This is a genomic window from Mariniphaga anaerophila, assembly GCF_900129025.1.
GTDB classification, from domain to species: domain Bacteria; phylum Bacteroidota; class Bacteroidia; order Bacteroidales; family Prolixibacteraceae; genus Mariniphaga; species Mariniphaga anaerophila.
In genome coordinates, this window is record NZ_FQUM01000007.1 from 57,672 (window position 1) to 115,342 (window position 57,671).

General features: G+C 43.2%; 50 protein-coding genes and 1 tRNA gene (2 of these 51 cut by a window edge). 24 read left to right on the forward strand and 27 right to left on the reverse strand.

Annotation, left to right across the window (positions count from 1 at the left end; all coding sequences use genetic code 11):
* The 5 genes from BUB08_RS14735 to BUB08_RS14755 all read right to left on the reverse strand — a co-directional run.
* A protein-coding gene (locus BUB08_RS14735) for an Nramp family divalent metal transporter (RefSeq protein WP_073002675.1) crosses the window boundary here: on the reverse strand, positions 1 to 268 show its beginning. 968 nt of this gene lie to the left of the window's left edge; the window shows 268 of its 1,236 coding nt (coding positions 1-268); its start codon is at positions 266 to 268; the stop codon falls past the left edge of the window.
* A gap of 91 nt (positions 269 to 359) precedes the next feature.
* Positions 360 to 1,601, reverse strand: coding sequence for an N-acetylglucosamine-6-phosphate deacetylase (gene nagA, locus BUB08_RS14740; RefSeq protein WP_083570789.1), 1,242 nt, complete (start codon positions 1,599 to 1,601; stop codon positions 360 to 362).
* 254 nt (positions 1,602 to 1,855) lie between these two features.
* Positions 1,856 to 2,833 carry a Gfo/Idh/MocA family protein gene (locus BUB08_RS14745; RefSeq protein WP_073002676.1) on the reverse strand — a complete coding sequence of 326 codons (978 nt, stop codon included), beginning with the start codon at positions 2,831 to 2,833 and terminating at the stop codon, positions 1,856 to 1,858.
* Between the two features lie 9 nt (positions 2,834 to 2,842).
* Complete coding sequence (locus BUB08_RS14750; protein ID WP_245820209.1) at positions 2,843 to 4,195, reverse strand: Gfo/Idh/MocA family protein; 1,353 nt, start codon at positions 4,193 to 4,195, stop codon at positions 2,843 to 2,845.
* Between the two features lie 7 nt (positions 4,196 to 4,202).
* Entirely contained in the window at positions 4,203 to 5,312 is a 1,110-nt protein-coding gene (locus BUB08_RS14755; protein ID WP_073002677.1) for a LacI family DNA-binding transcriptional regulator, read from the reverse strand.
* Positions 5,313 to 5,572: 260 nt separating this feature from the next.
* On the opposite strand from BUB08_RS14755, the gene BUB08_RS14760 reads away from it, so the two are divergent.
* Together BUB08_RS14760 and BUB08_RS14765 are read left to right on the forward strand one after the other, a co-directional pair.
* Positions 5,573 to 6,529, forward strand: coding sequence for a calcium/sodium antiporter (locus BUB08_RS14760; RefSeq protein WP_073002678.1), 957 nt, complete (start codon positions 5,573 to 5,575; stop codon positions 6,527 to 6,529).
* 69 nt (positions 6,530 to 6,598) lie between these two features.
* On the forward strand, positions 6,599 to 7,534 hold the full coding sequence (locus tag BUB08_RS14765; protein WP_073002679.1) for an oxidoreductase: 936 nt from the start codon (positions 6,599 to 6,601) through the stop codon (positions 7,532 to 7,534).
* A gap of 57 nt (positions 7,535 to 7,591) precedes the next feature.
* Here BUB08_RS14765 and BUB08_RS14770 read toward each other — a convergent pair whose 3' ends face one another.
* From BUB08_RS14770 to BUB08_RS14830, 13 genes are all read right to left on the reverse strand, one after another.
* Positions 7,592 to 8,593 carry a 3-keto-disaccharide hydrolase gene (locus BUB08_RS14770; RefSeq protein ID WP_073002680.1) on the reverse strand — a complete coding sequence of 334 codons (1,002 nt, stop codon included), beginning with the start codon at positions 8,591 to 8,593 and terminating at the stop codon, positions 7,592 to 7,594.
* Between the two features lie 26 nt (positions 8,594 to 8,619).
* The gene (locus BUB08_RS14775; RefSeq protein WP_073002681.1) at positions 8,620 to 9,039 is read right to left on the reverse strand and encodes a hypothetical protein; all 420 of its coding nucleotides are present in this window, start codon (positions 9,037 to 9,039) and stop codon (positions 8,620 to 8,622) included.
* A gap of 158 nt (positions 9,040 to 9,197) precedes the next feature.
* Positions 9,198 to 9,710 carry a hypothetical protein gene (locus BUB08_RS14780; protein ID WP_073002682.1) on the reverse strand — a complete coding sequence of 171 codons (513 nt, stop codon included), beginning with the start codon at positions 9,708 to 9,710 and terminating at the stop codon, positions 9,198 to 9,200.
* 51 nt (positions 9,711 to 9,761) lie between these two features.
* On the reverse strand, positions 9,762 to 10,532 hold the full coding sequence (locus BUB08_RS14785) for a TIGR00266 family protein (RefSeq protein ID WP_073002683.1): 771 nt from the start codon (positions 10,530 to 10,532) through the stop codon (positions 9,762 to 9,764).
* 217 nt (positions 10,533 to 10,749) lie between these two features.
* Positions 10,750 to 11,250, reverse strand: a complete 501-nt coding sequence (locus BUB08_RS14790; RefSeq protein ID WP_073002684.1) for a DUF3592 domain-containing protein — start codon at positions 11,248 to 11,250, stop codon at positions 10,750 to 10,752.
* A gap of 40 nt (positions 11,251 to 11,290) precedes the next feature.
* The gene (locus tag BUB08_RS14795; protein WP_073002685.1) at positions 11,291 to 11,641 is read right to left on the reverse strand and encodes a DUF805 domain-containing protein; all 351 of its coding nucleotides are present in this window, start codon (positions 11,639 to 11,641) and stop codon (positions 11,291 to 11,293) included.
* 52 nt (positions 11,642 to 11,693) lie between these two features.
* Positions 11,694 to 12,161 (reverse strand): hypothetical protein, encoded by a 468-nt coding sequence (locus BUB08_RS14800; protein ID WP_073002686.1) that lies wholly within the window; start codon positions 12,159 to 12,161, stop codon positions 11,694 to 11,696.
* A gap of 85 nt (positions 12,162 to 12,246) precedes the next feature.
* Positions 12,247 to 13,095, reverse strand: a complete 849-nt coding sequence (locus BUB08_RS14805; RefSeq protein WP_073002687.1) for a hypothetical protein — start codon at positions 13,093 to 13,095, stop codon at positions 12,247 to 12,249.
* Positions 13,096 to 13,248: 153 nt separating this feature from the next.
* Positions 13,249 to 14,520, reverse strand: coding sequence for an OmpA family protein (locus tag BUB08_RS14810; RefSeq protein WP_073002688.1), 1,272 nt, complete (start codon positions 14,518 to 14,520; stop codon positions 13,249 to 13,251).
* Positions 14,521 to 14,578: 58 nt separating this feature from the next.
* Entirely contained in the window at positions 14,579 to 14,941 is a 363-nt protein-coding gene (locus BUB08_RS14815) for a LytR/AlgR family response regulator transcription factor (RefSeq protein ID WP_073002689.1), read from the reverse strand.
* Positions 14,942 to 15,053: 112 nt separating this feature from the next.
* Positions 15,054 to 15,803 carry a LytR/AlgR family response regulator transcription factor gene (locus BUB08_RS14820; protein ID WP_073002690.1) on the reverse strand — a complete coding sequence of 250 codons (750 nt, stop codon included), beginning with the start codon at positions 15,801 to 15,803 and terminating at the stop codon, positions 15,054 to 15,056.
* Positions 15,800 to 17,719, reverse strand: coding sequence for a tetratricopeptide repeat-containing sensor histidine kinase (locus tag BUB08_RS14825; protein WP_073002691.1), 1,920 nt, complete (start codon positions 17,717 to 17,719; stop codon positions 15,800 to 15,802). Before BUB08_RS14825 ends, BUB08_RS14820 begins: the two co-directional genes overlap by 4 nt.
* A gap of 15 nt (positions 17,720 to 17,734) precedes the next feature.
* Positions 17,735 to 19,699, reverse strand: coding sequence for a tetratricopeptide repeat-containing sensor histidine kinase (locus BUB08_RS14830; protein WP_073002692.1), 1,965 nt, complete (start codon positions 19,697 to 19,699; stop codon positions 17,735 to 17,737).
* Positions 19,700 to 19,978: 279 nt separating this feature from the next.
* Between BUB08_RS14830 and ligA the strand changes: the two genes are divergently transcribed.
* The 3 genes from ligA to dapA are packed head-to-tail and all read left to right on the forward strand — an operon-like array spanning position 19,979 to position 23,423.
* Positions 19,979 to 21,988 (forward strand): NAD-dependent DNA ligase LigA, encoded by a 2,010-nt coding sequence (gene ligA / locus BUB08_RS14835; protein WP_073002693.1) that lies wholly within the window; start codon positions 19,979 to 19,981, stop codon positions 21,986 to 21,988.
* A gap of 40 nt (positions 21,989 to 22,028) precedes the next feature.
* Complete coding sequence (locus BUB08_RS14840) at positions 22,029 to 22,541, forward strand: DUF6913 domain-containing protein (RefSeq protein WP_073002694.1); 513 nt, start codon at positions 22,029 to 22,031, stop codon at positions 22,539 to 22,541.
* A gap of 3 nt (positions 22,542 to 22,544) precedes the next feature.
* A complete protein-coding gene (gene dapA / locus BUB08_RS14845; RefSeq protein WP_073002695.1) occupies positions 22,545 to 23,423 on the forward strand; it encodes a 4-hydroxy-tetrahydrodipicolinate synthase in 879 nt (292 codons plus the stop codon).
* A gap of 316 nt (positions 23,424 to 23,739) precedes the next feature.
* Here the strand turns inward: dapA and BUB08_RS14850 are convergent.
* Positions 23,740 to 23,812 (reverse strand) — tRNA-Phe (locus BUB08_RS14850).
* Positions 23,813 to 23,965: 153 nt separating this feature from the next.
* Between BUB08_RS14850 and BUB08_RS14855 the strand changes: the two genes are divergently transcribed.
* On the forward strand, positions 23,966 to 25,195 hold the full coding sequence (locus BUB08_RS14855; protein WP_073002696.1) for a M16 family metallopeptidase: 1,230 nt from the start codon (positions 23,966 to 23,968) through the stop codon (positions 25,193 to 25,195).
* A gap of 29 nt (positions 25,196 to 25,224) precedes the next feature.
* Positions 25,225 to 25,863, forward strand: a complete 639-nt coding sequence (locus BUB08_RS14860; RefSeq protein ID WP_073002697.1) for an O-methyltransferase — start codon at positions 25,225 to 25,227, stop codon at positions 25,861 to 25,863.
* Between the two features lie 55 nt (positions 25,864 to 25,918).
* On the opposite strand, the gene BUB08_RS14865 is transcribed toward BUB08_RS14860, so the two are convergent.
* Positions 25,919 to 27,325 (reverse strand): putative oxidoreductase C-terminal domain-containing protein, encoded by a 1,407-nt coding sequence (locus BUB08_RS14865; RefSeq protein WP_083570790.1) that lies wholly within the window; start codon positions 27,323 to 27,325, stop codon positions 25,919 to 25,921.
* A gap of 153 nt (positions 27,326 to 27,478) precedes the next feature.
* On the opposite strand from BUB08_RS14865, the gene BUB08_RS14870 reads away from it, so the two are divergent.
* Positions 27,479 to 28,369, forward strand: a complete 891-nt coding sequence (locus BUB08_RS14870; protein WP_073002699.1) for an IS1595 family transposase — start codon at positions 27,479 to 27,481, stop codon at positions 28,367 to 28,369.
* Positions 28,370 to 28,516: 147 nt separating this feature from the next.
* On the opposite strand, the gene thpR is transcribed toward BUB08_RS14870, so the two are convergent.
* Together thpR and BUB08_RS14880 are read right to left on the reverse strand one after the other, a co-directional pair.
* Positions 28,517 to 29,113 (reverse strand): RNA 2',3'-cyclic phosphodiesterase, encoded by a 597-nt coding sequence (thpR, locus tag BUB08_RS14875; RefSeq protein ID WP_073002700.1) that lies wholly within the window; start codon positions 29,111 to 29,113, stop codon positions 28,517 to 28,519.
* Between the two features lie 11 nt (positions 29,114 to 29,124).
* Positions 29,125 to 29,721 (reverse strand): DUF4294 domain-containing protein, encoded by a 597-nt coding sequence (locus BUB08_RS14880; protein ID WP_073002701.1) that lies wholly within the window; start codon positions 29,719 to 29,721, stop codon positions 29,125 to 29,127.
* A 90-nt stretch (positions 29,722 to 29,811) separates the two neighbouring features.
* On the opposite strand from BUB08_RS14880, the gene BUB08_RS14885 reads away from it, so the two are divergent.
* From BUB08_RS14885 to BUB08_RS14895, 3 genes are all read left to right on the forward strand, one after another.
* Positions 29,812 to 31,071 carry an arginine deiminase gene (locus tag BUB08_RS14885; protein ID WP_073002702.1) on the forward strand — a complete coding sequence of 420 codons (1,260 nt, stop codon included), beginning with the start codon at positions 29,812 to 29,814 and terminating at the stop codon, positions 31,069 to 31,071.
* 7 nt (positions 31,072 to 31,078) lie between these two features.
* Positions 31,079 to 31,612 carry an RNA methyltransferase gene (locus BUB08_RS14890; RefSeq protein WP_073002703.1) on the forward strand — a complete coding sequence of 178 codons (534 nt, stop codon included), beginning with the start codon at positions 31,079 to 31,081 and terminating at the stop codon, positions 31,610 to 31,612.
* Between the two features lie 126 nt (positions 31,613 to 31,738).
* Positions 31,739 to 33,034 carry a DUF2851 family protein gene (locus BUB08_RS14895; RefSeq protein ID WP_073002704.1) on the forward strand — a complete coding sequence of 432 codons (1,296 nt, stop codon included), beginning with the start codon at positions 31,739 to 31,741 and terminating at the stop codon, positions 33,032 to 33,034.
* A 31-nt stretch (positions 33,035 to 33,065) separates the two neighbouring features.
* Here the strand turns inward: BUB08_RS14895 and BUB08_RS14900 are convergent, their stop codons facing one another.
* A complete protein-coding gene (locus BUB08_RS14900; RefSeq protein ID WP_073002705.1) occupies positions 33,066 to 35,039 on the reverse strand; it encodes a monovalent cation:proton antiporter family protein in 1,974 nt (657 codons plus the stop codon).
* A gap of 111 nt (positions 35,040 to 35,150) precedes the next feature.
* Complete coding sequence (locus tag BUB08_RS14905; RefSeq protein ID WP_073002706.1) at positions 35,151 to 35,876, reverse strand: NigD1/NigD2 family lipoprotein; 726 nt, start codon at positions 35,874 to 35,876, stop codon at positions 35,151 to 35,153.
* 191 nt (positions 35,877 to 36,067) lie between these two features.
* Here BUB08_RS14905 and BUB08_RS14910 point away from each other — a divergent pair, with 191 nt between their 5' ends.
* From BUB08_RS14910 to BUB08_RS14920, 3 genes are read left to right on the forward strand one after another with little or no spacing between them, the layout of a single operon-like run.
* Positions 36,068 to 36,658, forward strand: coding sequence for a thioredoxin family protein (locus BUB08_RS14910; RefSeq protein ID WP_073002707.1), 591 nt, complete (start codon positions 36,068 to 36,070; stop codon positions 36,656 to 36,658).
* Positions 36,659 to 36,671: 13 nt separating this feature from the next.
* Positions 36,672 to 37,211, forward strand: a complete 540-nt coding sequence (locus BUB08_RS14915; RefSeq protein ID WP_073002708.1) for a thioredoxin family protein — start codon at positions 36,672 to 36,674, stop codon at positions 37,209 to 37,211.
* 30 nt (positions 37,212 to 37,241) lie between these two features.
* The gene (locus BUB08_RS14920; RefSeq protein ID WP_073002818.1) at positions 37,242 to 37,529 is read left to right on the forward strand and encodes a co-chaperone GroES; all 288 of its coding nucleotides are present in this window, start codon (positions 37,242 to 37,244) and stop codon (positions 37,527 to 37,529) included.
* A 190-nt stretch (positions 37,530 to 37,719) separates the two neighbouring features.
* Here BUB08_RS14920 and hutH read toward each other — a convergent pair whose 3' ends face one another.
* Together hutH and hisS are read right to left on the reverse strand one after the other, a co-directional pair.
* A complete protein-coding gene (gene hutH, locus BUB08_RS14925; RefSeq protein ID WP_073002709.1) occupies positions 37,720 to 39,222 on the reverse strand; it encodes a histidine ammonia-lyase in 1,503 nt (500 codons plus the stop codon).
* Between the two features lie 36 nt (positions 39,223 to 39,258).
* Positions 39,259 to 40,623, reverse strand: coding sequence for a histidine--tRNA ligase (hisS, locus tag BUB08_RS14930; protein WP_073002819.1), 1,365 nt, complete (start codon positions 40,621 to 40,623; stop codon positions 39,259 to 39,261).
* A gap of 278 nt (positions 40,624 to 40,901) precedes the next feature.
* Here hisS and BUB08_RS14935 point away from each other — a divergent pair, with 278 nt between their 5' ends.
* The 10 genes from BUB08_RS14935 (at position 40,902) to BUB08_RS14980 (ending at position 56,873) form a co-directional block, all read left to right on the forward strand.
* Complete coding sequence (locus BUB08_RS14935; RefSeq protein ID WP_073002710.1) at positions 40,902 to 41,375, forward strand: GAF domain-containing protein; 474 nt, start codon at positions 40,902 to 40,904, stop codon at positions 41,373 to 41,375.
* A 104-nt stretch (positions 41,376 to 41,479) separates the two neighbouring features.
* Positions 41,480 to 42,124: an FAD-binding oxidoreductase gene (locus BUB08_RS14940; protein ID WP_083570791.1), complete on the forward strand. Its 645-nt coding sequence runs from the start codon at positions 41,480 to 41,482 to the stop codon at positions 42,122 to 42,124.
* A gap of 118 nt (positions 42,125 to 42,242) precedes the next feature.
* Positions 42,243 to 43,583: a tRNA (N6-isopentenyl adenosine(37)-C2)-methylthiotransferase MiaB gene (gene miaB, locus BUB08_RS14945; RefSeq protein WP_073002711.1), complete on the forward strand. Its 1,341-nt coding sequence runs from the start codon at positions 42,243 to 42,245 to the stop codon at positions 43,581 to 43,583.
* Positions 43,584 to 43,829: 246 nt separating this feature from the next.
* A complete protein-coding gene (locus BUB08_RS14950) occupies positions 43,830 to 46,025 on the forward strand; it encodes a S9 family peptidase (RefSeq protein ID WP_073002820.1) in 2,196 nt (731 codons plus the stop codon).
* A gap of 166 nt (positions 46,026 to 46,191) precedes the next feature.
* The gene (locus BUB08_RS14955) at positions 46,192 to 46,959 is read left to right on the forward strand and encodes a Bax inhibitor-1/YccA family protein (RefSeq protein ID WP_217651629.1); all 768 of its coding nucleotides are present in this window, start codon (positions 46,192 to 46,194) and stop codon (positions 46,957 to 46,959) included.
* Positions 46,960 to 47,164: 205 nt separating this feature from the next.
* A complete protein-coding gene (locus tag BUB08_RS14960) occupies positions 47,165 to 47,761 on the forward strand; it encodes an RNA polymerase sigma-70 factor (RefSeq protein WP_073002822.1) in 597 nt (198 codons plus the stop codon).
* 102 nt (positions 47,762 to 47,863) lie between these two features.
* Positions 47,864 to 48,865, forward strand: a complete 1,002-nt coding sequence (locus BUB08_RS14965; protein ID WP_073002712.1) for a FecR family protein — start codon at positions 47,864 to 47,866, stop codon at positions 48,863 to 48,865.
* 174 nt (positions 48,866 to 49,039) lie between these two features.
* The gene (locus tag BUB08_RS14970) at positions 49,040 to 52,702 is read left to right on the forward strand and encodes a SusC/RagA family TonB-linked outer membrane protein (RefSeq protein ID WP_139249730.1); all 3,663 of its coding nucleotides are present in this window, start codon (positions 49,040 to 49,042) and stop codon (positions 52,700 to 52,702) included.
* Between the two features lie 11 nt (positions 52,703 to 52,713).
* Positions 52,714 to 54,387 (forward strand): SusD/RagB family nutrient-binding outer membrane lipoprotein, encoded by a 1,674-nt coding sequence (locus tag BUB08_RS14975; protein WP_073002713.1) that lies wholly within the window; start codon positions 52,714 to 52,716, stop codon positions 54,385 to 54,387.
* Between the two features lie 254 nt (positions 54,388 to 54,641).
* Positions 54,642 to 56,873 (forward strand): hypothetical protein, encoded by a 2,232-nt coding sequence (locus BUB08_RS14980; RefSeq protein ID WP_139249731.1) that lies wholly within the window; start codon positions 54,642 to 54,644, stop codon positions 56,871 to 56,873.
* A 79-nt stretch (positions 56,874 to 56,952) separates the two neighbouring features.
* Here the strand turns inward: BUB08_RS14980 and BUB08_RS14985 are convergent, their stop codons facing one another.
* Positions 56,953 to 57,671: the 3' portion of an MBL fold metallo-hydrolase gene (locus BUB08_RS14985; RefSeq protein WP_073002714.1), read on the reverse strand. The gene runs 40 nt beyond the window's last position; 719 of the gene's 759 nt are visible here — the last part of the coding sequence; its start codon lies off the right edge, out of view; its stop codon occupies positions 56,953 to 56,955.

Genomic DNA, 57,671 nt, shown 5'->3' on the forward strand with positions numbered 1-57,671 from the left:
GCGCCAGAATCCAGCCATATTTGAATTCCCCTTTGATGTTATTTAGTGCTGTTTTTCCGGTTACCAACGTAACCTTACCGTAAGCCACCATCAGAATAAAGGTGAATATGCACGAGAGAACCAGGGCCCAGAAAAGCTCCATGCCATGTTCTGCGCCGGTTTTGGCCATTGTGGTAACACTGCCGGTTCCAATATTGTACCCGATAAGGAACAGTCCGGGGCCGACAGCCGCGAGGGCAATTGCGATTTTTTTTAGTCGTTTGTTCATGTAGTTTCGTTAATTTTTAAACAATAGGATGAGGTGGTACAGACGTCTGCTTGCCTGTATGTTCAGATTTATTGTTTTAATTGACAGTTGATTATTTGCTTTTGTAAACCATTTTCCCTTTTACCCAGGTTTCTTTTATGTTTACGGTAAATCCGTCGAGTGTAAACAGAATTATGTCTGCACGTTTCCCGGGCTCCAGAACACCACGGTCAGTAAGGTTGTACAATCTGGCAGGATTGGTACTTCCCATTTGAACAGCCTCGGCAAGCGTACAGCCTGTAACTTCCATAATGTGGCCTATTCCTTTGGTAATAGGTGCAGCAGAACCATACAGTACGTTTTGTGCCGGGTACCGCAACATTCCATCTTCTGTAAGTTCTATTGTTTCGCCGGTTGCCGTTTTGTACTGTCCGGGCTCCAATGCTGCATAGTGGGTTACGTCGGAAATGATGATGGTTTTGTCGGTTCCTTTGGCTTTGTGGAAAACTTTAATTTCTTCAGGAAGCAGGTGAAAACCATCGCAGATGATGCTGGCGTAAAGCCTGTCGTCAGCCAGTTGCGACCAAAACGGGTTTCTGTGCCGGTTAATGGTGTTAGCTGCTCCGTTGCCCAAATGTGTGGCTAATTTCGCACCTCTGTCAATTGCTGCTGATACTGTTGCTGCATCGGCATTGTGGTGCCCCAGTGCTACAACAATACCGTTTTTGGTGCATTGGGAAATGAAATCCAGTGCCCCCTCCATTTCCGGAGCCACGGTTATAATCATGATATTTTTACCTGATGCTTCGTAGATTTTCATGAAGTCGTTCCAATCGGGGAGTTTCACAAATTGTTTTGGGTGAGCTCCGCGATATCCGTCTTCCGGATTGATGTACGGCCCTTCGAGGTGAAAGCCGGGAATGGAACCCCGCAGGTTTTTGTCTTCTATGGCATTTGCCAGTAACTTAAAGTTTCTGACCAAAACTTCGGTGCTATTTGTGGTGATAGTAGGAAGGTAGGTGGTGACTCCTTTTTTCCACAGTTCACTTGTGGCTTTTTCTATTCCTTCTGTGGTCAGGTCGTTGTCGCCAAATCCAAAAGAAACACCTGCAAAACCATTTATCTGGTTGTCGAAAAATCCCGGCGCTACGTATACCGGGTTTTCACTGGTTACTTTGTCGATGTTTGTAATTTCTTCGATAATTCCGTTATTGATTTTTAACTGAACCGGTTGCCCGGTGTAATAATGAATTCCTTCTATTACCTGCTGGGCATTCATTTCGTAAAAAATGAAGAAAAAAACCAATGCTGCTGCTAATCGGGTAAATCCCCGAGATGAAATTTTTGATAACATATTAATCGATATTTAAAATTTACTTTTCATTATTAAACGGATTTGGAATTTTGACCAAATCCTCAATTCGTTTTCCTGCATGTTTAAATCGCGCAAGTGTATAAACACACCCGTCACGGTCTATTGCAATTGAATTTGCATAGGTCGGACGCGTTCCGTCTTCGTAAAAAATGGCTCCGTGGTCCATGTATTGCTTGTGGGGGATATTGTAAGTTATGAGGTTGAAGAGGTTTCCCTCCCAACATTCGGGACTCTTAGCTTAAAGTCAGATATTCTACTTCTACCCAATTTTCTGTTGCTGCAGATTTTTCCAATGCCTCCAGAACCGAAACACCATTCAGAATACTTTGGTGTGAGCGCGGCTCTTTTCCCGTACGAAACATTTCAACCATGTCCGCATAGTTTTTCGGCGGGTTGGTTTCTTCTACCCTCGATTTTAGTTCCACCAGCTTTTTGGGCGTTTCAACAAATGTTTCCCAGCCGTACGCTTTTCGTTTAAAAATAAGTGTGGCAAATAGTCCCCCGGAAAATTTGAGGCTTGCACTTCCGTATTTCCCGTCGCGGGTGATTTTTACACGTTCAATGTCTTCCCCAAAAATGTTCATCAGTGGCTGGAGAATATGCACTCCGTAAAAGAAAACGCCACCGTATTGCGAATCCAGATCCACCGGCCCGGTTCTGATTACCTGCTTGATTTCCATGCTTTTTACCTGCTCTTTAATGTCGAGCGTGGCGTTGCTGTGAGCGATAGAACTATATGATGTTACCGGAGTTCCTTTTTTTCGGGCAAGTTCAAGAAATTTTTTCCCTTCGGCAGCACGGTAGCAAAATGGTTTGTCAATAAAAGCAGGAATGCCTGCTTCAATAAAAGGAGTGGCCGGCTCCAGGTGATTTTTCGCGTGGCGGTGATCCACAATTAACGCATCTATTTTTCCCAGCATCTCGCGCGGATCTTTCACCTGATTGGGAATATTGCCGCGCTCCATGGCGTTTTTTGCAAATTCGTCGGTCTCTCCCCAAACGTATTTTACTTCAACGCCAGGAAACATTTTGTCGGTGTTGAACATTTTTCCGAACCCGATGGTGTGTGAGTTTTCTGCACCGATAATTCCGATTCGGATATTTTTTTGAGCCTGCCCTGCAAAAGCTGTTTCTGAAATAATGCCTGGAGCAACTGCGGCAAAGGCTAAGCCTTTGCCGGTAGTTTTAATAAAGTTGCGTCGCGAATTCATTTCTTTGAATTAAAGTTTCATTTCCCAACCTTTTTCATATTCGCGCGACCATAGTTTATTCGCTTTTTTGTCGCCGATAATATGTCCGTTTTCCGGATTTATTTCGAGCGAGTGACCTACGCGTTGTGCAATGTTTCCGAGTTGTACCAGCAATGTACTTTTGTGTCCCGAATCGATATCTGCAACGAGGCTTTCTCCTGAAGTAATATTATTAAATAGGTTACGAATATGCAGGGAGTCCAGATGACTTGAAGGATTGGCAGCGTCGCGCGGATCTACTTTTTTAGAGTCTTTTACCTGTTTGACGATATTGTTTTTCAGGTCGTACACGGTGTATTCATTTCCACCCGGAATGAACATGCTTCCTTTTTCGCCATAAAATACTACACCAACAGACGTGCCTTCAATGGGTTTCCCGTTGCAGCTTCTTCCTTCCCATGTCATGGAAATTCCTTCTTTGAAGTCGAGGTTTATTACCTGGGTATCCGGAGTCTGCCAATCGTCGGAATAACGATATCTGCCGCCGTTTGAGCTGACTTTTATCGGATAATCCACTCCGAATCCCCAGCGCAGGAGGTCGATCATGTGAGTTCCGTTGTTGAGGGCTTCGCCGGTTCCCCACTGCCAGAACCAGTGCCAGTTGTAATGCACAATGTTGTCTTTGTAATCCATACGCGGAGCAGGTCCCTGCCACAAATCCCAGTCGAGCCATTCCGGAACGGCAACTGTTTTACCAACGCCAATGGGGCCACGGTTGTTGGTGTACCAGCTTTTCCCGAAGTACGGGCGTCCGATGATGCCTTCTTTCAGTTCTTTAATGCCCTGTGCTACGTTGGGGTAAGAACGGCGCTGGTTCCCCATTTGTATTGATTTTTTGTAGCGTTTTGCAGCTTCAACCAAAATTTCTCCTTCGCGCGGATTGTGGCTGCACGGTTTTTCAAGGTAAACATGTTTGCCGGCCTGCATTGCCAAAAGCGCTGCCGGAGCATGCCAGTGGTCGGGTGTTGCAATAACCATTAGATCTACATCTTTGCTTTCCAGTGATTTCCGGAAATCGGAAAAGCCTTGTGGTTTCCGGTCTTGTATTTTTTGGATGTTTGCCGAGCATTTTTCGATGGCTCTGGAATCTACATCGCAAACGTGAATTACCTCGCAGTTTTTTTGAAATGCAAAGTTCTGGGCGAGCGCATTTCCGCGCGAATTAACACCCATAACCGATGCCCTGATCATTTCGTTGGAGCCCATAATGCGCCGGTACGCCGAAGCGCTGAATCCGGGAAGTACTCCACCAACTACCAATCCTGCAGAAATGCCTGCTGTCTTTTTTATGAAATTTCTTCTTGAGTCTAAGTTTTTCATCATGCTTTTTTTAATTATTGACTGTTGTTGTTTTTATTTCAGTTCGATGTTGTCGGTTGAATCCAATGTAAAAGCCCATGTTTTCGCGAATAATAATATCCAGCGGAACATGCAGAATTTTTTCCGGTTCCTGTTTCTGGATGAAAAATTCGAATAGCGTTTGAACTGCCCGTTGCCCTTGTTGTACCGGACTTTGGGAGATAATAACGTCAATTCCCCCGCTTTTGAGGTGATTGATATTTCCTTCTACCAAATCGTACCCGAGCAGGCGTATGTCCAAATCATGGTTTTGATGAAATTCGGAAACCAGGTATGCTTTTGAGTTGGTTACAAAAACACCTTTAACTGCCGGATTTTTGATGTAGTATTTGGTTAACTCGCGAAAGACTTCATCTTTTTGTTTCGATTTTATTGTGAGCGTGGTTATGTGTTTGTTTTGCTCCTGACCGTGTTCCTTAAAATATGCTCGGAATCCTTCTTCCATGCGTTTCAGCGCTGAGGCGTTGTCGAAGCCTTTAACCATGTTTACAATTAGTATTTCGGCCTTTTCGGGGAGGATGGAATTCATGAGCCGCCCTGCAATGTACGCGCTCTGCTTTACGTCGGGGCCAATGTACGAAAGGCTTTGTCTGTTGGGTATGTCTGCGTCAATAAAAACAAACGGGATTTCTTTGTCCTTCAGTTTTTCGGTAAACAATTTACTCTCATTTAGGAACAGCGGGGCAAGTATTACTCCGTCGGGGTTTATTTCCAGTATTTTTGCTGTTTGCTGGGTGAATGTTTTTTCATCAAACAGATCGTAGAAAAAGTACTGGGTGATAATTCCATAATCCTTGAACTGTGCGGAGCCCATTTCCAACCCGTTGAGAGGCATTGACCAATAATGACCTTCGGAGGGCGCAGCGGGAATAAGTATGCATACGGTAAACTGATTTCCCAGCGCAAGTGTTCTGGCCAGCAGGTTCGGGTTGAAGTTGAGTTTTTCAATTGCTTCTTCTACCTTCTTCCTTTTTTCCGGCGAAACCTTTCCCCGGTTATGGATAACCCGGTCGATGGTTCCCACCGAAACGTTGGCGTATCTGGCTACATCCTGTATGGTTACTTTTCTAATTTTCTCCACGTTATTTGCGTTTGTTTATGACAAAACTATGTAAATGGTTTTCAATATCAAAGAAAAAGTGTGTGCGTGCACACAAAATATTTTTTCGGCTGATTTATTTTATCTTTTATATCCCTGTTAAATAATGTTTTGATATTTTTTGTAAAAATTAAAAAATGTTGTAAAACAGGAAAAATGTGTGCGGACACATATTTTGCGTTTTAAGGAGATTATTTGTTTTTTTACACTTTCAAATTTTCATTTCTTATTTGCAGTTTTTTATGTTGATTAACAGTTTCCTTTTGATTTTAGGGTTTGTGATTTTGATTAAAGGTGCCGACTGGATGGTGAATGGCGCGTCGGCACTGGCAAAAAAGTATAATGTTTCGGATTTGGTGATCGGATTGACGATTGTTGCTTTTGGAACTTCGGCTCCTGAGCTGGTTGTGAATATTGTAGCCTCGTCGCAAAATTTGAACGACATTGTGCTGGGTAATGTGTTGGGAAGTAACATAGCCAACCTATTTCTGGTTTTAGGCATTACCGGAATTGTATATCCGCTGGTGGTGCAATCGAGCACTACCTGGCGCGAAATACCGCTTTCGTTGCTGGCTGTGGTTTTTTTGTTCCTGCTGTCCAATAACTTTTTCATGGGAGGAGCTCCGTTGATTTCAAGAGCAGACGGGCTGGTTTTATTGCTCATGTTCGGGCTGTTTATGTATTATGTTTACCGGCTTTCGAAGTCTGATGAGGCTCCAAAGGAGGAGATTGTAAGCAACGTTTCAGGGTTTAAAATGTATGCTTTTATTGTTTTGGGCCTTGCCGGCCTTGTGTTTGGTGGCAGACTGGTGGTTAATAACGCGGTGGAAATAGCTACGTTTTTAGGTCTTAGCGAGAAAATTATCGGTTTCACGGTGGTGGCTATCGGCACTTCGTTGCCGGAGTTAGCTACATCGGTTGTGGCGGCAATTAAAAAAAATACCAACATTGCGGTGGGCAATATTATCGGCTCCAATATTTTTAATATATTTTTGGTTATTGCCGTTAGTGCAGTGGTGCGCCCTGTCGCATTTAATACTGTTTTTAACACCGATTTGTATCTGCTTGCAGGAGGAACTCTCTTCCTTTTTATTGCCATGTTTACCGGTGGCAAAAAGAAGCTGGACCGGTGGGAAGCATTAATTCTGCTCCTGGTTTATTTAGGATACACGGGTTGGTTGGTGGCCGGGGAGTTTTAAACACAGCGTTACAATAACGCAGGATTTTTGAGTATCTTGTTTGTACTTTAAACTGAAAAGATTTACGCGATGAAAAAAGAGAACTGGACAAAAAATTGCATTCCCGATTTAACCGGGAAAATAGTAGTTGTAACAGGTGGAAACAGCGGATTGGGGTTCGAATCGGTTGAAACGTTTGCTGAACATGGAGCCCGTGTAGTTTTAGCCTGCCGTTCTCTTGAAAAAGGGGAGAAAGCCAGAGAAGGAATTATGAACGCAGAACCTGCCGGGACAGTAGATGTTGCCGAACTCGATTTGGCCAGCCTCGAATCGGTTCGGGGATTTGCAGAAAACTTTCTTCTGAAGTATTCGCGGCTGGATGTGTTGCTGAATAATGCAGGAATTATGACCACCCCGTATTTTCAGACAAAAGACGGCTTTGAAGGGCAGAATGGAACCAACCATTTAGGGCATTTTGCACTCACCGGACTGCTAATGCCGGCTCTTCGCAAAACACCGGCCTCGCGGGTGGTGAGCGTGAGCAGCATAGCACACAAACAGGGGAAAATGGATTTTGGCAATCTGCTTTTCGAAGGCGGAAAAGGATATACCCCGATGAAAGCTTATGGCCGGTCGAAGCTCTCTAACCTGTTATTCATATACGAATTGCAGCGTTTTTTTGAGAAGGAAGGAATAGACTGCATTGCGGTAGCAGCTCACCCCGGAGTTTCGCAAACCGAGCTTTTCAGGTATCTGGATAAGAAATGGTATTTCAGAATTGGGCGGCCGGTTTTTATGGCTCTGACGCAAGAACCTAAAATGGGGGCTTTGCCCGAAATCAGGGCGGCTGTTGACCCCGATGTGAAAGGTGGCGAATTCTATGGGCCGTCGGGTTTTATGGAAATAAAAGGATACCCGGTAAAGGTGAAATCCAATGCAGCATCGCACAATAAAGACCATGCCCGGAAACTTTGGGAGGTTTCAGAAAAATTAACCGGAGTAAGATTCAACTCTTCCATATCATAAAAAAACCTCCAAGTTTTTTCACTTGAAGGTTCTTCTTTTGGTGCTGTTTGTTACAGCCTATTTGATAATCGGTTTCAATACAATATTTCTGTACGAAACTTTTCCGTGGTCGCCCTGCAGGTAAATGGGGCCTGGCGCAAACACGTCGGCTTTAATGGCGCCACCGGTGGGGCCGTAAACCGGTTGATTGTCGATAATGGTTGTACCGTTTAGCTTAACCGTTACGTGGCGGTCGCAAAGGGTGATGTCCATTTTCTGCCATTCTCCGGCAGGCTTTTCTGCGGCTGACGATGGCGTTATGCGACTGTACAATGCACCCATGTTGTGCGAATCGAGCTCTTTCCCGTAAGAGTCCATCACCTGAATTTCGTACATGCCACGCAGGTACACCCCGCTGTTGCTTCCCTCCGGAACATTAACTTCCAGCGTGAGGTTAAAATCTTCGAATTCTTGTTCGGTACGGAGATTTCCGTAGTGAATGCGTTTGCCTTCGGTCTGAACGGGATCGTTTACCAATTCGCCTTTAACCACTTTAAACCCGTTGCCACGTTCCGGGCGGATCAGTTTCCAGCCGGAAAGATCCTTCCCGTTGAACAGCTTTATCGGTTTGTCGTATTTTACTTTGGAAAGGTCGGGAGCAGCAGGTACATCAGGAAGTTTCCATCCGTAGAAACTCATTTCAGAAGTTTCCATTCCATTGCGCGACGGCTGAATGGCTTTTCCGGAAATGCGGTCGCCGCTGCGTGTGATTTTAAACAGATGAGGAGCAATCATTTTGCGTTCGTTGCCGTTTTTGTCTTCCATCGTGGTTTCCCGCGCGCGCATCACCACCAGGTTATCGTCGTCTACCAGAAAAACGCTCTGTACTGGCAAAACACTTCCCCCGCGCCAGAGTAGTTCGGCATCGAGAAATCCGTTGTTTTCAAAAACCTGAAGCCAGCCCACTGTGCCTCCTTCAACTTCGATTGTCCACATGCCATAAAATCCGTCGGGTTTTTGTGCGCTGGCAAACAGCGTTGCCATTAATACTGAAATAAACAGTAGAGATAATTTTTTCATTTTTTAAAAGGTTTATTCGATTTATTTTACTGCGAACAAACATACAAAAAAAGCGTGGACGTTAAACTGCTGTTTTGTTTTGAATGATTGTTCGCAGAGGATGCACACGATGCCGAAGTGGGGTTGGAGCAAACAATATCACCGTATAAGTTGTGAGTTTTCGAAATAGCTGCCAGCGAACGTGAACCCATTGATTTTAGGGACCCCGCGGCAGATCTGACCCGTCCCCCGGGCATTTTTTCGTTCCCATCGGCATAGTTTTGTTGTCCCCCGGCCATTTTTTTTATTCCCGCGGCACATTTGCCCCGCCCCTTGGCCATTTTTTTAAGTCCATCGGCAATATTTATGCGTCCCCCGGCAATTTCTGGGTTCCCCCGGCTCTGTTTGTGTTGTTCCCGTGCCTTTTTGCTATCAAAAAAAGCCACTTCCCGAACAAGAAGTGGCATAGTTTATAAGGTAATTAACACTTGGAATTGGAAATTGTGTTATTGGCCGGCTGTATTTTCTGTTTTCAACGGTTTAACGTTTTTGGCTTTTTGAGGCAGCCGATGGAATTCGGGTGGGGTTTTAATCGTTTTATTTAGTGTGAATTCCATTTTTGTTTTTACAGGCCAAACATAACTTTAACGCCCAGACGCAGATAATTGGCTCCTCCCAACGTGTACCTGACTTCCGGTGCAATTGCCAGCTTTTCTCCGGCAGGGATGTTTAGTCCGAGGCCAAGATTAAGCCCTACATCAGAACCGGTTCCGTCCAGTGTCCCGGCAAAATCGCCATATTCGCCCAAGTCGTAGTCGTACTCGTATTTTATTTTCCAGAAGGTGAAGTTTAACCCGCCAAGAGCGTAAAGCCCGCCAATGTTTTCAATTTGTGTAAGCTGGTAGTTGGCATCCAGGTCGAGGGCCGACCAGTTGACGAAATCTTTTTTCAGGAAATAGGTGAATGACGGCGCAGCGCTCCATTTTTCGTTAAAATCGTATTTCCCGTTCACGCTAAAACCAATGTTGTTAATATCGGTTCCGAAAACCACACCCGGGCCTACGCTAATTTGTGCGCCTGCTTCAGGCACGGCAAAGAATAGAATTGATGCAAATAAGAGTGTAAATAAATTCTTCATAAACTTTAATTTTTTTGAATGTGAGAATATGTAAAATGATTGATTGTGTTTTTATGATTCCAGTAGGTTTTTTAACAGTCCGCCGCTGTCTTCCTTCCGGCTGTTGGAGCTGCCCGGAGAGAGCTGGTTGATAAGTTTGCTGATGGGCATAGACTGCAACCATACGGTGCCGGTGCCGCTCAGTGTGGCAAGGAATAAGCCTTCGCCGCCAAATACCATCGATTTGAGGTTACCTGCCCGTTGGATGTTAAAATCTATTCCGTTTTGAAAGCCAACAACACACCCGGTATCTACTTTCAGGGTTTCGTTATTTAGCTCGTATTCGATGAGGGTTCCGCCGGCATGGATAAAAGCGGTGCCGTCGCCCTGCAGTTTTTGCAGGATAAACCCTTCGCCGCCAAAGAATCCTGAGCCAAGTTTCTGGTTAAAGTGCAGGCTTATTTTTGTTCCCAGTGCAGCGCATAAAAAGGCATCGCGTTGTGTTATTATTGTCCCGCCCATTTTTTCGAGGTCGATAGGAACGATGGTTCCGGGGTAGGGGGCAGCAAATGCCACATGGCTCTTCCCGGTTCCGCGGTGAGTGAAATGCGTAATAAAAATAGATTCGCCGGTAAGTTTGCGCTGTGCTGCCGAAAGCAGTTTTCCGAACAACCCTTTTTCCGGTTCCGACCCGTCGCCCATTTTGGTTACAAACTCAATGTCTTGTTTCATGTATAGCATTGCTCCGGCTTCGGCAATTACGGTTTCATCGGGGTCGAGTTCAACCTCTACATACTGAATGTCGTGTCCGCCAATTTTGTAGTCGATTTCGTGTGATTTCATCTGCTTAAAATTTTAAGTTTTATGTGGCAACAGATGGAATTTGCATGAGACAATAATCGTCTCTTTGGGTGTAAACTCCATTTTTGTGCTCATTACATATGAATTAAATGTTTGTTTTTGAAGTACTGCATCAACGGGCAGATTGTATGCCGGCTTTTTATTGCTTGTTTTTTTTGCCTCAAACGCAGCTTGTTAAATGCAGCAGGAGAGGATAAATCTATCTTCCAAACAGCATTCGTTTTATCCGCGCCAGCAGTCCGAGTACGATTAGTACCGAAACAGCGCAAAACAGCAGGGGCAGCCTTAATAACAATCCGAGCCAGAGACCTGCGCCGGGTTCGAGCACTGTGCTCTCCGGAAATTCGGGGTCGTAATACACCGCTACGCTTGTTCCTTTGGCATATTTTTTAAGTTTTTTTACTTCGCTGTTTTTCATGCTGCTGGAGCCGTCGGCCATGGTAATGCCCGAGCTGCTGTATTGGCGATTGTTTACGGTATAGTCGTAATACACATTTGCCGAATACATGATTGTTCCATCGCTGTTGGTGCTTTCTCCCAGTTCCGCTGCAGTAATTACTCCCTGTGCCGTTGGCCATTTTTCCGAAGCCCGGGCTTCTTTCAGCATAGGTTGGGTAAAGTGCCGCCATCCCATAAATCCACTTACAAAAAATATAATGGCGATTAAGAGTGAGCCAAATACCGAAGTTTGTTTTCTCATGATGTTTTGTTTGTTTACAGTTGATTGCGTTGTTTGATAATTATGCAAATGCTTTTGGGTTTGCCCCGTATTGGTTGTTAGTGCTTTGTCCTTCAGTTGCCATCAGAATAATGAGCCATATGGCGCCGATGGCCGGAATAAGGACAATTAATAGCATCCATCCGCTTTTCCCGATATCATGGAGTCTGCGAACAGATACTGCCAGTGCGGGGATTAACAACGCCAGTGCGTAAATGCCTGCAAATACCATGTATGTGCCAAGTATGCTGTCGATTGCTCCTGCTGCCGCAGAAAATATAATGTTGAATACTACGAACATCCAGTACTCCTGCCGCCTAGCCCTGCCGTTAAAATCGGCATATTGATTTAATACTTTCAGGTACCATTTCATTGATGTAGTTTTTATTCTGGTTAATGAATTATTGTTTTTCGAATGAAGAAAGTCACTTAATCATTTTATAAACGTCAGACTCAACACTTCCGCTAAATGAATAGGATTTGAGTAATGTTGCATCGGCGCAGGTTCCTTCAAATGTAATTTTATCTGCCGATACTCTTTTTATTGTTCCGCTTACTCCAACATACATTTCAGTACTTCCGTCGCTTAACAGGAGATTTTCGCCGAGAATAGTAACCGATGCATAGTTTGTTCCAATATCAATGGTGTTGCCCACTGTTCCCGGAACCGAAGTAATCAGAATGGAGAATTCGTCGCCTTTAGAAATGGATATTTCATTGCCTGCCATTCCAATTTCGTTGCTTGTTCCTTTCGAAATGGTGTTGCCGTTTATTACCAATTCGTATTTTCCTGAAGTTCCGGGTGTTTCATTTTCGTCGTCTTTACTGCACGCAACAAAAGTGAGCGAGAAAACGCTTAAAAGAATAAGGATGTTGAAAATTGATTTTTTCATAATTGATTGATTTTTTTTGAATGAGATTTACTTTGTTGATTGATATTTTGCGGGATGAAAGAAAAAGGAGCCGTTTACTGCCGGACTATTTTTTCCTGAGTTTTACCATTTGCTGAATCATATTGTAAGTTCCCCGAAGTTCTTCTTCGCTCATTTGCTGCATTTCTTCGTCGTTTTTAAGGGCTGCCTTTTTCCATTCTTCGTATGACATTTGGCTCACTTTTTCCAGTTCCTTGTCCATGTCTTCCCACTCTTCCCGGTCGATTGGCTCATCGTCGAACCCTTCCAGTTTTTGAACCGGGAAATCGGGCAATTGAAAATGATTGTCGGATACCGGAATATTGAATTTTGCCGATTGCGCTTCGGTAGTGGTGGTTATACCCATTATTTTGGATTCGGCTTTTAACATCACACCTTTGTAAAACCACTGTTTAACGCCGGCCAGATTCCATATTTCGCAGTCGTAGCCCAGCACTTTTCCGTTGCCTGTTTTTTCTCCGCCCATGCTTTCGAGCATGGCTTTCCCTGCCGCTTCGGCATCTGCATCGGGCTGAAAGGCGGTAATCATATCCATAGCCATATCGCGGCTGGCGTATATTTGCTCCTGGTCGAAATCAACCGAATAGCTTTTGCCGTTATCCAGTTTATTTATGGTATGTGTTTGCTCGGTTTCAGTATTCGATTTTCCAAACAATTTGGTGGTTGTGGTTTGTTCAGATTGTTCTTCTTTTAACTCTACTGCGCCAAAGTTTTTAAAATAGAGGCTTTGTGTGCCGCTGCCGGTTACGGTGCTTCCCATTAATTTTCCGGAGATGGTAGTAGTATACTCTACAATACCCGATTTTACCCGGTAGCGTTTTAATTCTTTTTGGGCGTTGCTGTTGTAGCTTGTCAGTAAAGTTAGTATTGAAAGCAGAATTCCTAAGTTTTTCATTTTTATTGTATTAGTGGTTGTTCTTGTTTAAAAGAAGGCGGAGCTGCCGCTGAGTTGGTGTTTTCTGTAAAAGAGCTTTTTTTTTCGCTGTTGTTATATTTTCCCGGATTCGTTTTGCAACTCGGCATAGCTTAAGCAAGCTTGACTCTGCGCTCACAGCTTGACAAATTCAACCCTGCGGTTATTGGCTTTTCCTTCGGGGGTGTCGTTGCCTCCTATGGGTTTGCTTTCTCCCCAGCCTTTACTGCTAAGCCTGTCGGGTGCAATGCCCATTGTAATAAGTTGTTCCATTACCGTTTTTGCGCGTTGTTCAGATAGGGTTTGGTTACGTGCATCGTCGCCATCGCTGTCGGTGTGCCCTTCCACGCTGAATTTCAGGTCGGGCTGTTTTTGCATCAGGCTGAATATTTCGCTAATGGGCCCCATGCTTTCGGGTTTTAGTGTGGCTTTGTTCACATCGAAACGAATGCCGTTGCAAACAATTTTTCCGTCTTGCATTACACGGTCGTAATATTTTACGCCACCTTTGGCAATGCGCACGTTTTTAATGTATTGTAGTTGTTCTGGTTTGTCACCTGAATATCCTGTAAAGCAAAGGGTAAGCCCGGTCGGATTTCCTTCCATACGAGGAATGTTTATCAAACGTGTTTCATCCAGGTAAACTTTTAACTTACTTCTGGTATATGCTATTGATATATGCCTCCACATACCATTGGGATTTACTTTAGGAATTACCTGGTAGCTATTGTCATATTCGGCTGAGTAACTGTTTATCTCTACCGCCTTATAATTGCCGTTTGATTTTTGATTCTTTTTATCGAAGAAATAGATATAAAGGTCTCGCTGATTCTCATCTTTCCAAAACCAGGCGTCTAATTCAACCGTAAATACTTCCGGCAGGTAATCGTCTTTGCTGTTTTTTAAGTAGGGAATAATATCACCGCCTTTAGGAAAAGCAATAACATTTTCGCCATTCACATTAATAATTTCACAATTGCCCTCAACCAAATCCCAACGGCTGGGAAATTCGCCGTTTTCTTCATCGTTTGATGGGCCGTCTTCAAAAATTATTTCATCGCCCGGAACAAAATCGAAACGACTCCATTGTACATCCGTTTTCGGGGCTTGTTCCTGCTCATTTCCGCTTGTTGCTTGTTGGTTGTTTCCTGACGATTGTTGTGGGGTTTGTTCTGCTTCGTTTGTATCCTCTTTTTTGTTTTTCTTTTTTTTCTTTTTCCCGAAAAGACTGCCAATTCCTTCTTCCAGTTTATCAAATCCTTTGTCGATGGCTTTGTCGGTGTTGGAATTGGCCCGCTGGTTAGCTTCGCGGTTAACTTTCTTTTTTACATCAACCTTTATTTGTGCCGCAGAGGTAATACTAAAAAGCAACGCTACAGAAAATAGAAGCAGAATTCTGGTTTTCATAATTGATTTCTTTTTGTGTTTTTTGTGAAGATACCTGGTTTTGGGGCAGTAAAATGCTTCAAATTTGAATGCGCTTGGTTTCGGTTTGAATTTGCAATTGGCTGTGCAGAATTTGTATTAGTTCCTTTTTTTTGCGTGAAGATGTGGGAACTTGGATGTTGTTTTTCAGTATCAGAAAATAGCCGTGCGCTTTATCAATTTTTACCAGGTGCTCCAGGTTTACGAGAAAAGACTGGTGTGGCCTGAAAAAATTAAACGGGATTAATTGCTGCTCGAACTCTTTTATGTTCCTGGAAACCACTATTGGCTGGCGGTTTACAAAATAGAAAGTGGTGTAGCTGTTTGTGCTCTTGCAATAAAGAATGTCCGATTTTGGTATTAGATGAATGGAATCGGAGGTATGTAGTAAAATACGATGCATTTAACCTTTTTTTGTAAAGCTAAATGCTATTCCGTAAGCATATGGGAGGCAATTTGAATACGAGAGGCAGGAGTTTGAAAGCGTTTGATTCTGTCGTGTTTTTGGATTAAAATCAGAGATTTTCAATCAGTTGGATGAGCCTTTTTTTCTGCCGTAACGAAACCGGAATCTCTTTTTTGTTTTTCATAATAATAAAGCCTCCGTCCGATTTGTCGATTCGTTTTACATGGTTGAGATTTACCAGAAAAGACTGGTGTGGACGAAAGAACCCATGTCCCGAAAGCAATTCTTCGTATTCGCGGATGCTTCTCGATACCATTATTTTTTCATCGTTGGCAAGGTGAAAAGTGGTGTAGCTGTTGTCGCTGCGGCAGTAAAATATATCGCAGGCATCAACAATATGCAGTGAGTCCATGGTTTTCAACACCAGTTTTTTGCCCTGGTTCTCGTTTTGCAGGGTTTCGAATAAAACCCCGGTTTGGAGCTGCTGGTTTTCGCCTTGGTTTATTTCGTCGATAGCATGTTGTATTGCCTGCTGAAATTCAACTTCGTTTACCGGTTTTAGAATGTAGTCGAGCGCACTGAATTTAATGGCTTTAAGCGCGTAAGTATCGTAGCCCGTAATAAAAACTACTTTAAACGAATAGGGCTTTAATTGCTGAAGAATATGGAATCCGGTGCTTTCGTTCAGCTCCACATCGAGCAGAACAAGGTGAGGCTTTTCCTTTTTTATAAGTTCGATGCCACTTTCTACCGAGTTGCCGATTCCTGCCAGCTTAACTTCCGGAAAATACTCTTTTAATAACCGGCGGTTAACCTCCTGCATGGCCGGTTCGTCGTCTATTACAACAGCTTTAATCATACGTCAAAAATCGGAATGTTTATAACAATTCTTACTCCCGTTACAGAGGAGTTTGAATCGTAAAGGTTTGTCAGTTCAAATTTAAACTCTTTTTTGTGTTTTTGCTGAATTAGCTTTCTTCGTTTTTCAAATATTTCCATGGCCATCGAGCGGTGTCCTGTTGCCGGATTTGCCTTAATTCCTTTCCCGTTGTCTTCAATAATAAACTCAACCCATTGCTCTTTGTCGGTTATTTTTACTGTTAGTTGCCCCCTGTAATCGATGTTGTTGAACCCGTGTTTTATGGCGTTTTCAATAAATGGTTGAATCATCATTGGCGGGATTCGGATAAAATCGGCTTCCAGTTCTTCACTGGTAATTATTTCGAAGTTGAATTTGCCGGGCTTACGCATTTTTTCCAGTTCCATGTAATTGGCCAGCATTTTTATTTCGTCGCTCAGGGCAATGGATTCGCTGGCCGAATATTCGAGCGTAGAACGGGTTAACGAAGCAAATTGTGCAAGGTAATTTGCAGCCTTTTTTGTGTCGTTGCCCATTATATAATTCTGAATAGAGCCCAGTACATTGAAAATAAAATGCGGGTTCATTTGCGACCGAAGTACTTTTTGTTGCAGGTCGTTTTGTGCCAGCCGTGCTTGTTTTCTGCGGATTTGCAGGATGTATAAAATCATGACAATAACAACCAGTAAAACTGCCAGCAAAATTATTCCTGCACGGAGCCGCTGGTTTTTAAGTTCGTTTTCGGTGGTGAGCAGCTCAATTTGTTGTTCTTTTTTCTGGGTTTCAAAGCGTATTTCCAATGCCTGTATTGCCTTGTTGTTGGCTTCGTTTATTATGCTGTCCTGGTAAATATGGCTTTTGTGCATTGCTGCATATGCTTTTTCCCACTGATTTTGCTTTTTGTAAATTTCTGCATAATTGGTATAGGCAGTCATCAGATTTTTTAACGAACTTACTGTTTGTGCCTGGGATGTAGCTAAATCCAGATAGTGCAACGCGTTTGTGTAATTCTTTTGTGCAATGGCAATCTCGCTCAGGTAACAGTTGCAATAACTTTGGTAACGAAGGTCTTTGTTTTTTTGATGGAAAAATAGTGCCTGTTCGAATTTTTCTTTGGCTTTGTTGTATTCTCCGTTTGCCAAGTAAGCCCTGCCGATCAGGTGCTCGGCAACGCCCATTCCTTCGTCTGAACCGGTTTTTAGAAGTAGGTCGCGCGAAACCTGAAAATAATACATGGCCGAATCGTTTTGCTCTTTTATTAAAAATATTTCGCCAATCGATCCATAGTTGTAGGCAAGTGTTCGTGTGTCGTTTCGCTGCCTGGCAATATCCGACGATTGCTGAAAATAGCTCATGGCCCGGTCGTAGTCTTTCTGAAGAATAAGGGTAGTTCCCAGTGCATTCATGGAGTACGATGATGACCGTAAATTCCCAACCGCATCGGAAATTGCCAGCGCTTTATGGAAGTACTCAATAGCCAAATCTGTAATGTCCTGTTTTCGGAATACCTGCCCCAGGTTATTGTAATTGTAAAACAGTTGAGCGCTGTCTTTTTCCCGGATAGCCAATTCCAGCGACATATTGTGGTATTGATATGCTGTATTGTAGTTTTCGTTGTACCGGTATTGCAGGCCTATAAAATCGTAGGCTTTCATTTCGCCTTTTACATAACCTGTGCTTTTTGCCCTTTCGGCATACTGTTTTAAAAGCGGTATATAATCGTCTCCCAGAATATTCCTTTTTTCACGGATTAGCCCGAAAGTTAACTCTAAGCTATCGGGTAGTGTTTGTGAATTTACAATTGCACGTATGCTGTCCGCCAGTCGTTTTTCTGAAAAATGGTCGGCTTTGGTTTCTAGTGCAAAAAAAAGAAGCAGAAAAAGCGCATATTTTATTGGGTGTATTTTATGTTTCATCCAGTTTAAAAAGATTTAGAGTTTTGTATCTACGGGAATGATTATTTGTATGCGCGTGCCTTGTTGCTCCGGGGTTTCTTCGGAAATGTCAGTTATTGTCTTTGTAATATGTTGTTTCGTTTTTTTGAAGAATAATTTACAACGCTCATCAAAAATTTGCATTGCCATACTGCGGTGTCCGTCATCTTTTAGCTCTTTCGCTTTGTTTATACCTACGCCGTTGTCTGTAATTCCGATGTGAAGTGTATTTCCTTTTTCATGAAAACTTAGCTGTATCAGCCCTTTTGCTTCGGTGTTTTTAAGCCCGTGTTTTATGGCATTTTCCACAAAAGGTTGAATCATCATTGGCGGGATTCGGATAAAATCGGCTTCCAGTTCTTCACTGGTAATTATTTCGAAGTTGAATTTGCCGGGCTTACGCATTTTTTCCAGTTCCATGTAATTGGCCAGCATTTTTATTTCGTCGCTCAGCGAGATGGATTCGCTGGCCGAATATTCGAGCGTGGAGCGGGTTAACGAAGCAAATTGTGCAAGGTAATTTGCAGCCTTTTTTGTGTCGTTGCCCATTATATAATTCTGAATAGAGCCCAGTACATTGAAAATAAAATGCGGGTTCATTTGCGAGCGAAGTACTTTCTGTTGCAGGTCGTTTTGTGCCAGCCGCGCCTGTTTCCTGCGGATTTGCAGGATGTATAAAATCATCACAATAACAACCAGTAAAACTGCCAGCAAAACTATTCCTGCACGGAGCCGCTGGTTTTTAAGTTCATTTTCGGTGGTGAGCAGTTCTATCTGTTGTTCTTTTTTTTCGGTTTCGTATTTGGTTTCCAGTTCCTCAATGCTTTTTCTTACTTCCTGGTCGCGCAGTTTGTTTTCGGTCACCCGCAGCGAGTCGTTCCAGGCAAAGGCCTCGGGATAGCGGTGCAGGGCAACGTTTAGTTCGTATAGCAATTCGAGGCACTTTAGCTTCTCTGTTGAATAATACTCAATTTCTTCTTTCCGGATATTTTCTTCTGCCAGTTTCAGCGCTTTTGAGTATTCCCCGGTAAGCTGGTAAAGGCCGGATTTGAAATTATTGTTGAAAATTTCGTCGTACGGGTTTCCGCCAAAGTATTTTTCCGCTTCGGTGGCCAACTCCAGCGCTTTGGGGATGTTGTTCAGTTGCCTGTAAATATCGGCACTGTTTGTTAGTGCGGTAGAAATGCCCTGGTCGAAGTGGTGTTCGGTGCTTAAAACATGCAGGGTGTCGTAATAGGAGAGGGCTTTGTCAAATTCGTTTCTTTGTTCGGCAATTCCACCAAGGCTGTTGTATATTTTGGCGATATCGCTGAACGAAGCACAATTTGCCACATCTTTCATTTTGTAGGCTTTAAGAACGTACTCCTCCCATTTGTTAATGTTGTTGGTCTCTTTAAAAATATTTCCAAGTGTTACATAGTGGTAGCAGATTCGCTCCGGATTATTGGCTGTTTCTTTGGTTTTTAGCGCATATAAACCATACTGAATCGCTTTGTCGTAATCGCCCGTGAAATTGTAGTTGGTGGCCAGGTTCATGCTTATTTTTGCAATTTGGCCTGCATCTTCCGTCTCTTTTGCATTTTCCAGAGCGGTCAGATATGCTTTATTCGATGCACTGAAATTGCCGATAATTGCATATTGGTTGGCCAGATAGTTGGCAATTTTCGCAGCTTCTTTATGGTCGTTTATATTTTTTGCAATGCGCAATGCTGTTTGAAACAGCTCAATCGAACGTTCGTATTCTTCATTCTCGTCGAGTTGTACTCCGAATTCGTAACAGGTATGCATTATTTTAATACTGTCGCTGCCTGCTTCTTTTATTTTTTTGTTGAAAGCCAGCTGTGTGGAATCGGGAGACTCCCCCGGCTCTTCCTGCGCCAGGCATTTTTTACCAACGGGCCGGGTCAGTAAGAATCCGATGAGTAGACAGGATAGAACCCTGACGGCTGAGTTAATGCTCATTTGTTTAATGAAGATTTTTGGTTTTCGAATTGTAAAAATATATTTTTTGCTTAACTATTTGTGGCATAATCTGTATTGAATGCTTTTTTCTTGTTTTTTGGTTGCGTTGATGAATGGAAGAAGAGAAGACGTTTCAGAAAAAAATCGTGTTTTTAATCTGTTTGGTTTCAGTTGTTTGGATTGGCGCCCCATACAAGTGAATAAATATTAAAAGTAAATAAGAAATCTTGCGTATTTTTAGCTGCACTTTTTCATAGGGAATTTTAAAAAGAAAGACGAATGGAACGACAGGATGCACAGCGGAAAATTATTGCGTTAAGAAAGGAACTGGAAGAACATAATTATAAGTATTACGTGCTGGCACAGCCCGAAATAAGCGACTTCGAATTTGATATGAAACTCAAGGAGCTGGAAAGGCTGGAGGCAGAGCATCCGGAGTTTGCAGACCCCAATTCGCCCACCCGGCGTGTTGGAAGCGACATTAATAAATCGTTTAAACAGGTTGAGCACCGTTACCCGATGTTGTCGCTTAGCAATGCGTATTCCGAAGGAGAAATAGCAGATTTTGACAACCGCGTGAAAAAGCTTATCGGAGATGATTTTCAGTATGTTTGCGAATTGAAGTTCGACGGGTCGTCCATCAGCTTGCTTTATGAACACGGGAAGCTGGTGCGGGCAGTAACCCGTGGCGACGGCGTAAAAGGTGATGACGTTACTGCGAATGTACGTACCATCCGCTCTGTTCCGCTTGTGTTGCGGGGAAGCGGTTATCCTGATAGTTTTGAAATCAGAGGGGAAATTCTAATGCCGTTTCGGGTTTTGGAAGAGTTGAATGAACAGCGCGAGGAAATCGGGGAATCGTTATTTGCCAACCCGAGGAATGCGGCTGCCGGAACTCTAAAAATGCAGAATCCGGCCATTGTGGCTTCCCGGAAGCTGGATGCCTATTTTTATTTTCTGATTGGGGACACTCTGCCGGCGGTTAATCATTACGAGAATTTACAAAAGGCCGCAGAATGGGGATTTAAGATATCTGATGCCACCAGGCTGTGCAATAACCTGGAAGAAGTTTTTGAGTATCTGCACAAATGGGATGTTGAACGTCATCAGCTTCCTATTGCCACTGATGGCGTGGTGATAAAGGTAAACTCTTTAGCCATGCAGGAAGAGCTGGGATACACTGCTAAATCGCCACGTTGGGCCATCGCCTATAAATTTAAAGCCGAAAGCGCGGCTACAGTGCTTCATTCGGTATCGTTTCAGGTGGGGCGCACGGGAGCCGTAACTCCGGTTGCCAATTTTGAACCGGTACAAATTGCCGGAACGGTTGTTAAAAGAGCTTCGTTGCACAATGCAGATATAATTCAGAGCCTTGATTTACACCTGAACGACACTGTTTTTGTGGAAAAAGGAGGGGAGATTATTCCAAAGATAACCGGAGTGGATGTTGAAAAAAGGCACCCAATGGCTCAGCCTGTGGTTTTCATAGAAAAGTGCCCCGAGTGCGGAACGCCACTGGTGAGAAGCGAAGGCGAGGCTGCACACTATTGCCCCAACGAATCCGGCTGTCCGCCTCAGATTAAAGGCAAAATGGAGCATTTTGTGAGCCGAAAAGCAATGGATATTGACGGGCTGGGGCAGGAAACAATTGAGCTGCTTTATGCGCAGGGCCTTGCAAAAAGTATAGCTGACCTTTATTTGTTAAAGAAAGAACAACTGGCAGTTTTGGAACGCATGGGCGAAAAGTCTGCACAGCGTATTCTCGATGGTTTGAACGAATCGAAGAAAGTACCGTTTGAGCGGGTTTTGTTTGCGTTGGGAATTCGTTTTGTGGGAGAAACGGTTGCAAAAAAGCTGGCAAAAGAAGTTCATTCGATAGATAATCTTCGATCAAAATCGGTGGAAGAGCTGATGGAAATTGACGAAATTGGCGACCGGATTGCCCAGAGTATTGTCGATTTCTTTTCGAAACCGGAACACCTCGAAATGATTGAGTTTCTGAAAAACCAGGGGCTTCAGTTTCAGGTGAGCGAAGAGGCGTTAAGCGGACGAACCGATAAGTTGAAAGGACTGAGCATTGTTATTTCCGGTACTTTTGAGAATCATTCGCGGAACGAACTAAAAGAGCTGATAGAGCAAAACGGAGGCAAAAATGTAGGGTCCATTTCCAAAAAAACAAGCTACGTACTTGCCGGAGAGAACATGGGACCAAGCAAGTTCGAGAAAGCAGAGAAACTCGGAATCCCGATTATTTCCGAAGATGATTTTATGAAGATGCTTGCGGAATGATATTTCTTTTTTCCATTTCATTAACTTTGTGCAAAAATATATGGGGCTGATTGAAAAATACGCTTACCGGAGACTTTACAAAAAGGCTGCATCGATTGATCGCCGGGTGAAGTTGCCTCATCCTGAAACCGTCAGGAAAGTAGGGATATTATGGGAGCCGTCAGAAAATCAGGCCTTTCAGTTTCTAAACGATCATTTTTCCCGCTCGCAAAGCATCGTGAGAAATATCTGTATTTATCCGAACAACGCCACTGCTGAACCCGGGGCAAATGTGTTGACAGCAAAAGACCTGAACTGGCTGGGTTTTCCTAAGCCGGGACTGGTGGACGATTTCATCAGTGCTGAATTTGATTTGCTGTTGAACCTGGCATTAACCCAGACGCTTCCGTTTGATTATATCACAGCGTTGAGCAGGGCATGTTTTAAGGTGGGGTGGTCGCCAAAAGAAACCAATTTTTTTGACTTGAATATTAATATTGAGGGGAAACCCGAAGCATTGTATCTGGCCAGACAACAAATTTTTTATCTTGGGCAACTTAATAAAACTATGTAAATTATGAATCACCCTTTTAAAGGTGCGGGCGTGGCTTTGGCAACACCTTTTACCGAAGAAAACGAAATTGACTTTGACGCACTTGATACGATAATTGGGAATCAGGTTAAGGGCGGGATGGATTATCTTGTGGCCCTCGGGACTACTGCCGAAACCCCTACTTTATCGGAAGGAGAAAAAAAGGAAGTTGTAAGTTTTATAAAAGAAAAATCTGCCGGTCTCCCAATTGTTGTTGGAATGGGGGGGAACGACACCCAAAGCATTATAAAACAGATTGACGCATTTGATTTTAACGGGGTGAACGGAATTTTGGTTGTTACGCCATATTACAATAAACCATCGCAGGAAGGGATGTTCAGACATTATTCTGCCATTGCGCAAGCAAGTCCGGTACCGATTATTTTATATAATGTCCCGTCGCGCACCGGGGTAAATATGGAAGCGGAAACAGTTGTTCGTCTGGCCGAGGCTTCAGAACGAATAGTGGCCGTTAAAGAGGCTTCCGGCATTCTTTCGCAGATTACCCGGATAAACAGAAATACACCTGACCACTTTTCTGTAATTTCAGGCGACGATGTGCTTGCTTTGCCCATTATGTCCATTGGCGGAATAGGGGTTATTTCGGTTATTGCCAACGCGCTTCCCGGAAAGTTGAGCAGCCTTGTTCATTTTGCGCTCGAAGGCAAATATGACCAGGCACGCGAACTGCATTTCGAACTAATCGATCTGTTTAAGCTGCTGTTTAAAGATGGTAATCCCGGCGGTGTTAAAGCCCTTCTGAACATTCAGGGGATTATTAACAATGAACTGAGGTCTCCTTTGTATCGAATCAGTGATGGAACTTACGGAGAAATTAAAGAGGCGTATTTGAAGTTAAAATAGGCCTTGCTTTAGCTTTTTTTAATAGAACTGATTAGATAATTTCCTTGCCCTTTTCGGGGGAGGGCTTTTATGTAGCTGCTTCCCCAATATTTTCCCAATCGTCAATAAAGCAATATTGCTGAAGTTTTTTTTATTCAAAGGTGAAGAGTCCTTCCTGTTTAGGGTAGCTAAAATTTTTGCTTAAAAAACTAAATCCACCTGCTTCTTAAGGTAGCCCGGATTTTGCAGGTGACTTCCAAATGTGTTTTTAGTCGAATTTAGAAACGAAAAAAGCGCCTTAAATCATGGATTCAAAGCGCTTCGTTTTCCCTTTTTGTGGTGCCACCTGGAATCGAACCAGGGACACACGGATTTTCAGTCCGTTGCTCTACCAACTGAGCTATGGCACCCCTTTATTTTGGTGTTGCAAAAGTAGCTATTTTTTTGAAACCGCAAAGAAATTTCAATTTAAAGTCAACTTTTCTGCAAAAATAAACGTCGGGCATCTGGCTGTTTGCGGTGAGTTTTACTTTTAGTACTTTTGCAGCCTTATTTTATTTTTAATGGTAGAAACTGATTTTCTGACACATATATTGTCCAACGGCATTCGGCTCATTCATATGCCTGTTGATTCGTCGGTCGGACATCTGGGAATTCTTATAAATACCGGTTCCCGCGACGAAGAAGTTGATGAGCACGGATTGGCTCATTTTATTGAGCATTCGATTTTTAAAGGAACAAAAAAGAGGAAAGCTTACCATATTTTAAGCCGGATTGAAGATGTTGGTGGTGAACTGAACGCTTATACCACCAAAGAGGAAACAACGCTTTATTGTACCTTCTTATCGGAGTTCTACGAGAGAACAGCCGAATTACTAAGCGATATTCTTTTTAACAGTACTTACCCCGAAAAGGAGTTGAAACGAGAGAAAGAAGTAGTTCTGGAAGAAATTAACTCGTACAAAGATTCTCCATCCGAATTGATTTATGATGAATTTGAGGAGCTGATTTTTGACGGCCATCCCATTGCACGAAATATTCTGGGAAACCCGTTAAACATTAGTTCTTTTAACCGCGATGCTATTTTGCGTTTTATCGGCAATAATTATCACACCGACCAGATTGTGATTTCTTCTGTGGGGAACATGGATTTTAACTCGCTCATAAAACTTATTGAAAAGTATTTCGGGAAAGCGGAAGCCAATTTGCGGCACAACGGGCGAAAGCGGTTCGAGAATTACGTGCCGGGCAGCCGTGTAGAAGAGAAAGACACTTTCCAGTCGCATTGTATGCTTGGAAATATTGCGTATGACGTTATGCATCCGAAAAGGATAACAATGGTGTTGCTCAACAGCATTCTTGGCGGACAGGCGATGAATTCGCGGTTGAACATGGCGTTGCGCGAGCGCAAAGGGATGGCATATAATGTTGAATCCGGTTATACGGCATACACCGATACCGGGTTGTTTAACGTTTACTTTGGAACAGACCGCGAAAATCTTGACAAGGCAATTGCTCTTGTTTACAAAGAATTTAAACTGTTGCGTGAGAAAAAGCTGGGGGTGTTACAACTGAGCAAAGCGCAGAAGCAGTTGATGGGGCAGATTGCCATCTCTACCGAAAACAGGGAGGATTTGATGCTTTCCATCGGTAAAAGTTATCTTCTTTTTAACAAGGTGGATACCGTGCAAACGATTTTTAAAAAGATAGAGGCAATTATGCCGCTTGATTTGATGGAAGTTGCCAACGAAATATTGGTGGACAACCAGATGAGTACGCTGGTGTACAAGTAATCAGGCAAGTAACATTTGAAAGAGAAAAATTGACTAGAGAAAAGGAAATAGAACGATACGTTCTGGAGCACGTTGACCAGGAAGACCCGCTGCTGCAGGAACTGGACCGGGAAACACACCTGAAGGTGCTTGGTTCCCGAATGCTGTCGGGGCATTTACAGGGGCAGTTGTTAACCATGTTTTCAAAAATGATTCGACCCGGCAGAATTCTGGAACTTGGTACTTTTACCGGCTATTCGGCCATTTGCCTGGCTAAGGGGTTACCCGAGGGTGGAAAACTCATTACCATTGAAAAGAATGACGAGCTGGTAGATTTAGCCCAAAAGTATTTTGCGAAGACGGGATTGCAGTCCCGGATTGAACAGCTTGTTGGCGCTGCCGTAGAAATAATTCCGACGCTTTCTGATGCTTTCGACCTGGTTTTTATGGATGCCGACAAACGGGAGTATTCGGATTATTACAACCTGATTTTCGACAAAGTACACAGCGGGGGATATATTATTGCCGACAATACGCTTTGGAGTGGCAAAGTTCTGGATGCACCGGTTCATGGCGATGACCAGACATTGGGAATTATTGCTTTTAACGAAATGGTGAAGAACGATTCCCGGGTGGAAAAAGTTATCCTTCCGTTGCGCGATGGCATGACGGTTATTCGTAAAAAATAATAAGCTGCCCTTTTGGACAGCTTATATTATCTACTTATTTATTAAATCTGGTTTTTTATTTCATCGCAGCTTTTAGCCCTTCGGTGGTGGTGTAATATTTTACAATCATATTTGGAACTTCCCACTCAGGCATTTCACCTTTAACAAGGAATTCCAGATACTTTTTAGTAACCTGTCCGAAGTGAGCTTCGTGTCCAACCTTATATTTTTCCGGAATGTTAACCATCCAAAGGTCGTCTTTCAGTTTTTTCAGTTCCAGGCCTGGATGTTTTGCCTGCAGATCTTTATTTACAGCTTTGTCGAGAACAGCAGCAAAAGCCTCTGCATTGGTTCCGGCAACCGGTTCAACATAAAGTGTCGGTTTGTATCCTTCGTCGGCGCCCTGCTTAATAATCAGGTTGCAATTTGTTCCGCGCATAATGGAATAGTGGGTGTCGCCTGTTCCTTCAGGTGCTTCAAAATTCCAGATTACCGAAACTTTTGCATGAACACCTTTCAGTGTATAATTGATTTCTCCGTTGGCATACACTTTCAGAATGTCGTTTTCAACATCTTTTTTCAGGAAATCAGGATACTCGTCCAGCTTGGTGCTTTTTTTAAACATCTCGGGAGTAAGCTCGGTGGCCCAGCGACTGGCAGATGTAATTTCAACATCTTCTTTTTTCAGGGTTACTTCAGGAAATGCTTCCCATTGTATCATGTCAACCAGGTGGGTTGTAACATCAACAATACCTTCTCCCTGCTGATTTACATCGAAGAACCAAGCGGGACGTTGCAGCGGACTGCCCGAAACGTATTTGAAGAAATGGTGTACGCTCTCTTTTGTAATGGCCGGGTTTTCAGGTGTTCCCACCTCCAGCGTGCCAAATACTTCGGGCATCATCGACAGTTCCCGTTGAATCATGGTCGTAATTTCGTAACGCTCCGTCATAATATCGTAAAGCAATACGCCTTTTTCGTCTGCTATTTTGAAGGCCTTTTCCAAAACGGGGAATTCTTCGGGTAAAATGATCATCGGCTTGTCGGCAAGAACATTGATGCCGGCGTCAATTGTTTTTAAAATGTAATCAGCCTTTTTTGCGTTGTTCCCTGCTGTAACCATAACATTGCCGGGTTTGTCTGCCAGCATTTTTTCGAGGTAATCCGGCCCGGTGTATACTTCCGATTTCCAGGAGGTTGGATTTTCTGCCCGGTTGTTGAAGCTGTTTATTAAATTCAGGTGAGCCTGCAATTCAGGGCCTTCTGGCGCATAAATATGCACTGTCGGATCTATCTGATCGTACATGGATTTTTGCACCAGCGCAGCGTGGAAATGGCCTGGGTCGAGGGTCATTAACTTTACTTCTCCTTTGGCTCCTGTAAACATATCTTTCGATTCTTGGGTTTCTGACTTCTGACCTCCACCTGAACATGCAGAAAGCATTACGGTGAGAACCAGCATGGAAATTGATATTCTACTCATAGTTGGTAAATTTTAAGTTGATTCCGTTAACGTACACAGTATGCAAATTTAAAACTTTATTTGGATCTAGCGGAACAGTATTTTTGATTTATTGAATTAGGCATTTTGTCAAAACAGCAAAAACAGCTAAATTAGGGAAAAACAGGATTAAAAATGGAGAACAAATTTAAAAGCCTTACGATTTTCGAATTCCAGGAACGTTTCCCCGACGAGTCAGCCTGTTATGAGTACCTGACAGAGCTGAAATGGGGCAACGGTTTTGTCTGCCCCAGTTGTGGCCATGACCGTTATTGCAGGGGAAAACGGGAATACGACAGGGAGTGTACCAGCTGTCACCGAATCGTTTCGCCTACCAGTGGGACTTTGTTCCACCACCTGAAGTTTTCAATACTAAAAGCCTTTTACATTGTGTATTATGTCAGTACGAACAAAAAAGGCATTAGTAGCACTGAACTAAGCAGGAAACTTGGACTGGGCCAGAAAACCTGTTGGCGGTTCAAGCAGAAGGTTATGAAGGGGATGAAAAGTAGCGGCAGGCATAAAATCAGGGACAAAGCGGAGGTAGATGAAACCGTAGTCGGAGGCCAGGAAGAAGGGGTAAAAGGGCGGAAAAACGGCAGGAAGAAGCTGGTTGTTTTTGCCATTGAAAAACAGGGCAAAGGTGTAAGCCGGATGTATGGGAAAGTCATACAACACTCCAGTTCAAAAGAATTAGGGGCATTCATGGAATCTGTATTGGAGAAATCAGCCCGAATTAAAACTGATAAATGGAGGGGATACCAGCCATTAACAAAAGATTTTCTTAATCTTAAACAGGTCGATTCAGGTAAGAAAGGGCGTAATTTCCCCGAGCTGCACCGGGCAATAATGGGATTCAAAGGATGGCTCCGGGGAATGCACCATCAGGTGGAATACCTGCAGGCATACATTGATGAATATTGCTACCGCTTTAACCGTAGCTTTATGAAGGAGGGAATATTTGACAACCTGCTGCAAAAAATGGTTGAAACTCCTCCCGTGACCTATAAACAGATTATTGCTTAAGTACCTAATTCAATTGATTTATTTTCTGAAAGTTTCTATTTCAGTGACCCGTTGTTGATGCGTGTTTTTTTGTTGTCCCTTTAATATTTAGCCGAGAGGAATTTTCAGAAATGTTGATGCAAAAGAAGAACCTGTTTGCTGTTGACCTTACAGGGCGGCTTTTGATGTTGAAGCGGTTTTCGTTAAAAGAAATTTTTTCAGAGAGATATATTTCGGCCCGGAGGGATTCAGAATGCTTTGATAGAATGTGATTTCGTTGATTTTAGAGTTTTGCAAAGGCGTATTTTGGTATGCTTCTACAGCCCGGTAAAAATGGTTTCTTTCTTTGATAAACTTTATCCGCGCTAAAGTAAGGTGCGGTTTAAATGGGCGGGAATCAACTTCGAATCCCAGTTTCTCAAGTCGGATGTTCATTTCGTCCGCCAACTGATGCAGCATTTCTCCGTCTTCAATTTTAGCGAACAGAACGCGGGGTTTTCCGTTGCTTTTGAAAACGCCCACACCTTTGAGTTGAAAACAAAACGGAGAAAACGCCCTGGCAATTTGTTCCAGCTCTTTATTGATAACATCTATTTGTGCAGGCCGTGTGTCGCCTAAAAATTTTAGGGTAAGGTGCAGGTTGTGGGGTTCAATCCATTTTAACTGCTCATTGCAAAGTGCGTTTTTCAGGTTGCTTATTGTTTGGCGGAGCAGCGGAGCAGCATCTGGTTTTACTGCAATAAAAGTACGAAGCAGGTTGGGCATGGCTTCACAGTTTAAAGGTATCCAACTTCAATAAGCGTTACAATTTGCTCCAGAGTTCGGTCCTCCCCGGTTGGGTCATATTCAGCTTTTAGGTCGTTTCTAAACAACCGGGCAATTCCCTGCCAAAACACGGCAGACACACCGCCCCTGAAATCCTTAATTAAAACATAAGATGTGTGCCTGGTTTCACGGTCGATTAGCTTCAGTAATATCTGGCCTTCAGAAATTGTCATGCGCTTCAAATCATCTTTATATTCGTCAAGCAGTTGTCGTTCCAGGTCTTTCATCATTTTCCGGCGTTCTCGTTCGTCCTCCAGCGCCATGTATTTTGGCTCGTATTCCTGCAGCATCTCGCCGGCAAGCTTTGCGTACGGATATACTTTTTTTACTTTGTTTACATACCTGCTGTAACGTCTTTCCTGGCGGGCGTTGTTGAAAGTTCTTTGGGGCAGTACGGTTACTTCCAGTATATTTTTATGTATCAGCGTGTCGCCGCGTTGGATAATTCCCATAACCATCGCAGTATCCTTTGTCTGAGCCTTTGGTTCAATCCAAAAAGCCAACGTAAAGAAACAGGCAATGCTCAATATTTTAATCGCTCTATTCATTTAAAAAGAAAACGAAGTTACTTCTTTTCATATTATCGCACGTGCAAAGTTTATATCTTTGCCCCGGTTTTACAACTTTAAATTGTTAAAATGCAAACCTGTATAAATTCTGAAATCGGGAAACTTGAAGGTGTAGTTATCCATACACCCGGCTCGGAAGTAGAAAATATGACTCCCGAAAATGCGGAACGTGCTCTTTACAGCGACATTCTGAATCTTTCCATTGCATCGCAAGAGTACGCCCAGCTTTCCGGAGTGTTAAAAAAAATAGCACAAGTGTTTGAGGTGAAACAGTTGCTGACGGAGGTACTTGAAAATCCAGAGGCAAAAATGCAACTGTTAAAAGACATTTGTACCCACGAGAGAACGCCCGGGATGGAAGAAAAACTGGCAGCGAAATCGTCTTCAGAATTAACAAATTTGCTTATTGAAGGGGTGGTTCTGGAGCGTAATAACCTGACCAATTATCTTAGCAACGAAAAGTTTTTGATGCGCCCGCTTCACAACCTGTTTTTTACCCGCGACTCGGCCATGGGGATGAATGAAAACATGCTCATCGGGCGGATGGCTAACCCTGTTCGTGAACGGGAAACCCTGATTATGGAAGCCATTTTTAATCATCATCCGGCATTCGAAACAAAAACAATCAATCCCGAAAAACCGCTGCATGGCATTCCGGTGGATGCAAAAGTGACTCTCGAAGGGGGCGACTTTCAGGTGATTCGCGAAGACGTTTATGTGATTGGCACAGGAATGCGGACCAGCACACAGGGAATAGATGCTATTATTGAACACATAAAAGACCAACATCGCGGAGTCCGTCACCTGATAGTGCAGGAACTGCCTTCCACTCCCGAATCTTTTATTCATCTCGACATGGTGTTTACCTGTTTGAATACAGATGCCTGCATGGTTTACGAACCGGTTGTTTACGGGTTGAACCGGCACAAAACCATTTATATTCGCATCGATAATAACAAGGTTACAATTAACGAACAGCCCAATATTCCGGAAGCGTTGAAAAAGCTGGGCATCGATTTGAAGCCCATTACCTGTGGCGGAAAAGAAGATCTTTGGGCGCAGGAACGCGAACAGTGGCACAGCGGTGCTAACTTTTTTGCTTTTGCTCCCGGTAAAATTATCGGCTACGAACGAAATGTACACACTCTGAACGAACTCAGTAAAAACGGTTTTGAGATTGTTCGTGCGTCAGATGTTATTGATGGAAAAGTGAATGTTCAGGATTATAAAAAATGTGTGGTAACAATTGCCGGTTCTGAACTGGCGCGTGGCGGCGGCGGTGCCCGTTGTATGACAATGCCCGTGCGCAGGGCCGAAGTAAACTGGTAGTGCTGTTATGCGAAAATTAAGAACAAACGAACTCAATCGTCTTACCGCCGAAGAATACAAGAAAACAGATAAAACGCCGCTGGTGGTGGTGCTCGATAACATCCGAAGCTGCAATAATATTGGTTCGGTTTTTCGGACGTCGGACGCGTTGCTGCTCGAAAAGATTTACCTCTGTGGAATTACTGCCACACCTCCCAACAAAGATATTCATAAAACGGCTCTCGATGCCGAAAAGTCGGTTGACTGGGAATACTTTAAAAAAACGGAAGACGCGGTTGAAAAGCTGAAAGCCGAGGGGTACAATATTTTTGCCGTAGAGCAGGTTGAAAACAGCATCTCTCTTCTTGATTTTGAACCTGCAGAAAACGAGAAAATAGCGCTGATTTTTGGCAACGAAGTAAAAGGGGTTCAGCAAAAAGTAGTCGATTTGTGCGACGGCGCCATCGAAATTCCCCAGTACGGAACCAAACATTCATTCAATATTTCGGTAAGTGCCGGCATCGTTTTATGGGATATTTTTCAGAAGATGAAACGGCCGTGAGAAGTGTTTGTATAAAAACGTTATTCATTAAAATAATGGGAGTTCCATCTCGCGCCTTTCATAATAAACAGTTTTTATAAAACGAAAAAATGAGTATTTTTATTACTGAACAAAGAAGTAATAAAAATGAATACCCCAAAAGCAGTTCCTGAAGAGTTCCTGCATTTCATCTGGGAAAACCACTTGTTTTTTGCCGGGAACCTGTTAACGGTTGACGGCGAAGTTCTGGAAATAGTTAGCACCGGACGAAGAAATACCAATGCCGGCCCCGATTTTTTCAATGCGAAAATCAGGATTGGGGAAACAATTTGGGCGGGAAATGTTGAAATTCACAAAAATGCTTCCGACTGGCAGAGGCACAATCATGCCGACGATAAATCCTACGAAAATGTTATTCTGCACGTGGTGGAAAATGCAGACCGGCAAGTGGTACGCAGCGACGGTTCCTCCGTTGCAACACTGGAAATGAAGTGGCCGGAGCAGTTCACAAATAATTACCAAAAATTGTTGGATGCTCAATCCTGGGTTGCCTGCCAGGATCAGTTTCATCGGGTAGACCCGGTAATTTTGCAGTTGGGTTTTAACCGGCTGATGATTGAGCGGCTGGAAGATAAAACGGGGGAAATAGTTTGGCGCCTGGAACAAAACCACCAGAACTGGAACGAAACTTTTTATCAGATGCTGGCCCGCATGTTTGGTTTTAAAGTGAATGCAACGCCTTTTGAGTTGCTGGCAAAAGCTGTTCCCGCGAATATTCTGGGAAAACATAAAAACAGTATTTTTCAACTGGAAGCGTTGTTGTTCGGTGCTTCCGGGCTGCTGAACGATGAGTTGTTGGGTGACGATTATTTTGTGAAGTTGCGCAACGAATTTGGCTTTTTGTATAAAAAGTACGATTTAAAACCGGTGGAAGCGCATCTTTGGAAATTTATGCGTTTGCGTCCGGGAAATTTTCCGACAGTTCGCATTTCGCAACTGGCGGCACTGGTTCACGAATCGCACGGATTGTTTTCCAAAATTCTGGAAACGGAAAATATCGACCAGCTCAAAACGCTTTTCAGGGTGCAGGCATCGTCGTACTGGAACACCCATTTTCGGTTTAACAAACCTTCTTCGAGGGCTCATTCCACCTCGTTGGGCGAAAGTTCCATCAACACCATTATTATTAATGTTGTGGTGCCTTTTCTTTTTGTTTACGGGGAAAAACAAAACCAGCACCATTTGAAAAACCGTGCGCTGGATTTTTTGGAGAAGCTTCCGCCTGAAAACAACTCCATTGTAAAACGGTGGGGCGAATTAGGAATAGTTGCCCGCTCGGCGTTTGAATCGCAAGCGCTGCTGCAACTGAAAAATGTACACTGCAACAACAAAAAATGCCTGACCTGCCCGATTGGGAACAAACTCGTAAAAAGCCTGGACTGAACGTGCTGGAAGCAACAATCAACGGGCGCGGTTAAACCGAAAACAGTTCAGAAGCCAGGTTAACCTGCGCCGGGTCTCCCAAAACATATGCAATATCTCCGGCAATAAACTGGGTTTTTAACACAGGGTGCTCAATCATTTCGTCACCCCGCCTGATTGCCAGCAGCGTCACTCCGGTTTTTTTCCTCAGGTCGATTTCCCCCAGTGTTTTTCCTTCGGCAACAGCGTTGGTGTCAATGGTAATGGCCGAGATATTTACGTTGGGCAATTGGTCGAACAAAGAGGGCTGGTTTACCATGTCTTTTTCGCTGAAAGCGCCCAGGCTCATGCTTCGTATTTGTGCCATCATCCGGTTAATTTTCTTTTGCGGATAAAGCCTTCGCATTAAAACTCTGTTGAAAAAATCGATGGCGATTTCAAACTTTTCGGGGAAAACCTGGTCGGCGCCGATTTTAAAAAGTTGTTGCACATTTTCTATGTCTCTGACGCGGGCAATTACAAACGCCTGGCTATTGATTTTTTTTATTTTGCCAATGATGGCCATGGACGGAATTATGTCGCCGATTGAAATTACCACCACATCTGCAACGTCAACATGAGCTTTTAACAAAATGGGTTCATTTACCGCATCGCCATAAACCACGTTGTCGCCGGCATTCATTTTTTCTTTGGCAATTGTCGGGTCAAAAATTACCGACACGTGTTTCATGTCGTATTGTTTGGCCATGATCGACAATTTCAGCGCGCTGGAGTCTTTCCCGATAATAACAAGATGGTTTTTGAAATCGGGGATGTCCACCTCTTTGAGCGGGAAAAGACCGTTTACCAGAAACCGGGGAAGGTTAAATTTCAGAAACCAGTTGGCAATCGGTAGCGAGATGTTCATGAAAATTGGAGTAAGTGCCATTGTAATTACGGTTACTGCCAGAAAAAGCTGGTAGCTGAATCCGGACAGAATGCCATGATTGTATCCTACTTTGGCAAGAATAAATGAAAATTCTCCTACCTGGCTAAGAGCAAATCCAATGAGTACAATTCCCCGGAATGTGTGTCCCAGTATAAAACCGGTGATGGAGCCAATGAGCATTTTCAGAACAACAACCAGCAAAACAGCGCCTGCCACCAGCAAAATATTTTCCTGTACAAACGAAAGGTTTAGCAGCATTCCTATTGAAACAAAAAAGAAACTGGTGAATGTATCTTTAAAAGGAATCAGGTTGCCGAAAGCGTTGTGGCTGTATTCCGATTCGGAAATCATCAATCCGGCCAAGAATGCACCAAACGCCAGCGACATTCCCAACTGGTAGGTGAGTAACGCAATTGCAAAACAAATCAGAAAAATGCTCATGTTAAACAACTCCTGGTTTTTTGCCAGCGCAATTGCGTGCAACAGTTTCGGAAGAAGCCATTTGTTGCCGGCGTAAACAATTCCCATTATCAGGGCTGTTTTTCCGAGCAGCAGAAAAATTTCCCTTCCAATGTCGGCCGAAGGATTTCCCAGCAGGTTGGTAAAAAGCAAAAGCGGAACCAGCAGCAAATCCTGGAAAATAAGAATGCCCAATACTGTGCGGCCATAATTGGACGTGAGCTCCGACCGTTCCTGTAACAACTTCAGAACAAGTGCCGAACTGCTCAGCGCAATAAGAAATCCCATAAAAAGGCTGCCCTCCCAGCTCATCTCAAAAAACGAAGACAGTGCATAAAAAACAGATGCAGTAAGCGCCACCTGAAGTAATCCGCCAAAGAAAACAATCCTGCGAATACGTACTAAATGCTTGAGCGAAAATTCTAGCCCAATGGTGAATAACAGCAAAATAACTCCAATCTCGGCCAGTATCTCGATGTTTTGCTCTTCGTGAACAAGAGCCAGAAGGTGAGGGCCGGCAATTATTCCGGTAATTAAATAGCCAACAGCCGTTGGTATTTTTAAACGGGTAAAAAGCAGGTTCACAAAAGTGGAAAGTGCAAAAATGATTACAATATCACCTAGAATTGTTAACTCCATTCGTTGTGGTTTTCATTAACTAATATAAGTGAATTTTTGGCAGAATCGGCTGGCAGGAACAAAAAAAGGCGCCTTTTTCAGACGCCTTTCATAATTGCTTTACATTATAGTTTAATTGTCTTCTTCGTATTTAAACACTCCCTTGTACTCGTTAACTTCACCGTCGTAGTCGGTACTGGTAACCCTGACTTTTACCGAGTCTTGTCCGGCAATCTTCAACTGGTTCAAATTAAACGATACATAAGCGGCAAAAGGCAGGTCTTCCCGGTCGCCGTTGTCGTTGTGGCGCAACTCAAGTTCAATGGCCTGGCTGCCGTCTAATTCCCCGGGTTCTTTTACCAGGTTGATGTAATGAACTTCGTAACGTCCCCAATATTTAATTTCGAAATTCAGCAGGCTGTCAGTCATCCAGGCATGCTTAACAATAATAGGGTCGTTCCCAATGCTGTCCTGATTTTCTTCGGTGATGTCCATAATTCCTTTCAGCAATACTTTTTTAACGGAATTTACTTTAATGTAAAATCTGTCGGCATCGCTGCCATCGTTGGCATTGTCGTCCAGAATGGTGTAGTTTAACAAAACCCGTTCTCCTGTTTTTAGGCGCGAATTCGGGTCATCGCTTCCGTAATAGTACCAGGGTAAACTGTACCCCGATGCCACCGGAATCAATACATCGCCATTGTCCATATTTATTTTATATTCCACAGGATCAGAGCTGGTTTGTTCGATCATCCCAAAGCCGATCCATACTTTGCCCAACGAGTAGCCGTCGTCATCAAGACAGCTGGTAATTGTGAAAGCTAATCCCAGTAAAATAATTAATGCATACTTTTTCATTGCTATACTCTCCTCATTTAAAAATTTATACAATTCATAGATTAACCGGGGGGGCAAATGGTTGCGTGCAAATAGAAATTTTTTTTTTCGGTGGTGTAACCGTTGCTGTCACTGACAAAAGAACAATAAACCAAATGGCACGCACTTTGTTATTTATTTCTCAATATATATAAATACTTAGATGTATAAGCATGAAAAAAATTGCATCTTTACACGGTTTAAAAACGGAGACCGGCGCGAACGAAAATGTTTGGCTGTTGTTATATAAAAAGGGTTCGGAACAGAGTGACTGTGCTTTGGAGAACTTTCAACGTGCAGGAGAAGCTGCCGCAGAAATGAAGAAAAACAACGTTCTGTGTAGTGCTGATGTAAACGAAGTGAAGGATATTCATCCGGAATTTGGTGTGACAACTGTACCTGCGCTTCTTTATTTTGAAAAAGGGCAGTTGCGTAATCTGGTAAAAGGCTGCCACCGGCCGGAGCAGTTTAATGCCATTTTTGACAAATCGGCAGCAACTGTTGTCGCAAATGGAGAAAAGAAACCACAGAAAAGCGTTACGGTTTATACCACGCCAACCTGTACCTGGTGTAATACCATTAAGCGCCATTTTCAGGAAAACGGAATCAATTACCGCGAAGTAGATGTTTCGCGCGACCAGAAAGCGGCTGAAGAGATGGTGCGCCGAAGCGGACAGCAAGGTGTTCCGCAAACCGATATCAACGGCGAGATGATTGTCGGTTTCGATAAAACAAGAATTAATAGTTTGTTGGGAATAAATTAAATAGTGAAATCATATGAAAAAGTTAGTATTCGTTATGGCAGTTGCAGCGTTTTCTTTTTACAGCTGTAACTCAGGCCAGGCAAAAAGCAATGAAAACGAGACCGCCGAGAGTTCGGCTGCTCAGGTACAGACAGTGGCAGACAATAGTCCGGCCAGCACAGCATCTGCCGATGGTGGTTCAATCCTTCTAACCAAAAGTGTTTTTCTGGACAAGGTTTGGGATTACAACACCTCGCCACAAGAGTGGAAATACAAAGGTGACAAACCTGCTTTAATCGATTTTTATGCAGATTGGTGTGGCCCGTGCAAAATTGCATCGCCCATTCTCGAAGAAATTTCAAAAGAGTACGCCGGTAAAATTTATGTGTATAAAATTGATACCCAAAAAGAACGCGAACTGGCATCGGTATTCGGAATTAGCGGTATTCCGGCATTTTTATACATTCCTGTTGAAGGGCAGCCGGTAATGTTGTCAGGCATTGCCCGCTCAAAAGAAGATACCAAAAAGATGTTTCAGGATAACATCGACAAATATTTGTTAACTTCAAATTAGTGTTAAACGTTTAAATAAAGAATGGTAAAAATGAAAGAGTTACAGCCAATTAATCAGAATGTTCTGCTGGAACTGTCGGAAGACACTGCAGAGCAGAAAACCGCTGCAGGGATTATTATTCCCGATTCTGCACAGGAAAAGCAGGAAGTTGCTAAAGTTGTTGCGGTAAGCAACATCGAAAATGCAGAAATTGCACCGGGAGACCAGGTGCTCTACAAAAAGTTTTCAGGTACAGAAATCGATTTCGAAGGGAAAAAATACCTGTTGGTCCCCTACGTTGATATCTTATCTAAAGTTGTAGAAACCGAGTCAATTTAAAAGGCTAATGTCTTGAATTTTACTTATTCTGCCAGAAACGTTTTTCAAAATCGACATAAAGAGCCGGGCATTGTTCCCGGCTTTTTTATTGCATAAATTTTTGTCGTCTCTGTTTTTGGTTTCACAGAAAAAAGCGGAATAAAACGGGCAAATTTGTTTTTATTCCACTTTTCCCGGAAGGAGGCTACTATTACAGATGATTCTTTTCTGTGGTATTTAAAAACGCAATTGTTTTATTAATCCCTTCGTACATCAACACATCCTGCTGAACAAATTCAACCGATTGCCTGTATTCCTGCATGAAGTTTTCCAGAAACGGCGATGTTTTTGTCGGCCGCCTGAAATCCATCGCTTGCGCGGCGTTGTAGAGTTCAATAGCCAAAATCTTTTCCGTATTTAAGGCAACCTTTAAAACTTTGGTAGCGGCGTTGGCGCCCATACTTACGTGGTCTTCCTGCTCGTTAGAAGAGGGGATGGAATCTACCGATGCCGGGGTGCAGAGTTGTTTGTTCTGGCTAACAATAGAAGCGGCCGCATATTGCGGAATCATAAATCCTGAATTGAGCCCGGGGTTAGCTACCAAAAATTCCGGGAGTCCGCGTTCGCCGGAAATCAGGCGGTAGGTGCGCCGTTCGGAAATGCTGCCCAGCTCGCTTAATGCCATAGCCAGAAAATCGAGAGCCAGTGCCAGTGGCTCACCGTGGAAATTTCCGCCGGAAACAATCTGGTCGTCATCCGGGAAAACCGTCGGGTTGTCGGTTACCGAGTTGATTTCCGTTTCGAAAACGCCGGCTACATAATTTACCGCGTCGCGCACTGCCCCGTGAACCTGTGGAATACATCGGAAGGAGTAGGGGTCCTGAATGTGCTTTTTGAACCGGTTCTGCATTTGGCTGCCTTCCAGAATATTTCTGAAGTTGGCCGCGGTTTTTGCCTGTCCTTTGTGCGGGCGGATGCGCTGGATGTTTTCCATGAAAGGTTCAATCAGCCCGTCAAATGCATCGAGCGAAAGTGCCCCAATCATGTCGGCCTGATCGGTAATCCGGAACGTTTTGAGCAATGAATAAACTCCGTGGGCAGCCATAAACTGTGTTCCGTTCAGCAGGGCCAGCCCTTCTTTGGCCTGCAGTTTAACCGGCTCCCAGCCAAACTTTTCCAAAATGGCAGAGGCCTTAATTTTTTTTCCTTCATAATTCACCTCTCCCAACCCGATAAGCGGGAGGAAAAGCATTGCAAGCGGGGCTAAATCGCCACTGGCTCCCAGCGACCCTTGCTCGCAGACCACCGGCAAAATATTGTTGTTGAATAAATCGAGAATTCGTTGTACCGTAATCTGTTGCACTGCAGAATTTCCCTTTGCCAGGGCGTGGGCTTTAAGCAAGAGCATCAGTTTTACCACATCTCCCGGAACTTCGGGGCCAACGTTGCAGGCGTGCGAAAGAATCAGGTTTTCCTGTAGTTTACTAAGCTCGGCATTGGAAATTTCAATGTCGCATAATGCTCCAAAACCCGTGTTAATTCCGTACAGTGGTTTTTCTGCTTCTTCCAGTTTTTTATCGAGGTATTCTTTGCTTTTCCGAATGAGGCGGATTGATTCTCCGGAAAGCTGTAGTTTTACATCGTTTTCGAGAATAAACTGAACATCCTCAAAACTGAGGTTGGAGGGAGTTATTTCAAAAATCTGATTTTTCATTGCTCTTATTTTCCGAGCAATTTCGCAGAAGATTTATTAACTGCAAACGATTTTTGTCAGTTCTTCAGCACTTACCAGGTGCTGCTCTCCGGTCTCCATATTTTTCAGCGTAAACTTTTGCGCTTCAATTTCATTGTCGCCGGCCAACACAACAAAAGGAATATCTTTCCGGTTGGCATAATTCATTTGTTTTTTCATTTTAGCGCTTTCCGGAAAAATTTCGGCGTTTACACCGTTTTTTCGCAATTGCGCCAGAACCGGCAGGCAGTATGCTTCTTCTTTTTCTCCAAAGTTTACAAACAGTACTTTGGTTGTTTCAAGCGATTCGCCGGGGAACAGGTTGAGCTGGGTAAGCACATCGTAAATGCGTTCGGCGCCAAAAGAAACGCCAACTCCCGAAACATCGGGCATGCCGAAAATGCCGGTCAGATCGTCGTAACGGCCACCGCCGCAAATGCTTCCTATTTGTACGTCTTTCGATTTTACTTCGAAAATTGCACCGGTGTAGTAATTCAGTCCACGCGCAAGAGTCAGGTCAAGTTCCACATCGGTTTTCAGGTTGAATTTGGCAATGTAACCAAACAGGGTTTTCATCTCGGCAATCCCTTTTGCGCCTGTTTCTGTTTCCCCGATTACCGTTTCAATTTGCTGAAGTTTTTCGGCAGTGCTGCCTTCCAGGGTTAATATAGGCTGAAGTTTATTTACTGCTTCCTGCGAAATACCTTTTTCCAGCATTTCGGCATTTACCTTTTCCAACCCGATTTTATCGAGTTTGTCGATGGCCACAGTAATATCAACCATGCGGTCGGCTTCGCCAATGGCTTCTGCAATTCCGGCCAGTATTTTCCGGTTGTTAATTTTTACGACCGTATTAATTTGCAGTCGTTCAAAAACATTGTCTATTATCTGCACCAGCTCCAGTTCGTTTAGCAGGCTATTGCTGCCAATAACATCCACATCGCACTGGTAAAATTCGCGGTAACGTCCTTTTTGCGGCCGGTCGGCACGCCACACCGGTTGAATCTGGTAACGTTTAAAAGGAAACGTAATATCGTTGCGGTATTGCACCACGTAGCGGGCAAACGGGACGGTTAAATCGTAACGCAACCCTTTTTCTGAAATTTTTGCAGTGAGTTTATTTGAGTTTTTTTCGTCCAGCATTTCCTGCGGAACTTTCGAAATAAAGTCACCCGAATTTAATATTTTGAAAAGGAGTTTGTCGCCTTCTTCCCCGTATTTTCCCATTAACGTAGAAAGGTTTTCCATGGCCGGCGTTTCAATGGGTTGAAATCCGTACAACCTAAAAACATCTTTTATCGTATCGAAAATATAATTTCGTCTCACCATTTCAGCCGGTGAGAAGTCGCGGGTACCTTTTGGTATCGAAGGTTTTTGTGCCATATCCTTTTTTATTAAGCCGCAAAAATACAGAAAAAGTACGAAAGACATGAAAAAAGCACGAGCCGTTTCAATTGTGTATTTACGTTGTAAGGAGTTGTGTACGCTGACAAGTTGCCAGCCTGTTAACGTTGCTGGGTTTGCCAGCGTTGAACAACCAACCTGCTTAGCATTGGCGCAGCTGCTTTTAGTTTAGCGTATAGAAGCAATAAATTAATACTTTAGATTTTCAACTTAGCTAAATCATTTTTTGTTATTTCGTACCAGAAACAAGTAACGCAATGGAAGAAAAAAAGAAAGAAGGGCGCTACGAACGCATTTATAAACAATTGGAAGAACTGGTTGCGAAAAGTAATAATGCTTCGGCTCGCATGGCCACAATTATTGCAGTGTTGCACCATAAAATGGACTACTATTTTTGGACGGGTTTTTACCTGATTGACCAAGGGAAAATGACCGTGAACATGTATCAGGGGCCTGTTGCCTGCCAGATTCTTGAAAAAGACAAAGGCGTTTGCTGGGCGGCTTTTAACCAAAGAAAAACACTGGTGGTAGACGATGTGCACGCTTTCCCCGGACACATTGCCTGCGACTCGCGCTCGAATTCCGAAATTGTAGTTCCGTTAAAAAATAACAGGGGAGAAGTGATTGGCGTTCTGGATGTGGATAGCAAAGAAAAAGCCTCTTTTTCGAGTGTTGATGCCCGCTGTCTGGAAAAAATACTGGAACTGATCTACACAAAGCAGGTGGCATAAAACAGATTGAAGAAAAAGCTCTCATTTTTCCGCCAATCAATCATTATAATTATCCTTAAAAGATATTTTTATATTTTTGTCCTCTTGTTGGAAAAATGTAAAAGTTGAAAAAGCATAAAATTATAGCGGTCAGGCATCTTACAAAATCAACATTTGTATTGCGGATAGAACGGAAAGGGTTGCCTTTTCAGACCGGGCAATTTGTGATTTTGCGCCGTCCCGGCACCATCGAACAAAGAGAATACTCAGTTTACAGCGGCGAGCAGGATGATTACCTGGAAGTGCTGGTGCGCGAGGTGACCTCGGGGAAAGTAACGCCGCGATTAAAAAAGATGAAGCCGGGAGATGAATTGGAAATAGACGGGCCACATGGCTTTTTTCGATTTCAACCAACCCTGTTTCCTGTACAGAAATTTTTGTTTCTGGCCACCGGCACGGGAATTAGTCCGTTCCACAGCTTTGTGAAAACTTATTCTGAGCTGAACTACAAACTGGTTCACGGGGTGCGTTTTCGAGAAGAAGCGTACGAACATCAGATTTTTGAGAAACAGAAAATTACGCTCTGTACTTCTGTTGATAAAACGGGAGATTTTAACGGCAGGATAACCGATTATTTATGCACGCAGGAACTGGACAATGACACCCAGTGTTTTTTGTGCGGCAACAGCGCAATGATTTACGAAGCTTTTGATATTCTCACCGGGAAAGGAATTCCGGTTCGAAATATTTATTCGGAAGTTTATTTTTGAAGCGAGTGAAATGAGAACGGTTTCACATCCAAATAAAATGATTAGAGTAACAAGCGACGTGAAGTTGTGCGAAGCTGCGCAGCAATGATGTTTTTTGTTACACCAAAAGAATAGAAAAATGAAATACCATGTAATTACGTTGGGGTGCCAGATGAACCTTTCGGACAGCGAACGGGTGATTTCGGTGCTCGATAAAGCAGGATATACCTGGACTGACAACGAAGAAGAAGCCGGGCTCATCGGAATTCTGGCTTGCTCGGTAAGGCAAAAAGCCATCGATAAAGTTTACTCGCGCATCTACAAATGGAACAAGTGGAAGAACCACAAAAACCTTGTTACTTTTATTTCGGGATGCATTTTGCCCAACGACCACGAAAAATTTTTGAAGCTCTTCGACATTACTTTTCAAATGAAAGATTTGCCGAAACTGCCCGAAATGATTAGCCGGTATGGCGTAACAACTCCTGTTCACCTGAGCCCGGGGATAGATCCGCATAACGAGAATATAGAAGAATTCTGGAATGTAAAACCATCTTATCAATCGGGGTTTGAGGCGTATGTTCCCATTCAGAACGGATGCGACAAATTTTGCAGCTTTTGCGCGGTGCCGTTTACGCGCGGGCGCGAGGTGAGCCGGCCGTCAAGAGATATTTTGGCAGAAGTGGCGCTGCTGGTTTCGCAGGGATACAAATCCATTACGCTACTTGGGCAAAATGTTAATTCTTACGGTCTCGACAAGCAGGGAGGTGAAATTACTTTTCCGGAATTGCTGAGGCAGATAGGAGAGTTGGGCAACCGCACCCATAAAGAGTTTTGGGTGTATTTTACGTCGCCGCACCCACGCGACATGACTGACGATGTGATTGAAGTTGTGGCACAATATCCGGTGCTGGCCAGGCAAATTCACCTGCCCATGCAAAGTGGCGACGATAAAGTATTGATTCGTATGAACCGGAAGCACGACATGGAAAAGTACCGGCAAATTGTTCATTCCATCCGTCGTATTTTGCCCGATGCCACTTTGTTTACTGACATTATTGTTGGTTTTACCGGCGAAACCCCGGAGCAGTTTGAAAATACCCGGAAAGCCATGGCAGAGTTTCAGTTTAACATGTCGTACACAGCAATTTATTCTCCCCGGCCGGGCGCTACAAGTCACCGTTGGGACGACGATGTGCCGCAGGAGGAGAAAAAGCGCCGGCTGCACGAACTCACGGAAGAGCTGCGCAAGCACAACCGCGAATACAATCAGCGCCTGCTGAATAAAACGTTACGGGTGCTGGTCAGGGGTGCCGACCGAAAAGAAGGATTTTTAACTGCGTTAACCGAAGGAAAATTGATAGTGCGATTTCCCGCTGAAAACGAAGACCTGACCGGCCGGTTTGTGGATGTGAAAATCACAGCTTCCTCCGATTTTTCGCTGGAGGGCGAGTTGGTGAAAATGGAAGAGTTGGTTTAAAGCAGTTTGATTTCATTACAAATTAAATTCTGACTATTTTTGGACTTTTGATGCTGAAAGCCATAGAAAATAGGTTGGCGCCACAGCATTGATATTTAATTAGATTAAGAGTTCAAAAACGGAAATATGAAATGAACATGGATTTTCGTCATTCAAAATTCACAAACATGAATGATTGAAATTTATGTGAGTTCCTGAATGTCTTCAACTTTTTTGAACATTCAGAAATCAAAAAATTTTATACAGATGAAAAGAATAGGATTAACGTTACTGGCAGGGGTGATGGTTTTGGTTTTGCAGGCACAAACCGGCCAGAAAATTACGCTTGAAGACATTTTTGCGTACAGCACGTTTCGGTCGGAAACGGTTACCGGGTTGCGTTCCATGAATGATGGCGAGCACTACTCGACATTGGAAGGGCGCACCAAAATTGTGAAGAACAGTTATAAAACCGGTGAAGTTACAGATGTTTTGTTTGACATTACGAAAATTGACCGGGCGCCTATTTCTTCTTTTCTGGATTATGAATTTAGCGAGGATGAAACCAAAATTCTGCTCACAACAGATGTGAAACCAATTTATCGGCATTCTTATACAGCGCAGTATTACGTGTGGAATTCGGTAACAGAAGAGTTGTCGGCGCTTTCGGAAAATGGTGCGCAACAACTGGCTACTTTTTCGCCCGACGGAGACCGGGTGGCTTTTGTGCGCGACAACAATCTTTTCATTAAAAATCTGAAATTTGGCAGCGAGAGCCAGGTTACGTGGGACGGAAAAAAGAATGAAATAATAAATGGTGCGCCAGACTGGGTGTATGAAGAAGAGTTCGGGTTTAATAAAGCATTTTGGTGGTCGCCAGACAGTAAGTTCCTGTCATTTATTCGGTTCGACGAAACAGCAGTTCCCGAGTACAGCATGACCATGTACGCAGGCGAAAAACCGGTTATTGAAGAAAACAAACTTTATCCCGGGAAGGAAACTTTCAAGTACCCTAAAGCCGGCGAAACAAACTCTACTGTTTCGGTTAAAAGCTACGAACTTTACTCAAAACTTACTATTGATGTTCAGATTGGTGATAAAACTGATATTTACATTCCACGATTAAACTGGACGCCCGACTCAAAAGATTTGGTTGTTATGCGTATGAACCGCCGGCAAAACGTGCTCGACATTTTGTATGCCAACCCGTTTACCGGCGAAACCCGCCCTATTTATACTGAAAAGAACGAACGATATATCAGCGAAGATTTTCTGGATGCATTTACTTACCTTGCCGATGGCCGGTTTGTTGTGAAAAGCGAACGAAACGGCTGGTCGCATTTGTACATGTACGACAGGCTGGGATTTGAGCAGGGACAAATTACAAAAGGGGAATTTGACGTAACCGATTTTTATGGATACGACCCCTCTCAAAAAGTTTTTTATTACCAGGCAGCTGCCCAATCGCCTCTTCGTCGCGAAGTGTATTTTATTAGCGAAGACGGAAAAAAACAGGGAAAGATTTCAACGCTTGAGGGAACCAACAGGGCCGACTTTAGCAAGAATTTTAATTACTATGTGAATTATTACAGCAGCAGCCAGTCGCCCTCGCTGATTACTCTGCACGATAAAAAGAACAATCTCATTCGTGTGTTGCAAGACAACACTTTGCTGAAAAATAAAATGCAGAAATTCAGCCTTCCGAAAAAGGAGTTCTTTACATTTAAAACTTCTGAAGGATTTGAACTGAACGGTTATATGATAAAACCGGTTGAATTCGACCAGTCAAGAAAATACCCGGTTTTGATTACCCAGTACAGCGGCCCCAATTCGCAAAGCGTTTCCGACTCGTGGCGGGGAATTGGCTGGAATGAGTATCTTGCTCAGGAAGGTTTTCTGGTGGTTTCTGTTGATCCGCGCGGTACGGCAGCCCGTGGCGAGGATTTCCGCAAAGCAACTTATTTGCAGCTGGGAAAATATGAATCGGACGACATGGTTGAAACTGCAAAATACCTGGGCTCGCTGCCCTTTGTGGATGCCGGGAATATTGCCATTTTCGGTTGGAGCTACGGCGGATTTATGACCCTGCTTTCTATGGAGAAAGGCGGCGAACTGTTTAAAGCCGGCGTTGCCGTGGCACCGGTTACCAACTGGCGGTTTTACGACACAATTTACACCGAACGGTTTATGCGTACTCCGCGCGAAAACCCGGAAGGGTACGACGATAATTCGCCGTTGACCCACGCCGCAGACATCGAAGGACGGTTGTTGATTATTCATGGTTCTGCCGACGATAATGTACACGTGCAAAATACCTACGAGTTTACTGAAAAGCTGGTGCAGGCAGGCGTGCAGTTCGACATGGCAATTTATACCAACCGCAACCACAGCATTCGCGGAGGAAATACAACCATGCATCTCTACACCCGGATGACCAACTTTCTGAAAGAGCAGTTGCAGTAGCCTCAAAGCAAGCAGCAAATTATTTGAGTTATTCTACTGTGCAGTTTCCGAAATTTATGGGAGCAAATTAAATTTTTGAGAAACTTGAAAGTTTGTCAGTAAAACCTGTGTGGCAGATTTTTTGTTATTCTATCGCCAGGAAAATTCAAAATTTAAAATTACCAATATGATGAATCTGACGAAAAGTTCGAACCCGGCTTTAAGCGAAAGGGTTTTTAACAGGGAACATGCAACCGCTTCATCGGAAGTAATGACAGTAAACGGCACGGTAAACAAAACGGCGTTGTCGTTGCTGCTGGTTATTGCCGCAGCCTTATTTACCTGGAACAAGTTTTTTAATGCAGCAACTCCCGAGTCGGGAATGTCGGCTGTGGTTCCGTGGCTGGCCATTGGCGGAATTGGCGGATTTATTACTGCGTTGGTAACCATATTTCGTCCAAAAAGTGGCGGCGTATCAACACCAATATATGCAGTTTTTGAAGGGTTGTTGTTGGGGGGTTTGTCTGCGGTATTTGAGTCGATGTATAGCGGTATCGTGATGCGCGCTGTTGCGCTTACCTTAGCAGTTTTTGCAGCCATGCTGTTTTTTTACCGGTCGGGGATTATTAAGGTAACCCGGAAATTTATGCTGGGTGTGTTTGCCGCAACTGCCGGTATTGCGTTGGTCTATTTTGTGAGTTTCATCGCCGGGCTGTTTGGTGCGCAGCTGGGTTTTCTTTACGGAAACAGTAATTTAAGTATCGGCATTAGTTTGGTTGTGGTTGCAGTGGCTGCGCTAAATCTCGTGCTCGATTTTTCGTTTATTGAAACTTCCGCCGCACAAGGCGCACCTAAATATATGGAATGGTACGGCGCCTTCGGTTTAATGGTAACGTTGGTTTGGCTCTATCTTGAAATTTTGAGGTTGTTGTCGAAACTGGCCAGCAGGGATTAATGAAAATTGAAAATAGTTATTGGAAGAGATAAAAGTAACGGCTTCATTTCCCGCGGGAAATGAAGCCGTTACTTTTTTATTGCTCTATTATTGACGAACAACATTTGTCCGGTTTAATAACATTAAATTCGAATAACTATTAAAATTCTTTTGACTAAAAACTATACCTTTGAGAATATGCAACGCTTAATGAAACTAAATGATAATGGAAAAAACGAACGACGAGGAACAGTTTATCTTTCGCCGAATGGCTGAAGGAGACAAAATTGCCTTTCGTTTCTTTTTTGAGAAATACTATACTGACCTTTGTAATTTGGTTAACATTTACCTGCAAGATCCCGTGGTTTCTGAGGAAATTGTACAAGACACTTATGTCTATTTCTGGGAGAAAAAAGAGAGTATTTCAATCGAAAAGTCAGTGAAATCATATTTGTTAAAGGCCTCCAAAAACAAAAGCCTTAATTATCTACGCAACGAGAAAAATCATCAGGGAATTCATGAGAAGCTGGCCGTTGGAGCAGAGTCATCCTATGAGATTCAGGAAAATACGGTTGATGTAAAGCAACTGCGTGATATCATAGGAAGTGCCGTGGAAAAACTACCGCCTGAGTGCAGAAAAGTATTCAAACTGGCTAAGAACGAGCAGCTCTCTTATGTGGAAATTGCCGAGCAACTGAATATATCGGCAAAAACAGTAGAGAATCAAATGGGGACTGCTTTTAGAAAACTAAGAGAATACCTCAAACCATACTATAACGAAATTTTTATGTTCTTTTTAATCTATATCTCGTTTAGTATTTAATCTTCTTTAATCCAATCACTTATTCATATTTGACATTTTTTTCTAAAAAAAAGGAATTGATATGGGGGTACAGGAAAAGTTATGTGCCTTTCAAAATATAAGATGGATTGGATAATGAATGAGAATATACCCTGGAATGTAATTATAAAGAAGATTCGTAAAAGTATTACAGAGAAAGAATCGTTAGAACTCGATGAGTGGTTGGGAACTAGTGAATTGAATCGAAAAGTGTTTTCCGAGATATTAAATATTGCAAGGGTGACTACTTCAGCCCCCGAGTATTTTGTTCCTAACAAAGAAAAAGCCTGGGAAAAGATAAACAGCCGTATTGAACTTTCGCAGGCGAAACCCAAACCCTCTTATAGTAAATATGGCTATGTGGCTGCTGCCCTCGTTTTTGTGATAATGAGTTTTTTCTTTCTCTGGTTTTATCATTCCGGCAATATGTTTTACCAACGACAAAGTACAGAGGTGATTTCTCCCATGGGGCAAAAAACTATGATAGTGTTACCCGATAGTTCATTGGTTTGGTTAAATTCCGGCTCAACCCTCAAGTATAGTGGTGTTTTTAACAAAAAAGAACGCGAAGTTATTTTGGAAGGCGAAGCGTTTTTTGAGGTGCGAAAAAACAGTTCGAAAATGTTTAGGGTAAAAGCCGGAATTCTATTTGTTGACGTCTATGGAACTTCTTTTAATGTGAAGAATTACGCGGATGACAATACTAAAGAAGTGACTGTTAGTAGCGGACGGGTGAGTGTTGGCGACTCGCAAAAGGCATTGAAATCACTTACAAAAGGGCAACAGGCAGTGCTGAACAAAACTACCAACAAATTGTCTGTTGTAAATGCAGAACCGGATGTTGTCAGCTCGTGGAAAAACAATGAGTTGAAGTTTGACAATACTCCTTTAACTGAAGTGGTAAAATACCTTGAACGATGGTATGGCGTTAACATAAACATCGAAAAATCAATGATTGGAAAACATAACTATACTTTTAAAATAAAGACAGAGTCGTTAACGGAAATTCTGGAGAAGATTAAAATTATTACACCTATTGCATACGAAATAAACGGGAAAGATGTAAGAATTAGATATATTAACTAAAGTAAACCTATTGCCTATGAAAGATACCTGACAGACAATTACATCAAAAAAATACAGACCCACATGAGCAGGTCTGTACCTATAAAATTGTATTGTTTAATCGCAGAAACCTGGTGAAAGAAACAAATTGCCGCTTGTGCCTTCCCGGGTAACTGCACAAACCGAAACAAAAGTATGAAAAAAAAAGAGAATGAAGGGGAAAGCATGGTTTTTCCTCATCTGTTTAAAATTTTGATTACCATGAAACTGATTTTTGTACTTATTTGTGGACTAGGACTTTTAAGCAGCATGGCCGAACAGAGTTATGCGCAAAGTACAAAACTGACTTTTTCTTTAAATAACGCGAGTATAAAAAGCGTATTAGAGCTTATCGAAAACAATTCTGAGTTTTCGTTTATGTATGAAAATAATGTGGTGGAAGTAGATTCACTTGTCAATTTTGAAGCCAACGATGAAACTATTGAGACAATTCTCGATCGTCTTTTGGGCGACAAGATTGAGCATCGCGTTATAGGGAGCCATGTTGTTTTGTTTACCAATGACATAGAGTTGGCCGGAGCTCATGGAGGTTCAACTGCGTTAGCGCAACAGCAACGAATCTCCGGAGGTGTAACCGATAACAGGAGCCAGCCCCTGCCGGGAGTGACAGTTGTAGTTAAAGGAACGAACCAGGGAACGGTTACTGACATAGACGGAAGCTATTCGCTTTCTGTCAGTCAGGACAATGCTATACTGGTATTTTCGTTTGTGGGAATGCAAACACAGGAAGTACCAATTGACGGGAGAAGTGTTATCGATATAACAATGGTTGAAAATGTTATCGGGCTGGATGACGTTGTTGTAACGGCTCTTGGTATAACAAGAGAGAAAAAATCTTTGGGATATTCGGTGGGAGAAGTTAGCGGAAATGATCTGAATGAAACTCCAATGGGTAGTGTGTTAAATGCTGTTGCCGGAAAAGCTGCCGGCGTTCAGGTGTCACAAATGTATGGTCTTGCGGGGTCTTCTGTAAATATGGTTATTCGGGGAGCCAGCTCATTAAACACAAAAAATCAACCTCTTTTTGTAATTGACGGGGTGCCTGTGGACAATGGAATCAACAACAATTATCAGGATGCAGATATGGGAAATGCTATTTCTGATTTAAACACAGAAGATATCGAGTCCATGTCAATTTTAAAAGGCCCCAGCGCTGCTGCACTTTATGGGTCAAGAGCTGGAAACGGAGTTGTTCTTATTACTACTAAATCAGGCAAAGGTGCGAAAAAAGGAATTGGCGTTTCGCTCAATACTTCATATGTGCTGGATAACCCCTATCACTTTATACCGTTTCAGTCGATGTTTGCTTCGGGCAAAGCCGGTGCGCATAACCTGGGAGAACAGGAAAATGAATCGTGGGGCGCTATTCTTGATGGAACATACCCGGATTCTTACCAGTGGGACAAATCGCTGTTGAATAACGATGGCACATCGTTGCAGCCGTTGGTTGCGTATCCGAACAGGCAGCAGGATTTCTACCAGAACGGGTTTAGCCAGTCAAACAACGTGGCTTTCGAAGGCAGATACGATAAAGCAAATTTTCGTGTTTCTTTTGGTAATATGACCAATGAAGGCATTCTGCCTAACACCGATTATGCCAGAAAAACAATCGGGGTGAATGGAAACTATAACCTGACAGATAACCTGAAGGTAAGTGCCGCTGTTAATATTTCAGAAGCGGGTTCAGACAACCGGCAAAACATCAGTACAGGTCGCCGGGATCCTTCCAGATCAGTTCTCGAAATGGGAGTTCAGGTTAATGTTTTGGATTTGCAGGATTACTGGCTGGAGGGACAGGAAAATATTCAGCAGCGAAAAACCAAGCCGAAACAAAACAATCCGTATTTCAATATTTATGAAAACCTGACCGGGTTTAAACGTAACCAAACCATGGCAAAACTACAACTGGATTGGGAGTTTTTTGAAGGATTTAGTTTTATGGCCAGGTATCTTACCAATGTGATAAATCAGCGGAATGAGGCGAAAGTTGCCTGGAGTGACTACGATAATAGCAGGGGAGCGTATTCTGTTCAGAGAACGCTCGCAAAAGAAGAGAATTGGGAGGCTATGTTTACCTACAATAAAAGCATTGTTGACGGATTAAGCCTTACTGCTAACCTTGGAGGAAACTTGCGTTACAACTATAACGACGCCATTTCAAACGGTGCGTCACAACTGGTGCTTCCGGGACTATTTACTATTTCTAACGGAGTGCCGGGAACGGTTTCTTACTCCAGCTACTGGGGAGAAAAAGCAGTTAACAGTGTGTATGGTTCTGTTTCCATGGGGTATCAAAATATGATTTATCTGGATTTGACGGCACGAAACGACTGGTCAAGTACATTGCCCAAAGATAACAGGTCGTATTTCTATCCGTCGGCTTCGTTAAGTTTGTTGGTTAACGAGATGCTGGAGTTGCCTTCGTGGATCGATTTGATGAAAATCAGATCAGGGTACGCTCAGGTTGGTAACGATGTAGGAGCTTACGCATTGGCTCAGTATTATGCCACAACCAGCGACTGGGGCGAGGCAAAACGAATGTACATGCCGGGAACATTAAGAAATCCCGAGTTGAAACCTGAAATAGCAACATCCAAAGAAGCTGGGCTGGATCTCTCTTTGTTTGATAATCGTATCAACCTGGATGCAACTTATTATGTGGTCGACAATAAAAATCAGGTGCTCAGTATTTCTACCCCAAACGAATCTGGCGCAACCGCAAAGCAAATTAATGCCGGGCTTGTTCGGGGCAGAGGATGGGACATTTCATTAAATACGAGCCTCGTAAGAAAACGGGATTTTTCGGCCGATTTGGGATTAACATTAACCCGGAACAGGACAAAAATAGTTGAACTGGCAGAAGGCATTTCCTTTTATCAGTTTGGCTCAGTGGGGCAGGTGCGGCTCAGAAGCTATGTTGGCGACGACATAGGCGATATTTATGCTTACCCATATTTGAAAGTTGAAGACGAAAGTTCTCCTTATTATGGGTATCCTATTATTGCTGCAAACGGACGTGCGCAACTTGATAACAGAGAAGAAAGCATTGAAAAAGTAGGAAACTTCAACCACGACTTTTTGATGGGGATTCAGCCTGTAATCCGGTATAAAAACTTCAGCCTTTATGCTAATTTTGATTGGAGGTCTGGAGGTGAATTCTATTCCAGGTCTATGGAGTTTTTCCGGAATAACGGTTGGTTAGAAGAAACTTTTTCCGGTGTAGGTTATGACCCGGACAAGGACATCGTTCAACAAATTAAAGACAATCCGGATATGTATTTTAACCTGTGGGTTGGAGGCCGAACCGGAGATTATGGCGGATTTCCCTGGCCGGATGAAAGTACCCAGGCTTCGCGGTCGTACATCGATAAAAATACCGGGGAAACGATTTACGTGAATGACGCCAGTTTTATTCCCGGTGTCCGCGAGGACGGAGAAGGAGGATACATTGAAAATCTTGGAGGCCCGGGAACCGTTTGGATGACTCCTTTTGATGCAAATAAATACGCTACCAGATATTATGGGGGCAATAATATTTATAGCGCAACTTATGTAAAGCTAAGAGAATTGTCGCTGACGTATAAATTTCCTCAGCAATTGGCGAGAAAAGCCAGTTTGAGCAATGTGTCGTTGTCGGTAATAGCGCAAAATGTGTTTACCTGGACAAAAGCGCAAATACCTGTTGACCCGGAGCTTGCATTTATTTCAAGCGGGAGTTCATGGATTCAGGGAGCTGAATACTATAATGTTACGCCCTGGACTCGTTCTTTTGGTGTTAAACTTAATGTTGAATTCTAATTGTTGCAGTCATGAAAAAAATAAGCTTGATATTAATAATTATATTTTTAGGACAAATAATACAGTCATGTTACACTGATTTTGATGATATGAATGTGAGTCCGAACAACGCCGAAGAAGTTTCGCCAAATTACCTGCTCTCTTATGTTATCTCAACAACCGCAATGCGATTTTATTCGCTTACAAATGAACACACTGATATTGCCGGAGCTATGCAATACACTCAAAGAGGCACAGAGTTTAACGCCGCAAATCAAAACTGTTATCAGTGGGGAAAAGGTTCGTGGAGCGGATATTACGATATAATGAGAACCAATCAGTTGATGTATGAGTTGGGCGAAAAAGAGAATAACCAGTTCTTTATGGCTGCATCATTAATCATGAAATCATATACTTTTGGTTTGATTGCAGACCTGTTTGGCGATTGCCCATATTCCGAATCGTTACAAGCCGGTACGAGTTTATTGTTTCCGAAGTTCGACGCGCAAAAAGATGTTTACGAAGGAGTTTTAACGGATTTGAAAACGGCTTCCACAATTCTGGAAGGGCTGGATTCAAAACTGAGTGTTTTACCTTCTTCCGACCTGCTTTATGCCGGCGACAGGGATAAATGGATAAAATTTGCCAATTCGCTCAGGTTGAGGTACTGTTTGAGGTTACACAACAAAAAGGGCGAGCTGAGTATAAATACGGCAGCTGAGTTTCAGGATGCAGCCAGCAAAGTTTTTGGCAGCAATGCCGATAATGCAACACTGGTGCTTTTGGGGCTCGCTGATGAGAATTCTGCAGTTGGGGGTTCCATCCGATCTTCCAATAAGCCCTATGCATTTAAACCCGGACAACCGCTGGTTGATTACTTGAAAGAAAGGAACGACCCACGGCTTCAACGTTGGGTAAATCCGGTGGAAAGGAAATGGGATTTCAACGCTACAGAGGAATCAACAATAGACTACGTGGATATTTTTGGTGACACTTATCAGATGACAATTTTGCCAACTGATGATACGAGTCTTGATACATCGGTTTATGTCGGATTACCTATTGGATACGACGACCTTGAGTTTTTGGGGAACTACAACAGAGGCGATGGTATCCGGGATTATCCCGACGAAAGAAGCGCATATATTTCATATTTAACCCCCATCTATTTTGAGAACAGTAATGACTTTGTTAACCCTTCGTTGATTACTTATGCCGAGGTTGAATTTATATTAGCCGAAGCAGCTCTTTTAGGAGATTACGGAGTGTCGAATGTGGAAGAGCATTACAAAAAAGGAATTGAGGCATCTATGGAACAGTATGAAATATTGTCGCAGGCCCAGGGTTTTGATTTCGAGTCGTTCTACAATCAATCAACAGTTAACTACAGCAGTTCTTCCATTACCAATAAGCACGAGCTTGTAATGACACAAAAATGGATCGCTCTGTGGTTACAGGCAGAGCCGTGGTTCGACTGGCGACGAACCGGGTATCCTGACTTTGAGCCGGCTGCAAATCCGGCATACGGACCTGCATTGCCATTGCGATTGGCCTATCCGGAACCATTTGCTGATCCTCAATATGTAGAAAAGTACGAAGAAGCTGTGAATAAGCTGGAAAAAACCAGTTTCGTTCCTTCAAATCAATCCAGTGATCATAGTTACTCAAAAACCTGGTTGTTGCAGGGAACAGGAAAGCCATATTAAATCGCGTTTTCCGTTTGTAAGAGAGAGGTTGTTCTTTTTAATTTGTATTGAGTGAGAGCAACCTCTTTTTTTATTTTTGAGTGTAGAATCTGCTAATGCACTATTCTGCTGCCTGTTTTTGTTTTTTACCCATGCAATTTCCTTTAAAAATGAAAAAGATACTTTTATGTTTAATCTTTTGTTTTGCATTTTCTTTTTGTGCAATATGGAGTGTTCGCTCACAAACAGTGGATTTTTCAGAAACATCATTTGTAATGGATTCGGATGTCCCGTCGCCGGTTCGCGAAACAATAGTGAAGATGCTTCGTGAAGAGGTGCAGCAACGTACCGGAATTTTACTGACAGAGATGCAAAGATGGGATAGAAAAGCTCCCGTAATTTTGCTAACGCTTTCGTCACAAAGCGAACTGAGCGGAATAGAAATGCCGGCACTTACTTCATGCATTGAAAATAAGGCAGAAGGGTTTCATATTTTGCTTAACCAGGCAGAAGGAAAAGATGCATTGTGGCTTATCGGAAATGATACTCGCGGATTGCTGTACGCGGTTGGTCGCTTTTTGCGAACTGCGCATTTCGCTTCAAAGAAGATCTTTTTTGATAAGAAAAACGAAATTTCAACTTCTCCGACATACTCTATCAGAGGACACCAGTTGGGGTTTCGGAACACCAATAATACCTGCGATTCGTGGACTGTTTCTCAATTCGAAAAATACATTAGGGAACTGGTGATTTTTGGTTGTAACAGCATCGAAAATATTCCGTTTGAGGATAAGGTTCCGGGATCTAATGTTAAAATTTCGTGGGAAGAGATGAATGTGGAAATGAGCACGATCTGCGAAAATTACAATATTGATTATTGGGTTTGGACGCCAGCTACTGTAGATTTGTCTGATCCTGAACAATTTGAAAACGAGGTAAAAAAGCATGCTGCGTATTATAAAAAAACTTCCCGCATAAACGGTGTTTTTGTCCCGGGAGGAGATCCCGGGCATAACCATCCCAAATATGTGATTCCGTTTTTAAAAGCAATTGCTTCAGAATTAGTAAAATATCATCCGGAAGCGGGAGTCTGGGTTTCGTTGCAGGGGTTTAACAGTGAGAAGACCGATTATTTTTTTCATTATCTCGAAGCATATTCGCCCGACTGGCTTGCCGGGGTTGTTTCAGGGCCGGGAAGCCCGGATATGGCAACTACCCGTTTTCGCCTGGATAAAAAATATCGTCACCGCCATTATCCTGATATTACGCATACTGTGCGCTGTCAGTATCCGGTTGCGCAGTGGGATCAGGCGTTTGCTCTTACCCTGGGGCGGGAACCATGTAATCCGCAGCCTTGTTTTTACTCATCGGTTCATAAAAGCACTGAGCCTTATACCAATGGTTCGGTAACGTATTCTGACGGAGTGCACGATGATGTGAACAAAGTGTTGTGGACATGCCTTGACTGGAACTCTGAGTTGGATGCCCGACAGATTCTGGAAGATTATTCCCGTTTCTTTTTTGGACTGGAGCCCAGAGAAAACGTAGCTGACGCTATCCTTGCTTTAGAAAATAACTGGAATGGCCCGTTGGAACAAAACGGCGCAGTGGAAGCAACTTTTCATCTGTGGCAAACGCTGGAAGAACAGCACCCCGAATTGAAAAACAACTGGCGGTGGGTGCAGCTGGTAATGCGTGCTCATTACGATGCTTACACCCGTCATCGAAAAATTTATGAGAAAGGGCTGGAAGATGAGGCCACCAAAATATTGCTTGCTGCAGAAGAAATTGGGGCTGACAATGCAATGAAAAAGGCACAGGAAGAAGTTTATAAAGCTGAAACAGAACCTGTAAATCAGCATGTGAAAGTAAAAATTGAAGAATACTGCGAACAGCTTTATCAACTAATAGGAATGCAAACCAGCGTTGAAAAATACCACGGAAGTGGTTCTGAACGCGGTTGTGTACTCGATTTTGTCGATTTCCCGCTAAACAATCGCTGGTGGCTTGAAGATGAGTTTACGAAGATAAAGCAGATGAAGACAGAAGAGGAGAAGCTGGCTCGGCTGAAAATAATCCGCACATGGGGTAATCCTGGGCATGGTAGCTTTTACGATAATATTTCTGATATTTCGCAAAGCCCGCGCGTACAACTTCAATATCGAAAATCCAATAGTTATGCTTGGTGGGATCAGGGGGTGAGCCGGAAACGGTTGTCAACTCAGGTGTATCAAAACTTTCCCAAGCTGATTTACGAAGGGCTTGATCCTAAAGCAACCTACACTGTTCGCATTGCAGGGGAGGGGGATGCCCTTTTGCGTGTTGACGGCGAACGGATTGCGCCGGGAGCATATCCAAAGGAAATGGAGACATTCAAAGAGTTTCATCTATCGAATAAATATGTAAGCGACGGTAGAATCGTTATCACTTTTGACGAACCGGAGGAGGCGCATTTGAACTGGCGTTATCACTCGAAAATTTGTGATGTCTGGCTGCTGAAAAATTGACTCCCGATAAAGCGACTGGCCTTTCTCAGGGAGAGGTGCTTGTTTGTAAAGAGTTTCGTTCTTTTTCTACCCGTCTCTTTTACAGCACAAAAACATCAGTGGGACCAAAGCGGGAAGTAAGCCGTACTTCATACTTCGATCTGTTCGGTTGATGGGCAGCCAGCGCAATTTCAGGTGTATTATTTTCTGCGGAAAGGTGACTTAAAAACACATATTTTAATTGGGCGCCGGCATTTTCATTAAGCAACTTAAATGACTGAACATTTGATAAATGGCCATGCGAAGAAGCAACGCGCCGTTTTAAATAGTATGGATACGGTCCGGTTTCCAGCATTTTTTCGTCGTAGTTCGATTCCAGAAAAACGGCATTGCATAACCCAATGTGTGTAATCACATTTTCGCAGGGTTCGCCAATGTCGGTAAATACGCCAACGTTTTTCCCGGCGTATTCAATACGAAATGAACACGGCTCTGATGCATCGTGATTTTTTAGAAAAGAGTGGATGGTGAATTCCTCGGTGTTAATGGATTCTCCCGGTTCGAAAAATCGCGGGTAGGCCGGCTGCATTGTTTTGTGGGCTGCGTAAAAAGTTTTGGCGGTAAAGTAAACCGGGACGTTTAGTTTCTTTGCCAGTACTCTCACTCCGCGAACATGATCGCTATGTTCGTGCGAAATAAATACTGCTTTTATTTTTAAGGGATTCAGCCCCCGTTCATCCATTCGTTTGAGTATCTGTTTGCAGGAAATCCCGGCATCAATCAAAACCGCATCCTTTTCGTTGCCTACATAGTAGCAAT

Coding starts and splice junctions, on each gene's coding strand:
- BUB08_RS14815 (WP_073002689.1), bottom strand. CDS start 14,941: ATGCATCGTATTTTACTACATACCTCCGATTCCATTCATCTAATACCA.
- BUB08_RS14775 (WP_073002681.1), bottom strand. CDS start 9,039: ATGCCACTTCTTGTTCGGGAAGTGGCTTTTTTTGATAGCAAAAAGGCA.
- BUB08_RS14795 (WP_073002685.1), bottom strand. CDS start 11,641: ATGAAATGGTACCTGAAAGTATTAAATCAATATGCCGATTTTAACGGC.
- BUB08_RS14900 (WP_073002705.1), bottom strand. CDS start 35,039: ATGGAGTTAACAATTCTAGGTGATATTGTAATCATTTTTGCACTTTCC.
- thpR (WP_073002700.1), bottom strand. CDS start 29,113: ATGCCCAACCTGCTTCGTACTTTTATTGCAGTAAAACCAGATGCTGCT.
- BUB08_RS14820 (WP_073002690.1), bottom strand. CDS start 15,803: ATGATTAAAGCTGTTGTAATAGACGACGAACCGGCCATGCAGGAGGTT.
- BUB08_RS14790 (WP_073002684.1), bottom strand. CDS start 11,250: ATGAGAAAACAAACTTCGGTATTTGGCTCACTCTTAATCGCCATTATA.
- BUB08_RS14865 (WP_083570790.1), bottom strand. CDS start 27,325: ATGAGTAGAATATCAATTTCCATGCTGGTTCTCACCGTAATGCTTTCT.
- BUB08_RS14780 (WP_073002682.1), bottom strand. CDS start 9,710: ATGAAGAATTTATTTACACTCTTATTTGCATCAATTCTATTCTTTGCC.
- BUB08_RS14830 (WP_073002692.1), bottom strand. CDS start 19,699: ATGAGCATTAACTCAGCCGTCAGGGTTCTATCCTGTCTACTCATCGGA.
- BUB08_RS14870 (WP_073002699.1), top strand. CDS start 27,479: ATGGAGAACAAATTTAAAAGCCTTACGATTTTCGAATTCCAGGAACGT.
- BUB08_RS14920 (WP_073002818.1), top strand. CDS start 37,242: ATGAAAGAGTTACAGCCAATTAATCAGAATGTTCTGCTGGAACTGTCG.
- BUB08_RS14975 (WP_073002713.1), top strand. CDS start 52,714: ATGAAAAAAATAAGCTTGATATTAATAATTATATTTTTAGGACAAATA.
- BUB08_RS14905 (WP_073002706.1), bottom strand. CDS start 35,876: ATGAAAAAGTATGCATTAATTATTTTACTGGGATTAGCTTTCACAATT.
- BUB08_RS14890 (WP_073002703.1), top strand. CDS start 31,079: ATGCGAAAATTAAGAACAAACGAACTCAATCGTCTTACCGCCGAAGAA.
- BUB08_RS14745 (WP_073002676.1), bottom strand. CDS start 2,833: ATGAATTCGCGACGCAACTTTATTAAAACTACCGGCAAAGGCTTAGCC.
- BUB08_RS14765 (WP_073002679.1), top strand. CDS start 6,599: ATGAAAAAAGAGAACTGGACAAAAAATTGCATTCCCGATTTAACCGGG.
- BUB08_RS14960 (WP_073002822.1), top strand. CDS start 47,165: ATGGAAAAAACGAACGACGAGGAACAGTTTATCTTTCGCCGAATGGCT.
- BUB08_RS14880 (WP_073002701.1), bottom strand. CDS start 29,721: ATGAATAGAGCGATTAAAATATTGAGCATTGCCTGTTTCTTTACGTTG.
- BUB08_RS14980 (WP_139249731.1), top strand. CDS start 54,642: ATGGATTCGGATGTCCCGTCGCCGGTTCGCGAAACAATAGTGAAGATG.
- BUB08_RS14825 (WP_073002691.1), bottom strand. CDS start 17,719: ATGAAACATAAAATACACCCAATAAAATATGCGCTTTTTCTGCTTCTT.
- ligA (WP_073002693.1), top strand. CDS start 19,979: ATGGAACGACAGGATGCACAGCGGAAAATTATTGCGTTAAGAAAGGAA.
- BUB08_RS14855 (WP_073002696.1), top strand. CDS start 23,966: ATGGTAGAAACTGATTTTCTGACACATATATTGTCCAACGGCATTCGG.
- hisS (WP_073002819.1), bottom strand. CDS start 40,623: ATGGCACAAAAACCTTCGATACCAAAAGGTACCCGCGACTTCTCACCG.
- BUB08_RS14970 (WP_139249730.1), top strand. CDS start 49,040: ATGAAAAAAAAAGAGAATGAAGGGGAAAGCATGGTTTTTCCTCATCTG.
- BUB08_RS14810 (WP_073002688.1), bottom strand. CDS start 14,520: ATGAAAACCAGAATTCTGCTTCTATTTTCTGTAGCGTTGCTTTTTAGT.
- BUB08_RS14840 (WP_073002694.1), top strand. CDS start 22,029: ATGGGGCTGATTGAAAAATACGCTTACCGGAGACTTTACAAAAAGGCT.
- BUB08_RS14910 (WP_073002707.1), top strand. CDS start 36,068: ATGAAAAAAATTGCATCTTTACACGGTTTAAAAACGGAGACCGGCGCG.
- BUB08_RS14805 (WP_073002687.1), bottom strand. CDS start 13,095: ATGAAAAACTTAGGAATTCTGCTTTCAATACTAACTTTACTGACAAGC.
- BUB08_RS14935 (WP_073002710.1), top strand. CDS start 40,902: ATGGAAGAAAAAAAGAAAGAAGGGCGCTACGAACGCATTTATAAACAA.
- BUB08_RS14895 (WP_073002704.1), top strand. CDS start 31,739: ATGAATACCCCAAAAGCAGTTCCTGAAGAGTTCCTGCATTTCATCTGG.
- BUB08_RS14770 (WP_073002680.1), bottom strand. CDS start 8,593: ATGAAAAAATTATCTCTACTGTTTATTTCAGTATTAATGGCAACGCTG.
- nagA (WP_083570789.1), bottom strand. CDS start 1,601: ATGTTATCAAAAATTTCATCTCGGGGATTTACCCGATTAGCAGCAGCA.
- BUB08_RS14955 (WP_217651629.1), top strand. CDS start 46,192: ATGATGAATCTGACGAAAAGTTCGAACCCGGCTTTAAGCGAAAGGGTT.
- BUB08_RS14760 (WP_073002678.1), top strand. CDS start 5,573: ATGTTGATTAACAGTTTCCTTTTGATTTTAGGGTTTGTGATTTTGATT.
- BUB08_RS14885 (WP_073002702.1), top strand. CDS start 29,812: ATGCAAACCTGTATAAATTCTGAAATCGGGAAACTTGAAGGTGTAGTT.
- hutH (WP_073002709.1), bottom strand. CDS start 39,222: ATGAAAAATCAGATTTTTGAAATAACTCCCTCCAACCTCAGTTTTGAG.
- BUB08_RS14750 (WP_245820209.1), bottom strand. CDS start 4,195: ATGATGAAAAACTTAGACTCAAGAAGAAATTTCATAAAAAAGACAGCA.
- BUB08_RS14915 (WP_073002708.1), top strand. CDS start 36,672: ATGAAAAAGTTAGTATTCGTTATGGCAGTTGCAGCGTTTTCTTTTTAC.
- BUB08_RS14950 (WP_073002820.1), top strand. CDS start 43,830: ATGAAAAGAATAGGATTAACGTTACTGGCAGGGGTGATGGTTTTGGTT.
- dapA (WP_073002695.1), top strand. CDS start 22,545: ATGAATCACCCTTTTAAAGGTGCGGGCGTGGCTTTGGCAACACCTTTT.
- BUB08_RS14965 (WP_073002712.1), top strand. CDS start 47,864: ATGGATTGGATAATGAATGAGAATATACCCTGGAATGTAATTATAAAG.
- BUB08_RS14800 (WP_073002686.1), bottom strand. CDS start 12,161: ATGAAAAAATCAATTTTCAACATCCTTATTCTTTTAAGCGTTTTCTCG.
- BUB08_RS14785 (WP_073002683.1), bottom strand. CDS start 10,532: ATGAAATCACACGAAATCGACTACAAAATTGGCGGACACGACATTCAG.
- miaB (WP_073002711.1), top strand. CDS start 42,243: ATGAAATACCATGTAATTACGTTGGGGTGCCAGATGAACCTTTCGGAC.